This window comes from Bifidobacterium sp. LH_230 (assembly GCF_056357555.1).
Genome location: NZ_JBKEWJ010000003.1, coordinates 1 through 57,671, shown reverse-complemented (window position 1 = coordinate 57,671; position 57,671 = coordinate 1). Strand labels below are relative to the sequence as shown.

The 57,671-nt window shown below is 64.1% G+C and carries 31 protein-coding genes and 1 tRNA gene (1 of these 32 running past the window's edge); 27 read left to right on the top strand and 5 right to left on the bottom strand.

Going from position 1 to position 57,671, the window contains the following annotated elements; genetic code table 11:
* From AC1A0G_RS02240 to AC1A0G_RS02210, 7 genes are all read left to right on the top strand, one after another.
* Positions 1–4,605, top strand: partial view of a fatty acid synthase subunit beta domain-containing protein gene (locus tag AC1A0G_RS02240; RefSeq protein WP_476527178.1) — the 3' end only. It extends 5,097 nt beyond the left edge of the window; only the last 4,605 of its 9,702 coding nucleotides appear in the window; its start codon lies beyond the left edge, outside the window; the stop codon is at positions 4,603–4,605.
* 695 nt (positions 4,606–5,300) lie between these two features.
* A complete protein-coding gene (locus tag AC1A0G_RS02235) occupies positions 5,301–5,885 on the top strand; it encodes a holo-ACP synthase (RefSeq protein WP_476527177.1) in 585 nt (194 codons plus the stop codon).
* 590 nt (positions 5,886–6,475) lie between these two features.
* On the top strand, positions 6,476–8,338 hold the full coding sequence (locus tag AC1A0G_RS02230; RefSeq protein ID WP_476527175.1) for an alpha-amylase family protein: 1,863 nt from the start codon (positions 6,476–6,478) through the stop codon (positions 8,336–8,338).
* A 71-nt stretch (positions 8,339–8,409) separates the two neighbouring features.
* A tRNA-Gly gene (locus AC1A0G_RS02225) sits at positions 8,410–8,483 on the top strand.
* A 168-nt stretch (positions 8,484–8,651) separates the two neighbouring features.
* On the top strand, positions 8,652–9,413 hold the full coding sequence (locus tag AC1A0G_RS02220; protein WP_476527173.1) for a hypothetical protein: 762 nt from the start codon (positions 8,652–8,654) through the stop codon (positions 9,411–9,413).
* 189 nt (positions 9,414–9,602) lie between these two features.
* On the top strand, positions 9,603–9,872 hold the full coding sequence (rpsO, locus tag AC1A0G_RS02215) for a 30S ribosomal protein S15 (protein ID WP_163230738.1): 270 nt from the start codon (positions 9,603–9,605) through the stop codon (positions 9,870–9,872).
* Between the two features lie 372 nt (positions 9,873–10,244).
* A complete protein-coding gene (locus AC1A0G_RS02210; RefSeq protein ID WP_476527171.1) occupies positions 10,245–12,959 on the top strand; it encodes a polyribonucleotide nucleotidyltransferase in 2,715 nt (904 codons plus the stop codon).
* 305 nt (positions 12,960–13,264) lie between these two features.
* On the opposite strand, the gene AC1A0G_RS02205 is transcribed toward AC1A0G_RS02210, so the two are convergent.
* Positions 13,265–13,582: a hypothetical protein gene (locus tag AC1A0G_RS02205; protein WP_476527169.1), complete on the bottom strand. Its 318-nt coding sequence runs from the start codon at positions 13,580–13,582 to the stop codon at positions 13,265–13,267.
* A gap of 742 nt (positions 13,583–14,324) precedes the next feature.
* Here AC1A0G_RS02205 and galE point away from each other — a divergent pair.
* The 3 genes from galE (at position 14,325) to AC1A0G_RS02190 (ending at position 18,922) form a co-directional block, all read left to right on the top strand.
* The gene (galE, locus tag AC1A0G_RS02200) at positions 14,325–15,347 is read left to right on the top strand and encodes a UDP-glucose 4-epimerase GalE (protein ID WP_476527167.1); all 1,023 of its coding nucleotides are present in this window, start codon (positions 14,325–14,327) and stop codon (positions 15,345–15,347) included.
* 574 nt (positions 15,348–15,921) lie between these two features.
* Entirely contained in the window at positions 15,922–17,133 is a 1,212-nt protein-coding gene (locus AC1A0G_RS02195; RefSeq protein WP_476527165.1) for a GNAT family N-acetyltransferase, read from the top strand.
* 238 nt (positions 17,134–17,371) lie between these two features.
* Positions 17,372–18,922 carry a glycoside hydrolase family 30 protein gene (locus AC1A0G_RS02190; protein WP_476527164.1) on the top strand — a complete coding sequence of 517 codons (1,551 nt, stop codon included), beginning with the start codon at positions 17,372–17,374 and terminating at the stop codon, positions 18,920–18,922.
* 359 nt (positions 18,923–19,281) lie between these two features.
* Here AC1A0G_RS02190 and AC1A0G_RS02185 read toward each other — a convergent pair whose 3' ends face one another.
* Positions 19,282–20,364, bottom strand: coding sequence for a LacI family DNA-binding transcriptional regulator (locus tag AC1A0G_RS02185; RefSeq protein ID WP_476527162.1), 1,083 nt, complete (start codon positions 20,362–20,364; stop codon positions 19,282–19,284).
* 485 nt (positions 20,365–20,849) lie between these two features.
* On the opposite strand from AC1A0G_RS02185, the gene uxaC reads away from it, so the two are divergent.
* The 6 genes from uxaC to AC1A0G_RS02155 all read left to right on the top strand — a co-directional run bounded on the left by uxaC (position 20,850) and on the right by AC1A0G_RS02155 (position 31,377).
* Positions 20,850–22,268 (top strand): glucuronate isomerase, encoded by a 1,419-nt coding sequence (uxaC, locus tag AC1A0G_RS02180; protein ID WP_476527161.1) that lies wholly within the window; start codon positions 20,850–20,852, stop codon positions 22,266–22,268.
* A 165-nt stretch (positions 22,269–22,433) separates the two neighbouring features.
* Positions 22,434–23,846: a mannitol dehydrogenase family protein gene (locus tag AC1A0G_RS02175; protein WP_476527159.1), complete on the top strand. Its 1,413-nt coding sequence runs from the start codon at positions 22,434–22,436 to the stop codon at positions 23,844–23,846.
* Positions 23,847–24,073: 227 nt separating this feature from the next.
* The gene (gene manD / locus AC1A0G_RS02170; RefSeq protein WP_214374027.1) at positions 24,074–25,321 is read left to right on the top strand and encodes a D-mannonate dehydratase ManD; all 1,248 of its coding nucleotides are present in this window, start codon (positions 24,074–24,076) and stop codon (positions 25,319–25,321) included.
* A gap of 404 nt (positions 25,322–25,725) precedes the next feature.
* Positions 25,726–28,476, top strand: coding sequence for a hypothetical protein (locus AC1A0G_RS02165; RefSeq protein ID WP_476527157.1), 2,751 nt, complete (start codon positions 25,726–25,728; stop codon positions 28,474–28,476).
* 81 nt (positions 28,477–28,557) lie between these two features.
* Positions 28,558–29,352: a hypothetical protein gene (locus AC1A0G_RS02160; RefSeq protein WP_476527155.1), complete on the top strand. Its 795-nt coding sequence runs from the start codon at positions 28,558–28,560 to the stop codon at positions 29,350–29,352.
* Between the two features lie 423 nt (positions 29,353–29,775).
* The gene (locus AC1A0G_RS02155; RefSeq protein ID WP_476527153.1) at positions 29,776–31,377 is read left to right on the top strand and encodes a type 2 periplasmic-binding domain-containing protein; all 1,602 of its coding nucleotides are present in this window, start codon (positions 29,776–29,778) and stop codon (positions 31,375–31,377) included.
* 117 nt (positions 31,378–31,494) lie between these two features.
* On the opposite strand, the gene AC1A0G_RS02150 is transcribed toward AC1A0G_RS02155, so the two are convergent.
* Positions 31,495–32,346: an AraC family transcriptional regulator gene (locus AC1A0G_RS02150; RefSeq protein ID WP_476527151.1), complete on the bottom strand. Its 852-nt coding sequence runs from the start codon at positions 32,344–32,346 to the stop codon at positions 31,495–31,497.
* 112 nt (positions 32,347–32,458) lie between these two features.
* Positions 32,459–33,508: a LacI family DNA-binding transcriptional regulator gene (locus AC1A0G_RS02145; RefSeq protein ID WP_476527150.1), complete on the bottom strand. Its 1,050-nt coding sequence runs from the start codon at positions 33,506–33,508 to the stop codon at positions 32,459–32,461.
* Between the two features lie 421 nt (positions 33,509–33,929).
* On the opposite strand from AC1A0G_RS02145, the gene AC1A0G_RS02140 reads away from it, so the two are divergent.
* The 10 genes from AC1A0G_RS02140 (at position 33,930) to AC1A0G_RS02095 (ending at position 52,739) form a co-directional block, all read left to right on the top strand.
* On the top strand, positions 33,930–35,546 hold the full coding sequence (locus tag AC1A0G_RS02140) for a type 2 periplasmic-binding domain-containing protein (RefSeq protein WP_476527148.1): 1,617 nt from the start codon (positions 33,930–33,932) through the stop codon (positions 35,544–35,546).
* 140 nt (positions 35,547–35,686) lie between these two features.
* On the top strand, positions 35,687–36,691 hold the full coding sequence (locus AC1A0G_RS02135) for an ABC transporter permease (RefSeq protein WP_476527147.1): 1,005 nt from the start codon (positions 35,687–35,689) through the stop codon (positions 36,689–36,691).
* 16 nt (positions 36,692–36,707) lie between these two features.
* A complete protein-coding gene (locus tag AC1A0G_RS02130) occupies positions 36,708–37,664 on the top strand; it encodes a carbohydrate ABC transporter permease (RefSeq protein ID WP_476527146.1) in 957 nt (318 codons plus the stop codon).
* Positions 37,665–38,117: 453 nt separating this feature from the next.
* The gene (locus AC1A0G_RS02125; RefSeq protein ID WP_476527144.1) at positions 38,118–39,251 is read left to right on the top strand and encodes a glycoside hydrolase family 43 protein; all 1,134 of its coding nucleotides are present in this window, start codon (positions 38,118–38,120) and stop codon (positions 39,249–39,251) included.
* A 229-nt stretch (positions 39,252–39,480) separates the two neighbouring features.
* Positions 39,481–40,176, top strand: a complete 696-nt coding sequence (locus tag AC1A0G_RS02120; protein ID WP_476527143.1) for a YesL family protein — start codon at positions 39,481–39,483, stop codon at positions 40,174–40,176.
* A gap of 405 nt (positions 40,177–40,581) precedes the next feature.
* Positions 40,582–41,757 (top strand): glycoside hydrolase family 43 protein, encoded by a 1,176-nt coding sequence (locus tag AC1A0G_RS02115; RefSeq protein WP_476527141.1) that lies wholly within the window; start codon positions 40,582–40,584, stop codon positions 41,755–41,757.
* Between the two features lie 680 nt (positions 41,758–42,437).
* A complete protein-coding gene (locus tag AC1A0G_RS02110; RefSeq protein ID WP_476527140.1) occupies positions 42,438–45,713 on the top strand; it encodes an alpha-L-rhamnosidase-related protein in 3,276 nt (1,091 codons plus the stop codon).
* Positions 45,714–46,641: 928 nt separating this feature from the next.
* Entirely contained in the window at positions 46,642–48,855 is a 2,214-nt protein-coding gene (locus AC1A0G_RS02105; protein ID WP_476527139.1) for a glycoside hydrolase family 31 protein, read from the top strand.
* Positions 48,856–49,085: 230 nt separating this feature from the next.
* Positions 49,086–50,198, top strand: coding sequence for a LacI family DNA-binding transcriptional regulator (locus AC1A0G_RS02100; RefSeq protein WP_476527137.1), 1,113 nt, complete (start codon positions 49,086–49,088; stop codon positions 50,196–50,198).
* A 378-nt stretch (positions 50,199–50,576) separates the two neighbouring features.
* Positions 50,577–52,739, top strand: coding sequence for a right-handed parallel beta-helix repeat-containing protein (locus AC1A0G_RS02095; protein WP_476527136.1), 2,163 nt, complete (start codon positions 50,577–50,579; stop codon positions 52,737–52,739).
* A gap of 472 nt (positions 52,740–53,211) precedes the next feature.
* Here the strand turns inward: AC1A0G_RS02095 and AC1A0G_RS02090 are convergent, their stop codons facing one another.
* Positions 53,212–54,402 (bottom strand): LacI family DNA-binding transcriptional regulator, encoded by a 1,191-nt coding sequence (locus AC1A0G_RS02090; protein ID WP_476527134.1) that lies wholly within the window; start codon positions 54,400–54,402, stop codon positions 53,212–53,214.
* A gap of 186 nt (positions 54,403–54,588) precedes the next feature.
* Between AC1A0G_RS02090 and AC1A0G_RS02085 the strand changes: the two genes are divergently transcribed.
* Positions 54,589–57,123 carry a beta-L-arabinopyranosidase gene (locus AC1A0G_RS02085; RefSeq protein ID WP_476527133.1) on the top strand — a complete coding sequence of 845 codons (2,535 nt, stop codon included), beginning with the start codon at positions 54,589–54,591 and terminating at the stop codon, positions 57,121–57,123.
* Positions 57,124–57,671 lie beyond the last annotated feature (548 nt).

Sequence of the window (57,671 nt, the reverse complement as noted above, 5' to 3'; positions counted from 1 at the left end):
TCCGACCGTGCGGCCGGCGGACTCGGCGTGGAGGAGTATGTCGAGGTCGGACTCGGCAATGCGCCGACGCTCGCCAACCTCGGTACGAAGACGCTGCGACTGCCGCAGTTCGCCGACCGAGCGGTCGCCGTGTACAACGTCGGCCGTGACGAGGGACGCGTGTATATGACCGACACGGACTCGCTGGCACCGGAGACCGCGGATGATGCCGCCATCTCTGCGCCCCCTGTTCAGGGGGAGCTGTCGGCAAAGCCGACTGAGGGGGTGCAAGCGGCGCAAGCCGCCAACAACAACGCGACCGAAGGTCGATCCTCTTCCGCCGTCGCAGTTTCGTCGAGCGCTTCAGCTTCTACGCTCCCTCAGTCTGCTGCGCAGACAGCTCCCTCAGCCGAGGGAGCCAAGGCATCCTCCAGCGCTGTGGCACAGCTCGGCTCTACGCCGGCCGGCCCGGTCTCTGACCTGCCGTTCCACGCATCCGACGCGATCGGCGTGCTCATGGCGTACTCCGCCAAGGTGCGTCTCGACCAGATCGGCGCATCCGACACCACCGACACACTCACCAACGGCGTATCCTCCCGTCGTAACCAGCTGCTCATGGACATCAGCTCCGAACTCGGCGTGGCCAGCGTCGACGGCGCGGCCGAGGCGACGCTCACGCAGCTCGCGCAGATCGTCAACAAGGCCGCCCCGAACTACAAGCCGTTCGGCGCGGTGCTCTCCGACATCATCCGCGACCGTCTGCGCTCGCTGTTCGGCGCGGCCGGCGTCAAGCCGTCGCACATCCGCGACCGCGTGACCGGCGTGTGGCAGCTTGGCGAAGGCTGGGTGGCCGCGACCACCGCGGCGCTGCTGCTCGACACCCGCGAGGGTGCCAGCTCCCGCGGCGGCGATCTTGCGAAGCTGCCGACCGGTGCCGTCGCGAACGCGGCGGCCGCCGATCAGCTCATCGATGACGCGGTCGCACTGGTCGGCCAGACCAAGGGCGTGGCCGTCTCCAAGCCGTCCGACGGCGGTGCGGCAGGTGGTGCGGTGGTCGATTCCGCCGCGCTCGACGCGTTCGCCGCGAAGGTGACCGGCGAGAACGGCGTGCTCGCCACCGCCGCTCGTACCGTGCTGAGCCAACTCGGCATCAGCGCGCCGGCCGTCGACTTCGACGCCGACGAGGCCGCCCGCAACGCGGCCGTGGTCGCGACCGTCACCGTCGAACTCGGCTCCGACTGGCCGCAACAGGTGAGCCCACGGTTCGACCAGAACAAGGCGATCCTGTTCGACGACCGCTGGGCGTCCGCCCGCGAGGACCTCGCCCGCGCGTTCTACGACAACAACCCGGCGCTGCTCACCGGCAGCTTCCGCGGTCTCGGCAAGGCGATCGCCGATGAGGCCCGCTGGTTCGCGTCTCAGGCAGACCTGCTCCCCCTCGTTGCGGGGGAGCTGTCGACGCAGTCGACTGAGGGGGTAGATACCCGGTCCGCCCTCAAGGCCGCGTTCGAGCACATCGCAGCCGAAGCCGTGCAGTCCACATCCGACGATCCGGCCGCATCCCGCTTCGCAAACGACATCGCCGTGGTCACCGGCGTCGCCCTGAACTCGATCGCGGCGCAGGTCGTCGCCGGACTCCTCGCCGGCGGCGCGACCGTCATCGCCACGTCGCACAGCTTCAAGCCGTCCGTCAAGGTGTGGGCGAAGCAGACGTACCGCACTCATGCAACTGGTGACGCGAAGCTCTGGCTCGTCCCCGCGAACCTGTCCAGCTACCGCGACGTCGACGCGCTCGTCGACTGGATCGGCAACGAACAGAAGAAGACGAGCGGTGCGACCACCACGGTCCTGAAGCCCGCATACGAGCCGACTCTGTTCTTCCCGTTCGCCGCACCGCCGGTGCACGGCACGATGGCCGACTCCGGAGAACTGTTCGAATCGCAGGCGCGCCTCATGCTGTGGGGCGTCGAACGCGCGATCGCCGGACTCGCGAAGATCGGCGCGGACACTGACGTGCAGCACAAGATGCACGTCGTGCTGCCCGGCTCGCCCAACCGCGGCGTGTTCGGCGGCGACGGCGCATACGGCGAGGTCAAGTCCGCGTTCGACGCGATCGTGCGTCGTGCGCACGCCGAACGTGTGTGGTCCGATCGCGTGACGTTCGCCCATCCGAAGATCGGCTGGGTGCGCGGCACCGGACTGATGGGCGGCAACGATCCGCTCGTCGCCGTCGTCGAACGTCACGGCATCCGCACGTATTCGACCGCGGAGATCGCAACGAAACTGCTCGACCTGTGCACCGCGGAATCGCGCGCGGCCGCGGCCGTCGCGCCGCTCGACGTCGACCTGACCGGCGGACTCGGCAACGAGCCGATCGACATCCGCGCGCTGCGCGCCGAAGCCGAGGCGGACGCGGAATCCGACAATGTCATTTCGAGCGAGCGCAGCGAGTCGAGAAATCTTCAATCGAACGGTGACGAAAGATCTCTCGACTCCGGCTTCGCCTCCTCTCGAGATGACAAGAATGCGCCGGCCATCGGAGCCACGCTCAAAGCGCTGCCCACGCCGAACGTCCCCGCGCAGCCGGCCGTCAACCTGACCGACTGGTCGACCGTCACCGCGCGGCCGGAAGACGAGGTCGTGATCGTTTCCATCGGCGAACTCGGCCCGTGGGGCTCCGGACGCACCCGCGCCGAAGCCGAACTCGGCATCCATGCCGACGGTACCGTCGACCTGTCCGCCGGTGCGGTGCTCGAACTCGCGTGGAACATGGGCCTGCTCACGTGGCAGGACAGCCCGAAGCCCGGCTGGTACGACACCGACGGCAACCTCGTGCCCGAGGAGGACATCCACGACCGCTATCACGACGAGGTCGTGGCGCGCTCCGGAATCCGCCCGTTCGAGGACGGCATGGGCGACGACTACCGTTCGACCGACGGCGGTCGCCACGGCGACGACGAAGAGGAGACCGAGGTCTACCTCGACCACGACGTCACCTTCTCGGTGCCGACCGAGGACGCCGCGCGCGAATACGTCGCGCTCGACCCAGACCACACGACCATCGCCCGTGACGGCGAATCCGGCGAGTGGAACGTGACCCGCCACGCCGGCTCGATGATCCGCGTGCCGCGTCGCGCCACCATGACCCGTACCGTCGGCGGCCAGTTCCCGACCGGCTTCGATCCGGTCAAGTGGGGCATCCCCGCCTCGATGGTCGGCGACGTCGACAAGATCGCGCTGTGGAACATCGTCACCACCGTGGACGCCTACCTGTCCGCCGGGTTCACGCCGGTCGAGATCCTGCAGGCCATCCACCCGTCGATGGTGGCGAGCACGCAGGGCACCGGCTTCGGCGGCATGATGTCGATGCGCAAGCTGTACCTCGACCGCTTCCTCAACCACGAGATCCCGACCGACATCCTGCAGGAGGCGCTGCCGAACGTCGTCGCCGCGCACGTCATGCAGTCGTACATCGGCGGCTACGGCAGCATGATCCAGCCCGTCTCCGCATGCGCCACCGCCGCGGTGTCGCTCGAGGAGGGCTTCGACAAGATCAAGCTCGGCAAGGTCGACTTCGTGGTCACCGGCGCGATCGACGACATCGGCGTGGAATCCGTGATCGGATTCGGCAACATGAACGCCACCGCGAACTCCGCTGAAATGTACGGCAAGGGCATCGACGCGCGGTTCTTCTCCCGTGCGAATGACCGTCGCCGCGGCGGCTTCGTCGAATCGCAGGGCGGCGGCACGATCCTGCTCATGCGCGGCGACATCGCGGCGCGGCTCGGTTTGCCGGTCGCGGGCGTCGTCGGCTACGTGCATTCGTTCGCGGACGGTGCGCACACGTCGATCCCGGCTCCCGGACTCGGCGCGCTCGCGGCCGGTCGCGGCGGCCGTGATTCGCAGCTCGTGCGCGATCTGGCTGCGCTCGGCGTGGCTCCGGATGATATCGCCGTGGTCTCCAAGCACGACACGTCCACCAACGCGAACGACCCGAACGAATCCGAACTGCACAACACGCTGACGCACGCGATCGGCCGCACCGACGGCAACCCGCTGTTCGTCATCTCGCAGAAGTCGCTCACCGGTCACGCGAAGGGCGGTGCGTGCGTGTTCCAGATCAACGGACTGACGCAGCTGTTCCGCACGGGCGTGATTCCGGCGAACGCGGCGCTCGACTGCGTGGACCCGAAGCTGATGCGGGATGATCACATGGTGTGGCTGCGGTCGCCGCTTGCGATCGGTGCGGGTTCGGCGGGTTCGGCTGCTGCTGGGCGCACGATCAAGGCCGGATTGGCGACGTCGCTGGGATTCGGACATGTGTCCGGATTCGTGGCGATCGTGAACCCGGGCGCGTTCGAGGCTGCCGTTGCGAAGACCGACGGCGAGGATGCGCTCGATGCGTGGCGGACTCGTGCGAACGCGCGACTGGTCGCCGGCCAGCGTCGCCTCGAGGAAGGCATGATGGGCCATGCTGCTTTGTACGAGCCGATCGAGGAGCGCCGTTTCCGCAAGGACGGCACGCGTCTGCCCGACGGCACGCGCTACGACGCCCACGAGGTCGAAAAGGCCATGCTGCTGGACCCTGATGCCCGTCTCGGTGCCTCCGGCTTCTTCGAAGCCTGATTCACCTCGACGGATCGTCAGGTTCCCTTCGCGGGCGCCTGTGGCGCGCCCGCTCACTTCGCCTACGGGAAGTCCACCGGACTTCCCGCTTGACGGCTCAGTCTGATGCCCGTCTCGGCGGGTCCGGCTTCTTTGAAGCCTGACCTGCCTCCTAGCGGGGTGCGTTACCGGACTATTCGGCGATCTGCCCCGCCAAGAGAGGGTTTGGCGGGGCAAGTTCCTGCTGTCGTAAGGATGTTGCCCCGCTGGGGGTATCCTCAGCGGGGCGAATCGCCGATATATTAGGTGACTGGCCTCGCCGGGATGGTCTCAGCGGGGCAAGGCCCTGATAATATCCCTGATTTGCTCCGCTGAGGGGTGTCCTAGCGGGGCAAAGCCATGACTGCTTCAGCGATTGGCTCTGCTGAGAGAGTTTGGTGGGGCAAGTTCCTGAGGATTCGAGGGAGTTGCCCCGCTGAGAAATGTCCTAGCGGGGCAAAACCATGATCATATATGTGATTTGCCCCGCTGAGCGGTGGCTAAACGGGGCAAGTCGCCTGATTCCTCGGTGTTTTGCCCCGCTGCGGGCAGCTCCGCAGGGCATGTTGCCGGTCTGTTCCGTGATTTGCTCCGCTCAGAGAGGCTCTGTCGGGGCAAATCGCTGAACTGTTCCGAGGTTCGCCCCGCAGGGCGTATGGGATAAGAAAGGACTCCTCATGGTGCTTGGCCTCGGTCACGACGTGGTGGACGTAGTCGCCTTCGCGGCGCAACTGGCCGAACCCGGCTCGCGGATGCAGGCCCTGTTCTCCGCCCGTGAACTGCGTCAGGCCGCGGCCCGCGCCCAAGCCAAGCACGACGGGGAAGCGGTGCATCTGGCCGCCAAATGGGCCGGCAAGGAGTCGGTGCTCAAGGCGTGGTGCGAGGCACTGGGGGAGCACCCATACCCGTTCACGCTGGACGACTTCCCGTGGCGCGAGATCGAGATCCTCGACGACTCGCGCGGTGTCCCGCACGTTGTATTCTCCGATCGGCTGATGCAATCGTTCATCGACTCAATCTCGGAAACAATCAGTAATGCGAGTGATCTCGATACAGCATCAGGATCACTCGCTGATTGCTCGCGTTCAGTTTCCACCGAGTCCGGTGACCGGGGAATCATCGCGCAATCAGACGATCAAACCGCTTCCGTCAGCTCGCCTACGATCCGGTTACAGCTTGCGCGTCGACGGTCCGATCTGCACTGGCACATCTCCCTGTCCCATGACGGTCCCATCGCATCCGCCGTCACGATCCTTGACTGACTGTGAATCCTTGGCCGATTCCACGGACATCCATTGCTCACCCGAACATCACGCAAGAGAGTCTGCTCGCGTGATGTTTTTGCTAGCGTTAGTCGGTTGCTAGCAGAGATATCACGCAACGGAGTTTGCTGGCGTGATATTCGGGATAGTACATGGACGATGCTCGCTCGGACGTCACGCAAGTAGGTTGATTTGCGTGACGTTGCTGTCAGTAGAGGGCCATTGCTATCCCGAACATCACGCAAATGATCTTGCTTGCGTGATGTTGCTGCTAGTATCGGTCGGCTGCTAGCAGAAATATCACGCAAGTCGGGGAGAATCCGGCTACGGGGCGCGTAGTGAACTGGTCTCGATGGGCGTGTGCCGAACCGGCATGTCGAACCGGCATATCGAACCGACCGTAAAACTGACGTGTGCCGAACCGGCACCGAACTGACGTGTGCTGAACCGTCCGCAATCAGCCGCAAACCGGCGCGTGTCGAATCGGTTCGATGTCGAACCGGTTTGACATAATCGACCACGAGCACAGCACAGGACTGGAACCCCTGATCGCGGAGCCGGTCCACCGTTAGGAACGAGGGAGTTTCATCATGACCGCAACTGCGAAAACCACCGCCACGAAGCACGCCGCCCCCGACGCCATCTTCCAGGTCCGCTTCGATCGCCACCGCGACGAACTCGAGCGCCTCTTCATGAGCCTGTACGACAACGCCGACGCCTTCAACGAACTCGTCACCGCCATGACCGACGCGGCCGCCGCCCGCCCGAAGGACCTGCGCGAGCTGGACGTCAAGCGCGAGGAAGACCCCGAATGGTACAAGCGCGGCGACATGTTCGGCATGACCATGTACACCGACCTGTTCGCCGGCGACCTCAAGAAGCTCGCTAACAAGATCGACTATCTCAAGGAACAGAAGCTCACCTACCTGCACCTCATGCCGCTGCTGCAGATGCCGCACCCGAACAACGACGGCGGCTACGCGGTCGAGGACTTCGACAACGTCGACCCGGCCCTCGGCACCAACGAGGACCTCGCGAACCTCACCAAGAAGCTGCGCAAGGCCGGCATCAGCCTGTGCCTCGACTTCGTGATGAACCACACCGCGTCCACGCACCGCTGGGCCAAGGCCGCGCAGGCCGGCGATCCGGAGTACCAGGACTACTACTTCTGCTACGACGACCGCACCATCCCCGACCAGTACGACGCCGTCGTGCCGCAGGTCTTCCCCGGCTCCGCGCCCGGCAACTTCACGTGGAACGAGCAGATGCACAAGTGGGTCATGACCCAGTTCTACCCGTTCCAGTGGGACCTCAACTACCGTAACCCGAAGGTGCTCGTCGCGATGATGTCGTCCGTCATGCACCTCGCCAACCTTGGCGTCGAGGTGTTCCGCATCGACGCGGTGCCCTACATCTGGAAGGAATTCGGCACCAACTGCCGTAACCTGCCCACCGTGCACACCATCGTGCGCATCCTGCGCATCATCCTCGAATGCGTGTGCCCGGCCGTCGTGCTTAAGGGCGAGGTCGTCATGGCCCCGAAGGAGCTCGCCGCGTACTTCGGTACGCCGGAGGCCCCCGAGTGCCACATGCTGTACAACGTGTCGATCATGGTGAACCTGTGGAGCGCGCTCGCCAGCCAGGACACGCGTCTGCTCAAGGCGCAGATCGACAAGCTCAACGCGCTGCCGGAGAACTGCTGGTTCGTCAACTACCTGCGCTGCCACGACGACATCGGCTGGGGCCTCGACGAGGACGTGGAGAAGGAGCTCGGCATCGATCCGCTCAAGCACAAGGAGTTCCTGTACCACTTCTACGAGGGCGCTGTCCCGGGCAGCTGGTCGATGGGCGAGCTGTACAACTACGACGAGGCGACCCGCGACGCCCGCAGCTGCGGCACCACCGCGAGCCTGTGCGGCATCGAGAAGGCGATCATCACGCACGACAAGCCGTCGCTGGAGCGCGGCGTGGAGCGCGACCTGCTCATGCACCGTGCGATGGCGTTCCTGCGCGGCTTCCCGATGCTCAACTGCGGTGACGAGATCGCTCAGCTCAACGGCTGGGATTACAAGGACGATCCGGATCGCATCGAGGACAGCCGCAACCTGCACCGCAGCAAGTTCGATTGGGACAAGGCCGCGCTGCGCAACACGCCCGGCACGCTGCAGAACGAACTGTGGGAAGGCATGGAGAGCCTGCGCGAGATGCGAGACGATCCGTGCTTCGCGCCGGACGCGTGGGTGTCGACCTGGGATACGTTCAACGACGCGGTGCTTGCGGTTGTGCGCAAGGTGGACGGCGACGAGAAGACCGGCGAGGATGAGCGCGTGATCGTCGGCCTGTTCAACTTCTCCGGATACCCGCAGCACGTGCACCTCAACGGCTCGGCCTCGATCATGAACTCGATGGAAGCCGACCTCGAGCCGTACGAAGCCAAGATCGTCGTGCGATAGCTGATGTCGCCCGGTCGAGTTGCCACATGTGGCGATTTGTGTATAATGGCACAAGTCGCCACAAGCGGCACGCGGATGTAGCTCAATGGTAGAGCCTCAGTCTTCCAAACTGATTACGCGGGTTCGATTCCCGTCATCCGCTCCACGTAAAGGCCGGAAACCTCAGCATCGCAAAGGTTTCCGGCCTTTGTCATACTTGCGCTGCAGCCGGCCCACCGTATCATCCCGGCGTCTGATCGCGGCTGGGCGGAGCGCCGCGTACAGTAGTCATGCAGAACGCAAGCAGGACGAAACCCAACGCAAAGGCGGTCGCATGGCAGTGAGATCGACGCAGGATCCAGTCGACGAGGCAACCGAAGACGCACAGCCGGGTGTCGCGAGCCGGATCGTCGCGCGCGGGCATGCATCCGCCGAGCCGAACGAGGCAACCGAGATCGTCGATGGCAAGGTCGAGGAAGTCAGCGTCTCCCGTCATCCCACGCCGTCCATCCCCGTCTCCGACCTCTCGCTTGCGGACATCGAACGCCGACGCTCGCACCCCGCGCAGTGGGCCGTGTACGTCACCGCGGTCATGGCCGCGGTCATCGCGCCATACTGGCTCGGCCGCACGCTCGCCGTTCAGCGTACCGACTGGCTGATCGCGCACATGAGCGCGTTCGATCCGCGTGGTCTCGCGTTCCTGTCGTGGACGGTCACGCTGGTCGCGCTGACCGGACTCGGCATGGCGATCGTCGAGTCGCGCACGTGGCTGTGGCGCATCGTATTCGTGATCGGATTGGCCGCCGAACAGTTCGTGGCCGGACTGAGCCTGCTCAAAATCAACTTCTGGTATTCGACGTACGTGGTGTACGGCGATGCGGCTCCGCTTGCGAACGCGACGAACCTCGGCATCATCGCGGCCGGATTCGGCATGGCCGCGTACGCGGTGGTATGGGTCGGGCTGTTGATCGCGATCCGCAAGGAGTCGCCGCTCAACGTGCTCACGCGCAGTTGGGCGTCGTTCATCCTGTTCTTTGCGATTCAGACGGTATCGCTGCTCGTCGTGATGTTCGGCGGACTACTGACGGCCGTGTGACGCCGGTATGGGTGCGTGCATGGCGATTTTCGCTCGCTGAGGCCCGGCATCGAGCGAAACCGCCGCGGGGTGGTCGCTGCGCAAGTCCGCACCGCCACGTACACTATCCCCTTGGCGTGTTTCGCCCGCGGATAGAGAGCGCACCGGCACAGTGCCGGGTGCACCGCGCAGCAACATAAGGAGGATTCCGTGGCACTTACGACGGAAGAAAAGCAGGAAATCATCGCCAAGTACGCTACCCACGAAGGTGACACGGGTTCGCCGGAGGTTCAGGTCGCGCTGCTGAGCAAGCGCATCGCCGACCTGACCGAGCACCTCAAGGAGCACAAGCACGATCACCACTCCCGTCGTGGTCTGCTGCTCATGGTTGGCGACCGTCGTCGTCTGCTTGACTACCTCAAGCGCGTCGACATCAACCGTTACCGCGCCCTGATCGAGAAGCTGGGTCTGCGTCGATAACATACTTTGCGCCCGGGCAATTATTGCTCGGGCGCTTTTGCGTGGTATCGCGCGCGGCATCGCAAGGTGCGATGCGGCCGGCCGGCATGGCCGGATGTGCTGTCTGAGGGTGAAACGCAAAATAGAACTAAGTCTGGAATCTGACAGAGGAACGGCGCGGGAGAGTCCCGCGCACTGAACACGAGAGGACGGACGGCAAGCGTCGGGAGGAAGAGACGCGCGACGGGCCGTCCACGATCGGCAGATAACGTACGCAAGTACGCGCATGGCAGAGGAATGGCTTGGCCGAACGGATCGCAGGAGCGGTTCGACGGTTCGGCAAAAGCAGTAGGTAACTGTAGGAAAATAACAGAAGACAAAAGGAGGAACCCTATGGAGGGTCCCGAAATCAAGGCCGTTGAGGCCGTTATCGACAATGGATCGTTCGGCAAGCGCACGCTGCGCTTCGAGACCGGTCGTCTCGCGCAGCAGGCGGACGGCGCGGTGGCCGCCTACCTCGACGACGATTCGATGATTCTGTCCACCACCACCGCCGGTTCCAGCCCGAAGGAGAACTACGACTTCTTCCCGCTGACCGTCGATGTGGAAGAGAAGATGTACGCCGCGGGCAAGATCCCGGGCTCGTTCTTCCGCCGCGAAGGCCGTCCGTCCAGCGAGGCCATCCTCGCCTGCCGCATCATCGACCGTCCGCTGCGCCCGCTGTTCCCGCACACGCTGCGCAACGAGGTGCAGGTCGTCGAGACCGTCCTCGCCATCAACCCGGATGATGCGTACGACGTCATCGCGCTGAACGCGGCCTCCGCGTCCACCATGATCTCCGGCCTGCCGTTCTCCGGCCCGGTGTCCGGTGTCCGTCTGGCTCTCATTGACGGCCAGTGGGTCGCGTTCCCGCGCTGGAGCGAGCGTGAGCGCGCCGTGTTCGAGATCGTGGTCGCCGGCCGCGTGATCGAGAACGGCGACGTCGCGATCGCCATGATCGAGGCCGGCGCCGGCAAGAACGCCTGGCACCTCATCTACGACGAGGGTCAGACCAAGCCGGACGAGACCGTTGTGGCCCAGGGCCTCGAGGCCGCCAAGCCGTTCATCAAGGTCATCTGCGAGGCGCAGAACGAGCTCAAGGCCAAGGCCGCGAAGGCCACCAAGGAGTTCCCGCTGTTCCCGGAGTACACCGACGAACTGTACAAGCGCATTGACGAGATCGCGCACGAGGACTTGAACGAGGCGCTGTCCATCGCGGAGAAGCTGCCGCGTCAGGACCGCATCCACGAGATCAAGGAACACGTGCGCGAGATCCTCGCCAACGAGTTCACCGACATGGACGACGCCGAGAAGGAGAAGGAACTCGGCAACGCGTTCAAGGAGCTGCAGCGCCAGATCGTGCGCCGCCGCATCCTCACCGAGGACTACCGCATCGACGGCCGCGGCCTCAAGGACATCCGCACCCTGTCGGCCGAGGTCGACATCGTGCCGCGCGTCCACGGCTCCGCCCTCTTCCAGCGCGGCGAAACCCAGATCCTGGGCGTCACCACGCTGAACATGCTCAAGATGGAGCAGCAGATCGACGCATTGAGCGGCCCGCAGACCAAGCGCTACATGCACAACTACGAGATGCCGCCGTACTCCACCGGCGAGACCGGCCGCGTCGGCTCCCCGAAGCGCCGCGAGATCGGCCACGGCGCCCTCGCCGAGAAGGCCATCGTGCCGGTGCTGCCGAGCCGCGAGGAGTTCCCGTACGCGATCCGTCAGGTCTCCGAGGCCATCGGCTCCAACGGCTCCACCTCGATGGGCTCCGTGTGCGCCTCCACCCTGTCCCTGCTCGCCGCGGGCGTCCCGCTGAAGGCCCCGGTCGCGGGCATCGCGATGGGCCTCGTCTCCGGCGACGTGGACGGCCAGCACATCTACAAGACCTTGACCGACATCCTGGGCGCCGAGGACGCGTTCGGCGACATGGACTTCAAGGTCGCCGGCACCTCCGAGTTCATCACCGCGCTGCAGCTCGACACCAAGCTCGACGGCATCCCGGCCGACATCCTCGCCGGCGCCCTCCAGCAGGCGCACGAGGCCCGCACCACGATCCTCGACCTCATCAACGAGTGCATCGACGGCCCGGCCGAGATGAGCGAGTTCGCCCCGCGCATCATCACCACCACCGTCCCGGTCGACAAGATCGGCGAGATCATCGGCCCGAAGGGCAAGAACATCAACCAGATCCAGGAGGACACCGGCGCGGAGATCGCCATCGAGGATGACGGTACCGTGTTCATCTCCTCCGAGGGCGGCGAGGCTGCCGAGAAGGCCAAGGCCATCATCGACCAGATCGCCAACCCGCACGTGCCGCAGGCCGGCGAAACGTACAACGGCAAGGTCGTCAAGACCACGTCGTTCGGCGCGTTCGTGAACCTCACCCCGGGCACCGACGGTCTGCTGCACATCTCGCAGATCCGCAACCTCGCCAACGGCGAGCGCATCGACGCAGTCGAGGACGTGCTCAAGGAAGGCGACACCGTCGAGGTCGTCGTGCAGGGCGTGGATGACCGCGGCAAGATCAGCCTCGCGATCCCGGGCTTCGAGGACCAAGAATCCGGCGCCGGTCGCGGTGGCCGTGGTGGCGATCGCGGCGATCGTGGCGGTGATCGTGACGACCGTCGTCGTGCGCCGCGCCGCGACCGTGACGACCGTCGCTCCGACCGTGACTACGACGACCGTCCGCGCCGCTCGCGCCGCGACGATCACGATGACGATTACGACGACCGTCCGCGCCGTTCGCGTCGTTCCGATCGTGACTACGATGATCGCGATGACCGTCGCGACGACCGCCGCCCGGCTCGCGATGACCGCGACGATCGCGATTACGATGATCGTCCGCGTCGCTCGCGTCGTTCCGATCGTGACTACGACGATCGTGACGACCGCCGTGCCTCCCGTGACGACCGCGATGATCGTCCGCGTCGCTCCTCGCGCCGTGACGACCGCAACCCGCGCTACGCCACCGACGAGAACTACGACGAGTACCGCGCCGACCGCGTCGAGCGCACCGAGCGCCCGCGCCGCCGCGTCCGTCGCGACTTCGATCCGTTCGAGGACTGATCGTCCTCTCAGTGGTTTCAGCTTAGCCGAAACCACCTTCGCATGCTGATGCATGCTCACCTCAACTAAGGACAGCCCACCGGGCTGTCCTTTTTACGTTTCGGCCTTCGCGGCAAGCCGCTCACTTCGCCTACGGGAAGCCCACTGGGCTTCCCGCTTAACGGCTCAGCGTTCGAGGACTGATCTCTATTCCTCGGCCCCTCGGTTGAGGGCCGAGCCGTGAAGCAAACGCCGGCGGTGTTTGTAGGCGAGGTGCGAGCGACAGCGAGCCAGTCGGGCGCGGCCGCCCCTTGTGTTACCGGAGATCAGCGGCTGTACTGTTTGCGCACAGCCTCGCCACTGATGTTCATGAGTTTGCCGATGGCGTTCCACGATTCGCCGCGACGCCGCAGCTCATCCACGATGATGCGGGTCTGCCGCTTGTTTTCCCGCTCGAAGATCTGTTTCTGGTAGACGAGTCGTTTAAGTCGCGCCCCGGGATTCGGATCGTCGGAGATGTCGGTCGGTTCGGGATACTCCGTCGTCTCCATATCCGCGCTGATTCGTTCGCCGAGTCGCTCGTAGTATGCCCGGTCGAACCGCGCGTCGTCGTTACGTTCGTTGATGCGTGTCTGCTTTCCCATATTCACCTCCGAATCGTGTTCCAATACCGTATCTGATAGCTATGTCGCGCCGGCATGGCATGACAGATCATGATCCTGCCGGTGTCGACTCCGTACGGAGCCTCGAAGTAGCTGATCTCGTAGAGTCGTGCCTTGCGGATCGGGGCCGACCACCATGTAGGTCGGCGGGTCCCGATCGGTGTTCACTCCCGCATCCTCGCCGTGCGTGTACGCATGCAGTATGACGTCATCTGGAACAGGAGGGACGGTGATTCCCCTGAACAGATGCGATTTGCGTGCACTGTTGAGAATGATCGGTTCATCATCAGTATAGTTCATGTCGCAACCTTGGTTGTCGTTGGGTAGTGCGGAGAATGGTGACGTGCGTCATTGCTGCTCCTTTGTCGGCGTTTTTGTTGTTGCGCTGAGCGTAGGACATCGTGGGAATGAGCGCAATGCAAACCGGGGTATGTGGTCGAACGGTTGTGTGATGCGGCGTGTTGCGTCCGGGGATGGTGCGGATTGTGGATAAGTAGGGCGATGGACGGGCGACGTTATGAGAAGCTACTCTTGAGTGCTCTCCGTGCCTATGTTCACATCGCATCAAATTTTGTGCGATTTTGGTAGAACGTGGTTGAAAATGTTTCATCGGTGATATACTGGATACCGGAGCCGGGACGATGCGGCGACGCCGTGAACACGGCGCTGCGACGTGCCGTCGCAGGCGTTCCGCAAGTCCCGACATGGATACAAGGAGACTATCATGACGACCATTCTGGTCACCGGCGGTGCCGGATACATCGGTTCGCACACCGACGTCGAACTGCTTGAGCAGGGCTACGACGTCGTCTGCGTCGACAACTACTGCAACTCCTCCCCGAAGTCGCTCGAGCGCGTCGAGGAGATCACCGGCAAGAAGGTCAAGGCCTACGAGGGCGACGTGCGCGACGAGGCCCTCATGGACAAGGTCTTCACTGAGAACAAGATCGACTGGGTCATCCACTTCGCATCCCTCAAGTCGGTCGGCGAGTCCGTCGCCAAGCCGATCGAGTACTACGACAACAACCTCAACAGCACCATCGCGCTGCTCAAGGTCATGCGCAAGCACGACGTGAAGAAGATCATCTTCTCCTCGTCCGCCACCGTGTACGGCACCCCGAAGGAACTGCCGATCACCGAGGAAACCCCGACCGGCGGCACCACCAACCCGTACGGCACCACCAAGCTGTTCGAGGAGCAGATCTTGCGCGACGTGCACGTTGCCGACGACTCGTGGACCGTTGTCATCCTGCGCTACTTCAACCCGGTCGGCGCGCATCCGTCCGGACTCATCGGCGAGGACCCGAAGGGCATCCCGGCCAACCTCACCCCGTACGTCGCCAAGGTCGCCATCGGCGAGCTCGAGGCCGTGCAGGTCATGGGCGACGACTACGACACCCCCGACGGCACCGGCGTGCGTGACTACATCCACGTCGTCGACCTCGCCAAGGGCCACGTCGCGGTCATCGGCAAGATCGACAAGCCGGGTGTGTTCACCTACAACCTCGGCACCGGCCATGGCTACTCCGTGCTGCAGGTCATCAAGGCGTACGAGAAGGCCGCCGGCCACGAGATCCCGTACGTGATCGTGCCGCGCCGCCCCGGCGACATCGCCGCGTGCTACGCCGACTCGTCCAAGGCCGAGCGCGAGCTGGGCTGGAAGGCCGAGCTGGGCATCGACGACATGGCCGCGTCCTCGATGAACTGGCAGACCAAGAACCCGAACGGCTACCGCGACGCCGAGTGACAACGCGTCCGGCCGCATAGCCGATCGCTGACGGGCTTGTGCCGCCCCGGTGGGTCGGCTGGTGCGGTTGCATCCGTCCGTGGAATACATAACGCCCTGCGCTGGGATTATTCCCAGCGCAGGGCGTTTTTTCGTATGTGCTTGCGGGCGGCCGTGAGACGGATCACGGGAAATTCCGGTGATTCGCCCCGCTGAGAGTCGGTTTTGCGGGGCAATTTACTGATAGGCCCGGCGGCCAGCCTCGCTGCGGGTCTGCTGACGGGGCGGATTACTGATGATTTCGGTGATGTGCCTCGCTGAGACTCGATGTTGCGGGGCGGATCATTGATAATTCCAGCGGTTTGTCTCGCTGGGAGTCGGTGTTGCGGGGCAATTCGCTGATGGAGTCGGCGATGTGCCTCGCTAGGGCTGGTTTGTGCGGGGCGGATCGGTGATGAGATCAGGGTGCCGCCTCGATGCGGCGGGATGAGTGAGCTGCGATGCCGTGGGAATGTCGTGGTGTGAGAGTGAACTGATGCACGGAAGGATGATCAAAAGTATTCGAATATGATTATTTGTGATTGAAGGTGCGCAAATGACGATATATCGTGACGCCAAGCCCGAGGAAACCGACGAGATCGTGGATCTCATCAACTACGCGTTCGGCATGCAGGCCCAGAAGACCCTCGCTAAAGCCTATGCGGAAAGCGGCGCGACGCTCGCATCCCGGCACAAGGTCGCCGTGGACGAGACGACCGGACGCATCATCGCATCGGTCGGCGTCTACCCGCAGACCATGTTCGTAGGCGGCAAGCGGCTCAACGCCATGTTCCTCGGCTGCGTATGCGTGCACCCGCGCCGCCGCGGCGAAGGCCACATGGGCAAGCTCATCGAAATGTGGCACGACGAACTGCGCGCCAAAGGCAACACCGACCTGATGGTGCTGTGGGGTCTGCGCCACCGCTACGCGCACTTCGGCTACACGCCTTGCGGCTACGACTACACCTACTCGGTCAACCAATCCTGCGCCAAGCACGCGCTCGCCGCAACCGACGCGAACGGCATCACCTTCCGCACGCTGTTCACGCGGGACGGCGACGCGCAGCTCGCCGACCGGCTCAACCGCGCACGTTTGGTGTATGCCGAACGCCCGTTGCCCGTCATCGATCGAATCTGCACCTATCTGAACAGCGAGGCGATCGCGATCGACCGCGACGGCCAGTCGATCGGCTATCTCATCCGTGCGCTCGCCGACCCGAGTGTCGTGCGCGAGATCGCGTTGACCGATCCGGCCGACGCGCCGGCCGTCGCCAAGGCGTACCTCGCCTCGCTCGCCGTCTGCCGCAAGGACGCGTTCACCGTGCGTGTCTCGCCGACCGACGCCGCGATCAACGAGCAATTCGCCACGTTCGGCGAGAACACGACGATCGGATGCCTGTGCCGGTGCAACGTCTTCGATTACGCGACGGTGATCGACGCCTACCTGTCGGCCGCTGCGCGCCTGTGGCGGCTTGAGCCGGGCCGGTTCAGCGCCGTGCTCGACGGTCAGCCGGTCACCGTCACCGTGCATGATCTCGAGGCGGATGATAACGGTCGCATGATCGCCGGGAATGATTCCGGCCGTGCGAGCGTTCGTCAGTCCGTCGCGGTCGAGCGCATCGCCGATCCGGATGCGCCGCATCTGTCTCATATGGACGCGCAGGATCTGCTGCTCGGCCTTGGCGCGCGCTTCCGCCGTGATCTGCCGGTCGCGCCGGCCGGTTGGTTCCCGCTGCCGATGTGCTGGTACTGGCCTGATCTCAACTGACCGATCGGCGCGTGCGCCGGCGACAGTTGCATTGCAATGCCGGTAGACGGGAACGTGACGATCAACTGACCGCCGCGCTCCCGCCGACGGCAGCACAAAGTGATCAAAAGTGATAAAAAGAGATTATTTCGGACTGTCGCGTGATTGGATGTGTATAATAGTGATCGTTTAGAGGTTGCGATGCGATCACAGTGATCGAATCGTGGTTATCGCACAACAACACGAGGGAGTGATCCTCATGACTGAGGCCCGTAATCCATTCGCATACGAATACTGGACGCGCACGACCGGTGATCTGACCGATCGTCGCAAGCCGATCGCAACGCCGGTGATCGAAAATGATCATAACGGTGCGCAAACCGTCGTCATCGACCCGACCCGCCGTTATCAGTACTGGGAAGGCTGCGGCGCGGCTATCACCGACTCGTCCGCATCCCTGTTCATGCAGTCGATGACCGCCGAACAGCGCCACGCGATCCTCGCCGAAATGTTCGATCCCGAACAGGGCGGCTTCTCGTCCGTGCGCATCTCCATCGGCGCATGCGACTTCTCCAGCCAGAAGTACTACTCCTACGACGACCTGCCGGAAGGCGTCGTCGCCGACGCCGGCCTCAACTACTTCTCCATCGGCGAAGGCGAACCGGGCGCGCCCGACGCGACCAAGGACTTGAAGAACGTCATCCCCGTCCTGCAGGAGATCGTTGCGATCAACCCGGCCGTCAAGATCATGGCCTCCCCGTGGTCCGCGCCCGCATGGATGAAGACCTCCAACCGACTCGACGGCTCCGGCCGTCTGCGCCTCGGCGAATTCGTCGGCAACGGCTACCGCTACCAGGACACCATCGACTACGTGTACGCGCAGTACTTCGTCAAGTTCATCGCCGCATACGCGAAGTACGGCATCCGCATCACGTCCGTCACCATGCAGAACGAGCCGAGCAACGGCTGCCCGTGGCCGATCACCGTGTGGACGCCCGAAGAGCTCGCCAAGTGGGGCAGCGAATACCTGCGCCCGGCCCTCGACCGCACCTTCCCGGACGTCGAGATCTACTTCGGCGACGACTCCCTGCGCTTCTACCAGCGTCCGGTGAGCGAATACATGACCCCCGCGCAGGCCAACGCGTTCGCCGGCGCCGCGTTCCACACCTACTCCGGTCTGCCCGAGTGGATCCACAACGGCACCCGCCAGTTCCCGCAGTGGAAGGCCGCGATGACCGAACGCCGCTGCATGCTCGACGAAACCGTCGACGAGGCCAGCCACGTCATGTTCGGCGAGATCGGCACCTGGCTCGTACGCAACGGCATCGGCCTGATCAACCTGTGGAACATGGCGCTCGACGAGCAGGGCTTCCCGAGCTGGGCCGGCACGTCCGGCCGCCGCGGCGTCATCACCATCGACTCGTCCACCGGCAAGGTCAAGCGCAACCTCGAGTACTTCATGCTGCGCAACTACGGCCAGGACGTCACCGTCGGCTCGCAGCGCGTCGCCTCCACCAACCGCACGCCGGATGGCCGCCACGGCGGGCTCGGCTCGGTCGCGTTCGTCAACGATTCGACCGGCGATCTCGCGGCGATCCTGTACAACCCGACGGGCGAGGACATCGAGGCCGCGGTGACGATCAACGGCGAGGGCGCGCGCTGGCAGCGCGTCACGGTTCCGGCGTACGGCACCGTGAGCCTGCACAAGTCGCAGCACCCGGTCAACGAGTCCGAGGCCCCGGCCGACGACGAGTTCAAGATCACCTACACGCCGCACCCGGCCGACGACCACGACGAGACGCTGTTCTGAGTGATCTAGGCTTGTTGCCCCGTTGACGCATGCGCGCCAGCGGGGCGTTTCTCATATATGCCCGGGAGTTGCCCCGCTGAGTGGCATGTTCGCGGGGTGATTCTCGGAATCATCGGAGATTCGCCTCGCCGGGAGTGCTGTGAGCGGGGCGATTCTTGAAACTATCGGGGATTCGCCCCGCTGGGCGGTGTGGTTGCGGGGCGAATATTGAAGCCATCAGAGGGTTGCCCCGCTGGGAGTGCTGTGAGCGGGGCAAGGCGGCGGAATTATCTTGGAATAGCCTCGCGGGAGGTTCACGAAGCGGGGTGGAACGGCAAAATCGTCCCAGAACCGCCCCGCGCTTGCGACCGCCAGCCCGTTCACCGCGCGATGCCGATGCTGTCGCGCTCCACGAAATGCGAGTCGAACATGATCGGCCGCCGGTTGTGCGGATCGTTGATGTGCCGCACCGCCGCAAGCACCTCCTCGACCGCTGTCTCGCCGGCCCGGTATCGCGCCAGATGCACGGTCGACAGCGTCGGCGTCACAAGCGCGCCCAGCTGGATGTCGTCGATGCCGACCACCGACACATCGCCCGGCACCGCGATGCGCCGCGCCTGCAGCGAGGTGATGAATCCGATCGCCATGATGTCGTTGTAGGCGAGTACCGCGCTCGTCGGATTGCGCACGAACGCCTCGCCGCACAGGAATCCGCCGTGGAACGTCGGTTCGCTCGCGCCGATGCGCCGCACGCGCACGCCGTGCCGCCCGCAGATCGCCGTCAGCGTGCGCCACCGCACGCCGTCCTGCCACGACGATTCCGGTCCGGCCAGATATGACAACGATTCGTGGCCGAGCTGCGCGAGCCGGGCGATCGCCTGTTCCATGCCGGCCGTCGGGTCCGCGATCACCGACTGGATGCCCTGGATCGACCGGTTGATCGCGACGAGCGGCTTGATTTCCGCGAGTTTGCGGATGCCGGCGTCCGATAGTCGCGACGAGGCGAGGATGATCCCGTCGATATGTTTGCTGGCCGACTGCAGCGCGGCCTTTTCGAGCTTGTCCGTCTCCTCAGAGTCGATGACCATCAGACCGTAGCCGTTGCGCAGACATTGGTGCTGGGCGCTGCGCGTGTAATCGGCGTACACCGGGTTGCGCAGATCGGCCACGACGATCGCGAGCAGGCCGTTCGGCTCGCCGTCTGTCGCGGCGGTTTGCGCGGTGATCGTGCCGGCCCGGTAGCCCAGTCGTTCCGCCACTTCGCGAATGTGCGCGGTCGTTTCCGCGCTGACCCGGCCCGGCCGTGCGAACGCGCGCGAGACGGTCGACGGCGCAACGCCCGCCGCCTCGGCCACGTCACGAATCGTCACGCGGACGGTGCGGTGCCGGCTGGGGGAGGGGTGGTGGACGGTCTCCTGCGTTGGCTGGTGCGTTGATTCGCGCGTGGTGTCGTCGTTGCTCATGGATGCTCGTTCCTCCGACGTTGGATGGTGGTCTGATCGCTGCTGTTCAGATACATCGTACTGCCGATGACGGCTGTTTGTTGCCATATGTTGCCATGTGTTGCGTGATATTTCAGATAGAAGCTGGGGATGCTATCCAATATGTCACGCGAACAAGCTTGCTTGCGTGATGTTCTGGGCGAGTAGAAAGGAGTTGCTAGCAGAAATATCACGCAGAGGGGTTGTGTTGCGTGATGTTTTGGATAGTGGATGGTAGTTGTTGGCAGAAATGTCACGCAGGTGAGTCTGTTTGCGTGATGTTGGGGATAGGAAGTGGGGGTTGTTGGCAGAAATGTCACGCAAAGGGGTTGTTTCGCGTGATGTTTTGGATAGTGGAGGGCAGATGCTAGCAGAAATGTCACGCGGGAGGGATGGTGTGATGCGGCTGCGGCGGCAAACTGTGGCAACAAATGGGCGGTTTGTTGCCACGGTGGGATTATGGAGCCATGACTCAACCAGTGCAGTTTGATTTGAATCCCGATCGTCTGCTTCCTCCCGAACAGCCCACGCGCGACATCGCCCGCACGCTGTACGAATCGGTGAAGGATCTGCCGATCATCTCCCCGCACGGCCACGTGCCGATCAGCTGGTTCGCCGAAGAACAGCACTTCTCCGACCCGACCAGCCTGTTCATCACGCCCGACCACTACGTGACCCGCGTGCTGCACACCTGCGGCGAAAGCCTCGCCGACCTCGGCGTCAACCAGCAGGACTTCACCCCCGAACAGGCGCGCAACGCGTTCCTGCTGCTCGGCAAGCACTGGGCCGCGTTCGCCGGCACGCCGATGCGCTACTGGTTCGAGGATTCGCTGCGCAACGTCTTCGGCATCACCAAGCAGTTCGGCCCCGAAACGGCCGGCGAGATCTACGACGAACTCAACGCGCTGCTCGCCACCGACGACTTCACGACCCGCAAGCTCGTCAAGAAGTTCAACATCAGCTTCATCTCCACCACCGACGACCCGGTCGACGACCTGCACCTGCACGATCAGGTCGCGGCCGACAAGGAGTTCGGCGTACGCGTCGCCCCGTGCTTCCGCCCGGACAAGTACCTCGAGCCGGCGCGCGTCGACTGGCCGGAACTCGTCGCCGCGCTCGGCAAGGCGGCCGGCGTGGACACCTCCACGTATGACGGCTACTACGAGGCCATGCGCCGCCGTCGCCTGTACTTCAAGGAGCACGGCGCGGTCGCGTCCGATCACTCGCACGCCGATGCCGGCACCGAGCGACTGACCGACGCCAAGGCCCGCGAACTGTACACGCAGGCGCTCAAGGGCTCGATCAGCGCGGAAGACGCGACCCGTCTGCGTCGCCACTTCGTCAACGACCAGGCCCGTCTCGCCCAGTCCGACGGTCTGACGATGACCATCCACCCGGCCGTCTACCGCAACTACGACTACCGCAACTTCGTCGACTTCGGTGCGGACACCGGCGCAGACATCCCCGACAAAGTCGACTTCGCGGCCGGTCTGCGCCCGCTGCTCAACGAGTACGGCAACAACCCGGACTTCCACTTCGTCGCATTCACGATGGACGAAACCGAATACTCCCGCTCGCTCGGGCCCCTCGCCGGCTTCTACCCAGCGCTGTACGTTGGCGCCCCGTGGTGGTTCATCGACGCTCCCGAGCCGATCCTGCGCTACTTCCAGGCGGTCGTGACCGCAGCCGGATTCACCAAGCTGTCCGGCTTCATCGACGACACGCGCGCGCTGTGCTCGATCCCGGCCCGCCACGACATGAACCGCCGCCTCACTTCGCGGTTCGTGGCCACGCTGGTCGCCGACCACCGCCTCAGCCTCGACGAGGGCTTGCAGATCGTGCACGACGCGGTCTCAGCCCAGCCCGCCAAGGTGTTCAAGCTGTAAATTCCGCCCTCCTTGGCTCCCCTTGTCAGGGGAGCTGGCAGCGAAGCTGACTGAGGGGTAATCACACTCCTTGAACTGGTTGAGTGTACGCTCCCTCAGTCTCGCTGCGCGAGCCAGCTCCCTCAGCCGAGGGAGCCTAGGACATCGAACCAAAGGACCAACATCATGACCGAAGCAACATACACGTCCAAGCCGCGGCTCAACCGCGCCGAGCACGGCCGCAAGGCCGCGCCCGAGCGCATCCTGCACCTCGGCATCGGCAACTTCACCCGCGCCCACCAGGCGTTCTACACCGAGCACGCGCCCGACGCCGCCGATTGGGGCATCGCTGCGTTCACCGGCCGCGCCGGCGACAACGTCATGCTCGACGCGCTCGCCCCGCAGGACAACGTCTACACGCTCATCGTCACCAACCAGGACGGCGACCACTTCGAAGTCATCTCCTCCGTCTCGTCCATCCACTCCGCCGACGACATCGCCGCGCTGCGCCGCTACTTCGCCGATCCGAACATCGCGATCGTCACCTCCACCGTCACCGAGGCCGGCTACATGCGCGACCGCAACGGCGACCTCGACGTCGCCAACCCGGCCGTCGCCGCCGATCTCGCCGCGCTCAAGGCCGACCACGAAACAGACGAACTGACCACGATCCCCGCCAAGGTGACCGCCGGCCTGCTCGCCCGTCGTGCCGCCAACGCCGGCGCGATCACGATCCTGCCGTGCGACAACCTCGCCGGCAACGGCGCCGCCTTCCGCAAGGTCGTCGAACAGGCCATCACCGCCGTCGACCCGACCCTGCTCGACTGGGCCAACGAAAACGTCGCATGGGCCACCTCGATGGTCGACCGTATCACGCCGCGCACCACCGACGCCGACCGCCAGACCGTCGCCGACGAACTCGGCTGGTACGACGAGTTCCCGGTGCGCACCGAGCCGTTCATCGAATGGGTCATCCAGGGCGACTTCCCGAAGGGACGCCCGGCCTGGGACAAGGTCGGCGCGGTCATCACCGACGACGTGACCCCGTACGAGCACCGCAAGCTGTGGCTGCTCAACGGCGCGCACACGTCGATGGCGTACATCGGCACGCTGCTCGGACTCGGCACCGTCGGCGAGGCGATCGCCGACCCGACCGTGAACGCGTGGGTCAACGAATGGTGGGATCTGGCCAGCGGATACCTGACCATCTCCACCGACGACTATCGCGCCAAGTTGATCGAGCGCTTCTCCAACCCGCGCATGCACGACAGCCTGCTGCGCATCGCGGCCGACGGCTCGCAGAAGCTGCCGGTGCGCATCGCGCCGGTCGCCAAGAAGGCGTTGGCCGACGGTAAGTCGATCGCTCCGGCCGCGCGTGCGGTCGCCGCGTGGATTATGTTCCTGCGTGCGCACGGCGAGACCGACGCGCAGGACGCGTACCTCGACGACGTGCTGCCGCTGGCCAAGGCCGACGGTCCGGACGCGACGCGCAACGTCGTGGCCTACCTCGACAAGGAGCTGGCGACCTCCGACGAGTTCGTCAAGGCCGTCGACGAGCAGAAGGAGGCGCTGGAGGCAGAAGCCGCCAAGCGCAAGTAGTCACATGTCAGGGGTCTCTCGGCTCCCCTTGTCAGGGGAGCTGGCATGCGCAGCATGACTAAGGGGTAGTCAGAGTTTTGAACGTTTCAGCTTCACGCTCCCCCAGTCAGCTTCGCTGACAGCCCCCTCAACCGAGGGGGCCGAGATCGCACAACACCGAACTTCCCATGAGGACTGATCCATCAATCGTCATCCTCAAGAAAAGAAAATGAAAGGAACCAACCACCATGGCAATCGAAAAAGCCGAAGTCTTCGTCACCAGCCCTGGCCGTAACTTCGTCGTCTTCCGCATCACCACCACCGACGGCGTCGTCGGCCTCGGCGACGCGACCCTCAACGGCCGCGAGCTCGTCGCTGCGGAGTATCTCAAGACCATCGCCCCGTCGCTGATCGGCAAGGACGAGGACAACATCGAGGACATCTGGCAGTACCTGTACAAGGGCGCCTACTGGAAGCGCGGCCCGGTCACCATGGCCGCCATCTCCGCCGTCGACGTCGCCCTGTGGGACATCAAGGCCAAGAAGGCCGGCGTGCCGGTCTACCAGCTGCTCGGCGGCGCCTCGCGCACCGGCATCCTGACCTACGCGCACGCTTCCGGCGTTGACCTGCCGAGCCTGTACGACAGCATCGACATGTACCGCGAGATGGGCTTCAAGGCCACCCGCATCCAGTACGCGCTGCCGGGCATCCCGTCCACCTACGGCGTCGCCGCCTCCGCCAACGCCCAGCAGGGCGAGGGCGAGAAGGGCGTGCGCTACGACTACGAGCCGGCCCGCCGCACCACCGTCCCGGTCGAGGAGGTGTGGGACGCCCGCACCTACCTCAACACCATCCCGGGCGTGTTCGAGGAAGTGCGTAACAAGTACGGCAAGGACCTGATCCTGCTGCACGACTCCCACCACCGTCTGCGCCCGATCGAGGCCGCCCGCTTCGGCAAGCTGCTCGAGCCGTACGACCTGTTCTGGATGGAGGACACCACTCCGGCCGAGGAGAACCAGCAGTACCTGCGCATCGTGCGCGAGCACACCACCACCCCGATCGCGATCGGCGAGATCATCAACTCCTGGTCCGACTACATCACGCTGATCGAGGAGCAGCTCATCGACTACGTGCGCTCCGCCGTCACCCACACCGGTGGCCTGACCCACATGAAGAAGCTCATGGCCTTCGCCGAGCTGTTCGGCGTGCGCTCCGGCTTCCACGGCCCGACCGACGTCTCCCCGGTCGGCATGGCCGCGAACCTGCACCTCGACCTCGCGATCCCGAACTTCGGCATCCAGGAGTACATGAAGCACTCCGACGAGACGCTCGAGGTGTTCCACACCTCCTACACCTTCAAGGACGGCTACCTGCACCCGGGCAACAAGCCGGGTCTGGGCGTCGACTTCGACGAGAAGCTCGCCGCGAAGTACCCGTACCAGCCGGCCCCGCTGCCGGTCGACCGTCTGCTCGACGGCACCATGCACGAGTGGTGATCGCGCCTTTGCCCGCGGCGGCCGTTGCGTGAAACACTCGCGCCGGCCGTACGGGCGATGACGATTGCCGCCAGCTCCAGCTGACCTCGGCTGGGCGAAGCCAAACAGGCAGGCTCCGCCCAGCCGTTTTTTGTGTGACGGATGCGTGCGGCCTCTCTGAACCTCTTTGCCGGATCGTGAGTTTGACGATCGAGAGGCTAAAACGGGTGTTTGTCGAGGTCAGTTTGACGATCGAGAGGCTATCATCCGTGTAAAAACGCCTCGCGCCGACGTCATAACGCCGTTGAGGCGGGGTGGACGCGCAAAGGATAGCCTCTCGATCGTCAAACCGACCCTGACGCAAGGCGAATTTAGCCTCTCGATCGTTGAACCGCCGTAATTTTCATCAAAGGATTTCCTTTCCAATGACCAATGCAACAACCAATGAACCCGAATCCCTGTTTGATCGGCCGGTCGACATCAACCTGCGCGCGACCGATGTGGCCGCCGCCGCACAGAGCCGCAACGGCCTGACCTACAAGGGCTTCGGCGTGCTCTCGGGCAACGCCACGTCGGCGCTGCTTATGGACTACAAGGCCGAGCACCCGGACGTGTACTGGACGCTCGTGCGCACGCTGTACGGCGGCCCGCGCCCGATGATGAACACCGTCAAGATCGAAATGGGCAACGACCGCAACAACTCGACCGGCCCGAACGTCGCCACGATGCGCGACGCGGACGAATACCCGCAGGTGCGCCGCGAACCCGGCTTCCAGCTCGCCGCCGACGCCCGCCGCTACCAGCCCGGCGTGCATGTGAGCATCCTGCGCTGGCACGCCCCGACCTGGGTGCATGACAACGACGACGTGTACCGCTGGTACAAGAACACGATCCTCGCCGCCTACCGCGAGTACGGCGTGATGGTCGACTCCGTGAACCCGGACGTGAACGAGCGCACCGCCGACCTCGACTGGGTGGCCGAATTCGCCGAGCGCGTGCATACGGACACCGACGGCTTCCTCGGCAACGGGCCGGACGATCCGAACGCCGGATTCCGTTCCGACACCGAGCGCGACCTGTTCCATGCGATCAAGGTCATCACGTCCGACGAGGAGACGACCGGCACCTTCGGTGGCGACGTGATCGCGACCCCGCGCTACCTCAAGGCGATGGACGTGGCGTCGTACCACTACTCCGTCGAGGACGACAAAGACGGCAACTTCACGCGCCTCGCCGACGAATACGACAAGGAGATCTGGAATTCCGAGGCGCAGGCCGTGTTCTCGAACTCCGCCGACCGTCCGAACAATACGATGGACGATGGGCTGGGGGAGCGCACCGGAACCGGCATCGGCGGCATCGGCGGTCCGCTGGAGATGGCAAACACGCTCATCAAGGGATTCGTCGAATCGCGCCGCACGGCCGCGTTCTACCAGCCGGCGATCGGCTCGTGCTACGAGCACATGGAATACGCGTCAAAGGAGCTGATCTCCGCGCGCGACCCGTGGAGCGGCTGGATGTACTACGATGCCGGATGCGTCGTACTCGAGCATTTCGCCCGCTTCGCGAACCTCGGCTATGACCCTGCCGTGACGTGGCGCGCCATCCCGCAGGCCAGCGACAGCAAGGTCGGCGGCAACAACCCGGTGTCCGGCGCGCGCCACGGCGAGCCGAGCTACCTCACCCTCGCCGCCCCCGACGGCGCCGACACGAGCGTCGTCATCGTCAACGACAGCTCCCTGACCAAGACCTATCACCTCGCCATCGATCCCGCGCTGCCCGCCGCCGGCAAGCCGCTGACGATCTGGCAAACCCGCGCCGCCGATGATGGCCAGCCGTACGACGCGAACTGGCGCAAGCCCGTCGCCATCCTGCGCCCGACTGAAGCCGGAAACGATGCCGCCGTATACGAGATCGCCGTCGAACCGTGGAGCATGATCACCGCGACCACGCTCGACTCGGCAACCCCCGACCCCGAGAACAACGGCACGCTCGCGCCCAAGCCCGAGTTCGCGTACGACCTGCCTCACACGGCCGAAAACAGCCGCGCCGTGCTCGACGTCGACCCCGCGAACGGCGTGCTGTACGCCGACGATTTCGCGTACGCCGACGCCCAGCCGGTCGACGTGTACAAGTTCGATCAGCTGGTTTCCGAGGACTACCTGACCTCGCGCGGCGGCGACCACGGTGCGACCCCGCGCTACACGACCGACACGAACGGCGCGTTCGAGATCGTCCCCGACGACGAGCGCGGCCATGTGCTGCGCCAGCAGATCGACTGGACTCACGCCGGCAACGCCTGGATCGAAGGCGACCCGCGCACCGCGATCGGCGACATGCGCTGGACGAACTACCGCGTGACGGTCGACGTGAAGTTCGAGGACTATCCGGGCCGCGCGCCGTACGCGCTGGTCGGCGCCCGCGAGATGGGCGGCAACAAGTTCACCACCGACATCTGCGGCGTCGACTTCAAGATCCGCGCCGACGGCGTGTGGCTCCTGCGCAACTTCGGCAACGAGGTGCGCCGCGGCCATCTCGAGGACCTGAAGAAGCGGGCCGCCGAGACCGGCACGTGTCCGTTCGCGCCCGGCGCGAACCAGTGGAACACGATCGCGCTCGAGGTCGCCGGCACCACCGCCACCGTGTTCGTCAACGGCGCGAAGATCACCACATGGTCCGACCCCGCGCTGCAGTCGGCCGGCCGCGTGAACCTTGGCACGAGCTTCGACCACGTGCGCTTCGCGAACCTGCGCGTCGAACGCGTGGAGAGCGCCTCGCCGTACTGCACGCAGCTCATCGACGACATGCACATGACCTCGTGGGACGACTCCTCGCGTCAGATCCTGCACTACGAGGGTCCGTGGACGCACGACAACGGCCAGGGCATGTTCACCTACATGCGCACGATCTCGCGCGCCGACATGCCCGGCGCGTCCGTGTCGCTCGACTTCGACGGCACCGGCGTGCACCTGTTCGGCCCGAGCGACGGCCGCGCCCGCCTCGACGTGTTCGTGGACGGCCACATGCTGCACGACGCCGAGCCGACGTTCGCCACGAACGGCTCGCTACGCTGCCAGATGCGCGTGGAGGGGCTGAAACCCGGCCATCACACGGTCACGTTCCGCACCGCGAACACCGCCGACTTCGCGCTCGACGCGATCGGCGTCCTCGCCTGAGCCGGCCGGTCGCCCGGCGCGCCCAGCCGATCCCCAGTTTGCCGACTATACTCAGGAACATTGCATAGGGGAGGTCCTGACATGGTTGATGACGACAAACTGGGGAGCGCTGGAGCCGCGAGCGACGACACCGCGAACGGCAGCGGCGAAGCGATCCCCGGCATCCTGACCGCCGAACAGCAGGATGCGGTCGCCGCGCTCGCCGCCACGAACAAGTACGCCAAGCAGTCCAAGTGGCAGACGTTCAAGGAACTGCCGAAAGACGAGAAATGGCCGTTCTTCGTCCAGCACTTCCTGCTCGGCACGTCCGCCGCGATCGTCGGCGCCATCGTCGTCATCGCGTTGATCGTCACATTCGTCACGAAGCCGCCGGAGCCGGAACTCGCGGTCGCCGGATTCGATCTGGACGACTACTCCGCTCAACTTGACGAACTCAAGTCCGGTTTCGTCAAGCGGCAGAACATCAGCGACGACCGTCTGGTGACGATCACCGGCACGTACGACATCAGCGGCGACGGCTACACCGACGACTCGGCCAAGGTGATGACGATGGTCACGGCCGGCGACATCAACATGATGATCGCGAACAAGAATACGTTCGCATCGCTGGTTAGCCGCGGCGTGATCGGCAAGGTGAGCGACAGCGAGACCAAGGCGATCATGAACGATCTCGCGCGCTCCGGCGCGCTGGTCGACAAGAAGGGCGAGCCGACCGACGACGTCGCGAAGGCGTACGGCCTCGACCTGTCGAAGTCGAAGACCTGGGCCGCGATCGACGGCCTGCCGGGCGATGCGATCGTTGGCATCAGCAATGTCGTGAACGACACCAACAAGACCCGCGCCCGCGAGTTCCTCGACTATCTCAAGTTCGAGTAGAGACGCTGCCGAGACCCTGTGGAAAGAAGTGCTGACAAGGGCGGTTATGGAGATTCCATAACCGCCCTTAACGTTATGCGAATCTTGTGTTTCCGTTCGTGCGGACCGTAGTGATCCTCACGAGTTTGTAGCGCGACAACGACGGTTTCGTATTGGTTTTCCGTGATTGTGCCGTATGATCGAGTCTTATGTGGTCCAGTTGACGACGGGATAACTTTTCTTGACATCCGCGCATTGTGTCGCATCGCCGCACGGTGCATATTAGATATCGTTAACCCCGAACACAACGAGGTGACGGTGAATCGGTTCGGCGGCATCTGCGTGAGAACCTCGTCGTGGTGTTACGTAGATGTCACCGAGCCGATCCACCGGACGCACGAGGACCGTGCGTCGAGAGCCATATGAATCAAGGGAGAATAAGCAATGAGTCGAGGCAACGTTACCAAGAGGGCCATGGCCGCCATCGCGGCCGTAGGCGCCATGTCCATGATGCTGGCCGGCTGCGGTTCCAACGGCGCCGGCGAGCAGACCAAGGACGGCAAGCCCCTGGTCAAGGTCATGTTCCAGAACGCGACCAATCAGGACGTCAAGACCATGAGCTGGACCAAGGATCTCGAGAAGGCGTGCGGCTGCGTGATCGAGTGGACGCAGGTGTCGGATACGCAGTGGGCGCAGCAGAAGTCCGCGACGCTGTCCGCCGGCAACCCGGCCGATGTGACAATCCGTGGCTACCACCCGTCGGATGCGCAGAAGTACCAGTTCTTCGAGGATCTGTCGGATGATCTCGACAAGATGCCGAACGTCGAGAAGTTCTTCGAGGAGCAGCCGGTCGCCAAGGGCATGGTCACCACGCCCGACGGCAAGATGTACACGCTGCCGCGCTACCAGGGCAAGCTGTACAAGGCGTCCGGCCAGCACCTGTTCATCAACAAGGCGTGGCTCGACAAGCTCGGCCTGCAGGTGCCGAAGACCTGGGACGAGCTGTTCAAGGTGATGGACGCGTTCAAGACGCAGGACCCGAACGGCAACGGCCAGGCCGACGAGATTCCGTACGCGATGCGCAACCTCGACATGACCGGTTTCGGCTGGTGGAGTCCGTTCCTGTTCCTCAACTCGACCGGCGTCGCCACGCAGTTCAACAACAGTCCGTCGCGATTCGGCTTCTACGTCAAGGACGGCAAGGTCAAGAACTTCATGATCGAGCAGGAGTACCGCGACGTGATCGACTTCCTGCACGAGATGATCGAGAAGGGCTACAGCCCGAAGGATTCTCTGACTCAGGACTCGTCCAAGTACTACGCGTCGCTGACCGGTTCGTCGGACGGCAAGACCGCCACCGTGGGCCTCGCGATCACCAACACGGCCTCCGCGTTCGGTGACCTCGCCGACGAATACGAGGCGATCGAATGGCCGGCCTCCGCCGCGGGTGTGACCGCCAAGGCCGACTTCTCGCAGGACGCCGGCGCGTTCGACGACTACGGCGTGGCCGTGTCCGCCGACGCTCCGAACAAGGACGCGATCTACAAGCTCCTCAATGCCCTGTACGACGGCTCCACGAACTCCATCACCCAGCGCTACGGCACCATCGGTGACTGGATCACCAAGGATTCCGACACCGAATACACGATCGACCCGAAGCTGTTCGAGCTGGGCGCGAACGACAAGCAGCCCGCGTTCATGGATCGTTTCGCCGGCTGGATTCCCGATTCCGTCACCATCAAGGGCGACACCTCCGCCGAGCAGCTCAAGGAAGCCGACGACGTGTACGCCGACCAGCTCAAGGCCGTGGGCGACGACTACTTCCCGCTGTCGATCGTGCCGAGCGATGAGGACTCCACCACGCTGTCGAACGACAACGCGAACATCATGGGCGCCGCGCTCGTCCAGTCCGCAAAGTGGATCCAGGACGGCGGCCTGACCGACGACGCGTGGAACTCCTACGTCGAGGGCCTCAAGGGCATGAACATCGAGCAGGATGCCCAGCTGTGGCAGAAGTGGCTCGACGAAGCCAACAAGAAAGACTGATTCGTTTCCTCCTTCCTTTTCCTCCAGGGTTCCCCTTCCGTTCGCGGGAGGGGAACCTCCTTTGTGCGCGCGTTGCGTGCGGTGCGTCTGTCGCGTCCGCGCGCCGTCGCGTCCGGCTCAGTCCTTCTCGTCCCAGCTTTCGGCCATATGGTCCGGATCGGTGAAATGCTGCCGGTATTCGCGCGGCGACATGGCGATGATCCGCCGGAACGCCTTCGAGAATGCAGTGACGTTGCGGTATCCGCAGTCCTCGGCGATCTGCTGGATCGGCTCGCGCGTGGTGCGCAGCAGCTCGCACGCCTGATACAGCTTCGCCTTGGTGATGAACAGTTGCGGCGTGGTGTGCTGGAAGTCCTGGAACAGCGTGTACAGATACGCTCGGCTGATGAACAGCGCGTCCGCAACATCGCCGACGCGCAACGGCTCGCCCATGTGATCCTGTATGTACTGCACGGCCTGCGTGATGTACGCGTTCGCCTTCGGATCGACGTTCAGTTCGGCCGTGGACGACGTTTCGACCAGCGTGCCGAGAAAATCGTTCATCAGCCCGACGAGCCGCAGATTGGTCGACAGCGAGCGTTCGGAACAGTCCAGCATGCGCGTGACGATGCCGTGCAGCGTGTCCGGATCGCTGACGTTGGCCAACGGCCGGGTCGCGGTCAGGCCGCAATGTTCCGTGATGCGCGGGACGTCGTCGCCGCGGAAGTTGACCCAGTCGGTCGTGCAGACGTCGTCGGCGTCACTGTAGTACAGCAGGGGAGTGTCGGCGGGCAGGTACACGCACTGTCCGGCGTGCACGGGGAAGCTCAGTTCGCCGATGCGGTAGTGTGCGCGGCCTTCGGCGATGAGGTGGATCGCATCATGGTTGCGCACGATCGGGCCGTACCGCGCCTTGACGTCGTGCTCGCGCCCCGCGCCGATAAAGACGATGCGCAATGGCTGCGCGGGGTGTTCAAGCGTGCGTTTCATACGACATCATCGTAGTGCGTCGATGTGCTGCGGCGTGACGAACATGGCGGTGTTCTTGTGCCGCACGACTGCTCGGCAAAAAGAACACCGCCATGTGACGATAGGAGAATGCTCAGCGCACTTCGGTGGATTCGCGCGGGGTGAGCGTGTAGCCGACGGTGATGGTGGTCGGGTCGGGGCGTTTGCCGGCCGGGGCCTCGATCTGCTGGCGCAGGTTCATCACGGCGAGCGACGCGAGCTGGTTGAGGTCGACGCTGATCGTCGTCAGCGACGGCACGATGAACTCGCCCGAGGTCACGCCGTCGAAACCGATCACCTTCACGTCGTCCGGCACGCACAGTCCGAGGTCGGCAAGTCCGCGGATCGTGCCGATCGCGGAGGAGTCGTTGAGGCAGAACAGGCCGTCGAACGGCAGTCCGTCGCGGCCTCGCGCGCGGATCGCCTCGCGCGCGTACGTCTCGTTCATGCCCTTGAGCGGGATGACGACCGATTCGTCGTACGGCAGCCCGAGGTTGATGAGCGCCGACTTCGCGCCGAGCAGACGCAGCTTGCGTGACGAGGTGCGCGTAAGCAGCTCGTCCTTGTCGATGAACGGCGGGCCGACGATGCCGATGCGCTTGCAGCCCTGCGCCGCAAGATGCTGCACGGCCGCGCGTGCGCCCTCCTCGTTGGGGAACATGATCGCGGAAACGAGCGTCTTCTCCTCGTAGGTGTCGATGAACAGCGCCGGCCGGCCGTGCTTGATCGAGTCGACCAGTTCGCCGGTCAGGCCGGAGGCGTGGATGATCACGCCGTCGGCGAGCGTGCCGGAGAACAGCGAGTTCGACAGCGCGGTGGTCGCGTTGTCCGGCTGGTACTTGGTCTCCTGCAGGAACGGCACCATGCCCTGATCGACGATCGCGTTCGACAGCGCGTCGATGAGCTTCGAATAGAACGGGATGTCGTATTCGTTGACGATGACTTGGATGATGCCGCTGCGGCCCGATTTGAGCATGCTGGCCGATGCGTTGGCCGTGTAGCCCATCTCCTTGGCGAGGGCTTGGATGCGATCACGTGTGGCGTCGCTGATGCCGGGCGCGTTGCGCATGGCCTTGGATGCGGTCATGGCCGATACGCCGGCTGCTGCGGCTACATCTTTCAGCGTGACGGCGGCTCGTTTCATGATGCTCCTTTGGCATACCTTGTATGGAACTTCTCTATCGTAACCCAACGTTAGGTTAACGATCTCTGTTGTTTACCGATAATCATATAGATAAACCAGATATTTCGTCAAATGCGCGATTCAGGCGATGCGCGACACGCCGAGAGTTAACCGTAAACTATAGTTTTTGCCAGATTTTGCAATCGCGAAAGCCGTTGTGGCGTAAGTGATTTCAGGGATTGTTGACCACGTCTGCGGGGTTTTTCATCTCAGGATTTGCCAAACGTTAATCTATGCCTTATATTGGTTAGCGTTAACCCCACGACGAGGTGAACCGATAATTGAGTTGTTGTCCGGTACGGTTTTCTTCCTTTTCCTTCCGTGCCGGGCAAGGGCTCAGTCGCATCGGTGCGCGATGAACGCGCACAAGAAAGGAAACAAGATGTCGAACAAAGGTGTGGCGAAGAAGGCCATGGCCGCCATTGCGGCCGTCGGCGCCATGTCGATGATTCTGGCGGGCTGCGGTTCCGATTCCGCCGACAAGAAGCAGGTCGACAAGGACGGCAAGCCCCTGGTCAAGGTCATGTTCCAGAACGCGACCAACCAGGACGTCAAGAACATGAGCTGGACCAAGGATCTCGAGAAGGCGTGCGGCTGCACGATCGAATGGTCCCAGGTCTCCGACGCCCAGTGGACGCAGCAGAAGTCCGCGACCCTGTCCGCCGGCAACCCGGCCGACGTGACCATCCGCGGCTACCACCCGGCCGACGCCCAGAAGTACCAGTTCTTCGAGGATCTCTCCAAGGATCTCGACAAGATGCCGAACGTTGAGAAGTTCTTCAAGGAACAGCCGATGGCCAAGGGTATGGTCACCACCCCCGACGGCAAGATCTACACTCTGCCGCGCTACTCCGGCAAGAACTACAAGACCTCCGGCCAGCACCTGTTCATCAACAAGACCTGGCTCGATAAGCTGGGCCTGCAGGTGCCGAAGACCTGGGACGAGCTGTTCAAGGTGATGGACGCGTTCAAGACGCAGGATCCGAACGGCAACGGCCAGGCCGACGAGATCCCGTACGCGATGCGTAACATGGGCTCCGACATCGGCTGGTGGTCCCCGCTGCTGTTCCTGAACTCCACCGGCATCTCCACGCAGTTCAACAACTCCCCGTCCCGCTACGGCGCGTACGTCGAGAACGGCAAGGTCAAGAACTACCTGGTGTCCGACCAGCTGCGCGAGACCGTCGAGTTCCTGCACGAGATGATCGAGAAGGGCTACAGCCCGAAGGATTCTCTGACTCAGGACTCGTCCAAGTACTACGCGTCGCTGACCGGTTCGTCGGACGGCAAGACCGCCACCGTGGGCCTCGCGATCACCAACGAGCCGAACGCCTTCGGCGCCGACCTGCGCGACCAGTACGAGGCGATCGAATGGCCGGCCTCCGCCGATGGCGTGACCGCGGCCGCCGATCACTCGCAGGATGAGGGCGCGTTCGAGGACTACGGCGTGGCCGTGTCCGCCGACGCTCCGAACAAGGACGCGATCTACAAGCTCATCAACGCCATGTACGACGGCAAGGACAACTCCATCCAGCAGCGCTTCGGCGCCTTCGGCGAATGGGTCACCAAGGACGGAGACAACACCTACACCGTGAACTCCAAGTTCTTCAACCTCGGCGCCAACGACAAGAGCCCGGCGTTCGCCGACCGCTTCGCCGGCTGGATTCCGGACTCCGTCACCATCAAGGGTGACGAGGCCGCCGCCCGTCTGAAGAAGGCCGATGACGTGTACGCCAAGGCTCTCGAGGCCGTCGGCAAGGACTACTTCCCAATCACGCTCCTGCCGTCCGACGCCGACTCCACCACGCTGTCGAACAACTCCGCCACCTACCTGACTGCCGCCATGCCGCAGATCGCCAAGTTCATCCAGAACGGCGGCGCCGATGACGACGCGACCTGGGACGCCTACGTCAAGGGCCTCCAGCCGCTGGGTCTCGACGAGAACAACCAGCTGTGGCAGAAGTGGTACGAGGACGCTTGGAAGAAGATCGACGAGTGATCGACTCGTCACGATCGCTCTGATCTGACTCCATCCCAACCCTTGCTCCCCGATAAGGGGAGCCAAGAAAAAACGAGTGCTCCCTCGCAAGAGGGGGCACTCCCCATCCCAACAAACCAACCCATCTCCAAAGAGGAACAATGGTACAGAACACAGGCACGGGCGCGAGCGCAGTCTCGCAGACCGTCGACGCGGGCAACGCGGTTTCCGCGCCGGTTGTTGACAATATTGCGGCCCGCAAGCATCAGCCGCTTCCGGTGCGTATCGGACGTCATCTCAAGCTGTATTGGCAGCTGTGGACCTTCGTCCTGCCGGCCATGATCTTCGTGGCCCTCTTCGCCTACGTCCCGATGTACGGCCTGCTGTTGGCCTTCAAGGACTACGATCCTCGCAAGGGCCTCGTCGGCGGCAAGTTCGTCGGCCTCAAATACTTCAACCAGTTCTTCCAGAACCCCCAGTTCGGCACGATCCTGCGCAACACGATCAACATCGCCGTGCAGACCGTCGCCTTCGGCTTCGTCTTCCCGATCATCCTGGCGCTGCTCATCAACCAGATCCATTCGATGAAGATCAAGTCCTTCGTGCAGACCATCACCTACATGCCGCACTTCATCTCTACGGTCGTCATGGTCTCGCTCATCAACATCTTCCTGTCGCCTGACACCGGCATGATCGGCCGCTTCTTCGGCGAACAGAGCCTCCTGGCCTACCCGCAGTTCTTCGCACCGATCTACTGGATCACCGAAGTCTGGCAGCACTGCGGCTGGAACTGCATCATCTACCTTGCCGCACTGTCCGCGGTCGATACATCGCTGTACGAAGCCGCCAAGATCGACGGCGCCGGCCGACTCCAGCTCATCTGGTCCGTCGACCTGCCGACCATCCTGCCGACCTGCGTGATCATGCTGATCCTGAACATGGGCGGCATCCTGAACGTCGGCTTCGACAAGACCTTCCTGATGCAGAACGCACTGAACCTGCCCGGTTCCGAAGTGCTTTCGACCTTCATCTACAAGATGGGCATCATCAACGGCCAGATCTCGCTGTCCACGGCCGCAACCCTGTTCAATACGCTGATCAACTTCTTCTTCCTGGTGCTGACCAACTTCATCTCGAAGAAGTTCTCGGATACGAGCATCTTCTAAGGAGCGGGTGAATATCATGGCACAAGCAACTGCAACCCCCACCGGCGTCGCGCCGAAGACTTCCGCCGACGAGATTCCGTGGAACTCGAAGGTCACGCAGCAGCGTACCGTCGGCGACTGGATCGTCGACATCGTGATCTGGACGATCCTGACCCTCGTCGTGCTCGCGGTGCTCTACCCGATCTGGTTCGTGATCATCGCCTCGTTCTCCGACCAGACGCTCGTTGCGTCCGGCAAGGTGACGCTGTGGCCGCTCGGTTTCAACGTCAAGGGCTACGAGATGGTGTTCTCCGACGACCGCGTGTGGCAGGGCTACCTGAACACGATCATCTACTCGGTGGTCGGCACCGCGCTCAACGTGGCTGTGACCATCCCCGCCGCGTTCGCGCTGAGCCGCCGCGAGTTCGCCCCGCGCCGCATCATCATGTTCTTCTTCACGTTCACGATGTTCTTCGCGGGCGGCATGATCCCGAACTACCTGTTGTTCCGTTCCCTCGGCCTGCTCGACACCATGTGGGTGTTCATCCTGCCGAGCGCGGTCAACGTGTTCAACCTGATCGTCGCGCGTTCGTTCTTCGAGTCCTCGATCCCGGAGGAGCTGCACGAGGCCGCCCAGCTGGACGGCGAGTCGTACTACGGCTTCTTCTTCAAGATCGTCATCCCGCTGTCCGCCGCGATCATGGCCGTGATCATGCTGTACTACTTCGTGCAGCACTGGAACGACTTCGGCACGGGCCTCGTGTACATCCAGGACACGCACAAGCAGCCGTTGCAGAACGTGCTGCGCGACATCCTGCTCGCGAACTCGACCCAGACCGGCAACGCCACGATGAGCGCCGGCCAGCAGCAGCTCTTCGCCGACCAGATCAAGTACGGCATCATCCTGATCTCCACCATCCCGCTCCTCATCCTCTACCCCTTCCTCCAGAAGTACTTCAACAAGGGTGTCATGGTCGGAGCGGTCAAGGGCTGATTCTCAGCCCTTGAGGGAAGCCCAGTGGGCTTCCCGACCGCTCCGAGCGTAGGGCTGCGGCAATACAGGCCGCAGCCCGGAGCCAGCACTGAGCCTCGCCGCAGGCGAGTCCGTAATTGCAGGACCGGAGCGGTCAAGAACCGCAAAGCCGGCGGAGCCTCCGCCGCCTTTTCCCTCCCCTTTCAGGGGAGGGTGTCAGCAAAGCTGACGGGTGGGGTACCGCGGCGAAGCCGCCAACAAGCCCGCATCGGCCCGTGGCCGATTCCCGCCGTCCATGACTTGCGGTCTACCCCTCAGCCAGCCCACTGCTGACAACCCCTGAAATGGGGGCATCCACAACACTTGCCGGGCACGCTCCAGAACAGAAGATATTCTCTCCTTCCGCTTCCGTTCCGGCCGTGCGCCCGGCTTTTCTTTGCCTGAAATCCTATGTTTTTCCGAAAGGAACCAACCATGGCAACCACACGATTGCCGCAACCTCAGGCCCCGGCCGATCCGTACGGCTACCTGATGGTCCATTTCATCGAAGATCCGAACAGCTATGCCGAGCGCATCTACCTCGACATCTCCGAGGGCGACGATCCGGAACGCTGGCATCCGCTGAACGGCGGCAACCCGATCCTCACGTCCTCGCTCGGCACGACCGGCGTGCGCGATCCGTACCTGACCCGCAATCCGGAAACCGGCCGCGTGTACATCATCGCCACCGACCTGCGCGTCTTCGACGGCTCCGGCCGCGGCTCCGCGCCGGGCAGCCCGTGGTACGGCTTCTCGCATCACGGCAGCACGAATCTCATCATCTGGTACTCCGACGATCTTATCCACTGGAGCGAGCCGCACGCGCTCGACGTGTCCCGCCGCCCCGACGGCACGCACGCCCAGCTCGGCATGGCGTGGGCGCCCGAAGCCCTGTGGGTCGCGGACTACTATCCGGAAGGCAGCGAAGCCGAGCACAACGGCTCTCGTGGCGCGTTCGTGCTGTACTGGTCGAGCAAGCTGTTCGCCGACGACGATCCCGAGCACAAGGACGACTCCGTCTACGACCGTGTGCTGTGGGGCGCGACGAGCGACTTCACCGACGCGACGTTCGAATACGGCGGCATCTTCATCGACAAGCATCGCCCGACGATCGACACGACCATGCTGCAGCGCGCGCTGCCGGACGGCACCATCCGCACGTACCGTGCGACCAAGGCGAACGGCGAGTCGACCGTTGAGCCGGCCGAGGTCAAGCGCGGCATCTGGCTTGACGCGACCGACGCGCCGCGCTGGTGGGAGCCGGGAACCGAATGGCACATCGTGCAGGAGGAGATCGGCGCCGAATGGGTGCCGAACCGCGATCCGGCCGGCGTGGAAGGGCCGGCGCTGTTCGCCTCGCACTCCGACGACCGCGCGTACCTGTACGTGGACGTGATCCCATCGATCGGCTACCGTCCGATGGTCACGGCCGATCCCGACCGCGGGTTCGACTACCTGCGTTCCGAGGACTTTTACATGGCCTCGCACACCAAGCACGGCGGCGTGTTCTCGCTGAGCCGAGCCGAATACGACCGCTTGCGCGCGGCCGACGGTACACTTGGGCAGTAGTAATACGCAGTGGCTGTTGATGCTGGCGGAGCCTTGGCTCTCTCGGCTGAGGGAGCTGGCAGCCGCAGGCTGACTGAGGGAGCGTCGCGATCGTAGATCGCCAAACATGACGGATCGGTAAAGCCGATACTCAATGTGGCGAACCTCCCGCGGTCATGCTGCGTGTGCCGTTTCCTTGGCTTAGGGGAGCATGCTTCGCCAGTGTCATGCCGGAACGAAGGAGTCTTCCATGCAGCGGTTCGCAGTCGGGTATGAGTTCGTGTGCCGCATCATCATGATGTTGATGGTGTGCCAGGTCGCGTTCATCGTGCATACGATCATGGGTCTGGTCGTCGGCGGGTTCTTCCCGTCGATCGCCGCGCTGTACTCGACGTTCCGCACATGGCTGATCGAGGTGGACGACCGGTCGTGGACGATCAAGCAGAGCTGGGTCACGTTCCATCGCGCGTGGAAGGCCGAACTGGCCGGCGCGAACGCGTTCGGCTGGCCGCAGTTCATCGTCTGGCTGCTGTTGATCTGGGATTACTACCTGGTCAACTGGAACGATATGGGCCGCATCGGCTACGCGGTGTCCGGCGTGCTGCTGGTCATCAACGTGCTGTACGGCCTGTTCGTGCTCGTCTCGTGGGCGATCCGCGCGAACTTCGACGAGAAGCCGATGTGGGTGGTGCGCACGTCGATCTCGATGGTGATCGCGCGGCCGTGGTGCTCACTGATGGTGACGGTGCTGTTCTGCGCGACCGTCTGGGCGTATTACACGTGGCCGGGCCTTGGCGTGGCACTCGGCGTCACGGTGCCGGTGTTCGCCGCGATGATGTGCATTTACTCGTACGGACGTGTGCCCGGCATGGATGTGCACGTGCTTGAGCCGGTCGAGGAGAAGAAGCGCAAGAAGCAGCAGGAGCGCGAGCAGCAGGGCAAGTAGGGCGGCGTCGGGTTGGTGCTTTCTTGAAACCCTGAGGCGGATTTTCGCTTGTGCAGGGGTCTTTCTCGAAACCTTGAGGCAGGCTTCCTGCGTATTCGCCTTGTGAAGCGTAGGAAATGACTCCTGGAATGGGGATTCGGCCAAGGTCGCTGCCTCAAGGTTTGCGAAAAGACCTCATCATGAACGGGAATCCGCCTCAAGGTTTGCGAAAAGACCGGGAAAACCTAGGTGTGAGGCGGTGCGGTTGCCCACTTCACAAGATTTTTGGCTTCGTCCCGGTCTGTGTGACGACCCCATCGTGCCGCTCGCGCTGGCGTCTGGCGCGATAATGGCATACAATATGATTTGTTAACGTTAACAAGACATGCAATTGCCGCTAACGGGATCGGCATCACAGGAGGGATCATGACGCAACCATACGAAGCCTATGTCTGGGCGTACTTCACGGGCGACACTGGCGGCAACGAGCAGATCAGCCTCGCCGTCTCGCGCGGCAACGACGCGCTGAACTGGCAGACGCTCAACGGCGGGCGTCCGCTGCTCACCTCGGCCTTCGGCACACGCGGCCTGCGCGACCCGTTCATCACACGCTCGCACGACGGCGGCAAGTTCACCATCATCGCCACCGACCTCAACGTTGCCGCGCTTCACGGCAACTTCCGCGAGGCCCAATGCAACGGCTCTCGGTACCTCGAAATCTGGGAATCCGACGACCTCGTGCACTGGGGCGAGCAGCGCCACACGCTCGTTTCCGCGCCGAACGCCGGCAATACATGGGCGCCGGAGACGTACTGGGTGCCCGAACTCGGCGAGTACGCAGTGTACTGGTCGTCGAACCTGTATCCGGCCGCGACTGATCGGCCTGCGGTATCCTCGTCCGAGTCCGCGAAACTCGACCCCGCGCACATGACCGCCGACGAGATCGCCGCCGCGCAATCTGCGCGCGAACTGCCCACCTACGGTCGCATGATGATCGCGACCACCAAGGATTTCCGCACGTTCTCCCAGCCGCGCGTGTGGATGGACGTGTGCCGCGGCAACGGCCACGACGGGTTGGGCCTGATCGACGCGACCGTCACGCACGACGGCGACTGGTGGTACCGGTTCGTCAAGGATGAGAAGCTCATGACCGTGCGCGAGGAGCGCTCGCATGACCTGATGGCGACGGTGTCCGGCTCGCTGCCGGGGGAGGCCTCCGGCGATTCGGCATCCGGTGACGGCTGGCAGCTGATCCGCGAGAACATCGGCGTCGGGCTGCCGAACGGCGAGACGGCCGACGACGGCACGCCGAAACCGTTCACGCACGGCGAGGGCCCGTGCATCTTCCGTGCGAACGACGGCGACGTGAACGGCTACCGCTGGTTCCTGTTCATCGATCAGCCGCGCTATCACGGCGGTCCGAACCACTACATCGGCTTCGCCACGCAGAACCTGGCCGATCCGGACGGCTGGACGCCGGTCAGCGGCAAACTGCGCGAGGGCATCCCGACCAATGCGGACGGCGGCAAACCGCGCCACGGCACCGTCATGCCCATCACCGCCGCCGAGCGCGACCGCTTGCTCGCCGCCTTCGGCGAGTGACCCGCGCGAGGCAATGCGCTGATCGGCGCGAGTGCCCGTTTCGTGTTGGCTTGCGGACCATCACCGTCCGCTCTTCTGTTCGCAAGCCAGCGCGAAACGGTTGCGTCTGTGGGAACGGCCTTCTGCGCGCTCCGACGCCGGAAAGCCGCTTTGCGTTAGCTCACTGAACTTCAGTTGGACTTCCGGGGCTGCCTTCTGCTCCTCATCTCTTCTGGCGTGATGTTTTGGATAGCATCTTTCCAATACTCTCCCGAACATCGCGCGAATCGACTGTCTGGCGTGATGTTTTGGATAGTTGGTGGCCAATGCTAGCGGTTCTGTCACGCTAGTAGGCCGTTTTGCGTGATATTCGCGATAGTATCTTCTCGCTACTCGCCCGAACATCACGCAAACCGATCTTCTGGCGTGATATTCGTGATAGTACCTGACCGCTACCCGCCCGAACATCACGCGAATCGACTGTCTGGCGTGATGTTTTGGATAAGAGGCGGCGGATGCTATCCAGAACATCACGCAAAGATGACGGGACTGGTGATGATGCGGATGGCGCCGCGGGGCCGATCGATGGCAACAGGTGGCAAAACATGGCAACACGGTGGTTCGCCGGATACGCTGGGTAGCCGTATGCGCCGGTTGCGCGCCGAACCTGTCGCTCGACTCGTCATAGAGGAGGAGTCCATATGTTGCTCATCAACGACCGTCATGCCCCGGTTGATCTCGAACCCGGCGCCACGCCCGTACTGCGATGGCGCGATGATGCCGGCGCGGTGGCCGCCGATCCCGCGCATGGCGGCGATCCGGTCGCAGTGCAGGTGATGGTTGCCGAGACTTGCGAGGATGCGCTCGCCGGACGCGGCATAGTGTGGGGCAGTGGCTGGATCGACGGCGACGCGTGGAACGGCGTGGCGTTGGACGGCGTCGATATGGGACCGTCGCGTCGGTATTGGGCATCGCTGCGCTGGAAGTATGCGGACGGCACGGTTGGCGATTGGGCTGATCCGGCCACGTTCGGCACCGGTGCGGGCCGCGAGTGGGTGGCCGAGCCGATTTGGGGGCCGGAGGCCAGGGACGTGAAGATTGCTCCGCTTGCTCCACTCGCTGCGCTCGGTCGAAATGACAGCAAGGATGATTCGCTCGGTCGCGATGATGAGCACGATGATTCGATTGGCCGCGATGGAGAGAACGATGATGCGGCCAGTAGCGATACCGAAAAAAATGATGCAGCCGGTTGCGATGGCGCGGATGATCCGGTCGACCATGATGATGACGTGGTCGGCCGTCATGACTGGGATCTCGGCAATGCGGCCGGTTGGGCGTTTCTGCGCGGCACGCTTGCCTTGTCCGACAAGCCGATCCGCTGGGCGACGCTCAACGCGACCGCCGCATCCACCCGTCCCGCGCGCCAGTTCGTCTATCGGCTCTGGCTCAACAACCGGTTCGTCGGCGTCGGCCCGACCTTCCCGATTCACGACGAAGCCCGCTACGACGGCTACGACGTCACCAATCTGCTACGCCCGGGCTGCACGAACGCGATCGGCGTCGTCGCCTACACGATGGACGACCGCCGGTTCATCGCCCAACTTGACGTCTGCTATGCGGACGGCGACATCGAGCATTACGGCACCGGCGCGGACGCCGAGCACGGCATGACCTGGCGTGCGCTCGCCGACCCCGCCGCCATCTACCCGCCCAGCGCGTCGATCGGTACGCAATACTTTGAGGCCCCGGCCGAAAACCTGCGCGGCGACGCGTATCCGCAGCATCTGTCCGACCCTGATATCGATACCGGGCGTGGGCAGTCTTGCACATGCCATTGCGAAGGCACGATGGCACACGGCGACGCATCCGACTGCGGCGCATGGCTACCGGTGACCGTCAAGCCGCAGTTCGCGGAACTGCTCGCCACGCCGACCGACAAACTCGCTGTGCGCTATGTGCAGCCGACGTCGCTGCTGCGCGTGGAACGTCCCGTGAAACAAGACGATCCCGACGATGCGTCGATCTGCGGCGACACGACGGGCGACGAGCCTGACGCCCAGATCCTCAGCGTCATCGCGGACTTCGGCGGCGCGCACATGGGCGGTGTCCGGCTCAACCTGCACCCGCGCCGGCCGATCGACGTCACCGTCCGCTACGGCGAGGTGCTCAACCCCGACGGATCGGTGAAATTCCATCTCTCCGCCGGCAACGTGTACGAGGACCACTGGCATGTCACGCCCGGCTGCGGCCCGCTCGAAACATGGGGTCTGCGCGTCTTCCGCTACGTCGAGATCAACGTCGCCCAACCGCCGGCCGCGCCGTCGTCGTGGGATACGCCGTCGCCCACCGGGCTGGACGAGCGCGCCGCCGCGATCGAGGAAATCCTGCTCGGCGACGATGGTCGCTTCGATCACGAAACAGTCGCTAATAATACGGAACGCAGCAAGTCCGCGAACGTTGGCGACATCGCCGGCCATCAGTCATCGAATGGCGCGGCCAACAACGGTGCGAACGATATCATCCCCGCGCTGTCCGCCGCCGCACTCGTCTATCCGTCCCTCGACGGCTCGACCGACGGCTATCCGGGCATGTTCCGCTCGTCCGATCCTGCGCTGAACAAGGTCTGGCAGCTGTCCGCGCACACGATCGAAGCGCTGAACGGCAACATCTACGCCGACTCGTGGACACGCGAACGCGCCGCCTACGAGGCCGACGCGTGGCTCCAGCAGCGCGCGCACCTCGCGCTCGACGCGGCGCCCGCGCTCGGCATGTACACGGTCGACTACCTCATCGCGAACCGCACGTGGCCGACCGAATGGCCGCTGTACCTCGTGCTCGCCGCGCACGATGCGTGGATGCGCAGCGGTTCGACCGCGCAGATCTCCGACCAGTACGATGGGCTGCTCGCGTTGCTGCCCGACCGCTATCTCGACGCGGCGACCGGCCTGGTCGTCAAGGAACCGGGCGAGTCGAGCAAGACCGACGGCGATCTCGTGGACTGGCCGCCGTCCGAGCGCGACGGGTTCCAGTTCGGGCAGGTCAACACGGTCGTCAACGCGCTCGCCTCGCGCGCGTACGCCGATATGGCCGATCTCGCGCGGGCCGTGGGACGTGATGATGACGCCGAACGATTCGCGGCCGTCGCGTCGCGCATGCGTGCGGCGATCCACGAACGGCTGTATGACGCGGATCGCGGCGCGTATGGGGACGGGTTGACGGTTACGGCGGGTGATGGCGCGGCCGAGACTATGGATGCTGATGGCATTGCCGGAAGTTGCGGTAAGCCGGCTGCTGGGTGCGATGGCGCGATCGCGTCGCCGTCTGAATCCGGCGGTAAGCCGGTTGCGTTCATTGCCGGTGGACGTCGGTTCGAGCCGATCGACCATGCGTCGCTGCATGCGTCGGCGTTCGCCTTAGCGTTTGCCGATGTGCCGGCCGGCCGGTCGTCGCAGATCGTCGCGTTCCTGCGCTCGCGTGGCATGGCGTGCAGCGTGTACACGGCCGCGCCGTACCTGCTTGGTTTGTATGGGACGGGTGTGCCAGATGCCGCCGCGGATGCGACCGCGATGATCGGCGACCGCCGCACCACGCATTCATGGGCGTACATGCTCGCGCAGAACGCGGGCGGCACGATGGAGGCGTGGGACGTGGCTCGCAAGCCGAACACCACGTACTCGCACCCGTGGGCCGCGTCCCCGGCGTTCCTGCTGCCGGAGGGTGTAATGGGCGTGCGTCCGCTCGAACCGGGATACCGTCGATTCGAGGTCGCGCCGCAGCCTGGAAAGGTGAGTGCGGCGAGCGCGACCGTGCCGACTCCGGCCGGCGATATCCATGTCGCGTATCGGGTGCGGGAAGGGGATGCGGATGGTGCGATCGAACTCGATCTGACCGTCCCGTCGCGAACCCGCGCCGATGTGATCCTGCCTACCGCTACCCACCGCGATCTCGCCCCCGGTCGTCACCACCTCGTCGGCTGAATCGCGGGGCTACGCGCGGGTACGTTCGGCGATCTGCCCCGGATGTACCCGTCTTGACGGGGCGATGTGCCGGAATTTTCGGCGATTCGCCCCGCAAAGAGGCTGGTCAGCGGGGCGGGTCGCGGGGTATTTCCGTGCTTCGCCTCGCAAAGGAGTCCGTATGCGAAGCAAATCGCGGGTAGGTTCCTTGAATTGCCCCGCAAGGAACTGCATGCGGGGCGGTGTACTGAGGCTTCCGGGAGTTGCCCCGCTGGGGCATCTGTGCGCGGGGCAGGTTGCTGATGCTTCCCGGAGTCGCCCCGCTATGCAGCTCGCCGCATAAGGCGACTTGCGGGTGGGGTTCGGAATTTGCCCCGCTGGATGGTGTGTGCGTGTGGCGGTTCCCGGACGGGTTCCTTGGTCCGCCTTGCTAGAAGGCCATATGTGTGCCAGGTCGTCGATGGCTTCCCGGAATTGCCCCGCTATGTGGCTCGCGTGTGAAGCGGTTTACGGATGAGTTCCGGGAGTTGCCTCGCTGGATGCTGTGTGTGTGGGGCAATTCCCGGACGGGTTCCTTGGAACGCCTCGCTAGAAGGCCATATGTGGGGCGGGTCGCCGATATCTTCCCGGAGTTGCCTCGCTATGCGGTTCGCGTGTGAAGCAATTTGCGGATAGGTTCCGGGATTTGCCTCGCTGGATGCTGTGTGTGCGGGGCAATTCCCGGACGGGTTCTTTGGATTGCCCCGTTGGAAGGCCAGTATGTGTGTCAGGTTGTCGATGACTTCCTGGAATCGCCCCGCTATGCGGTTCGTGTGTGGGGCGGTTTGCGGATGGGTTCCGGGATTTGCCCCATCATGATGCATGGAACAGGGCGTGTCGCAAAATTGTAGCGCTACAATAATGATCGTCAACGATGTTGTATCCATCCATCATCAGCAAGGAAGCAGCCATGACCAGCACTTCATACGATCAGTTCGCCATCGTCGGCAAGTCGGCAGCCGAGATCGCATCGACCCTCGCCGGTGCAGCGAACGGCAACGCAACCGATGTCAGCGTCGAAAACTCAGCCGCGTCGTCCAGCCAACATAACGACATCGCCGCACAGGTCTTCACCATCGACCCGACCGGCACCGCGATCGAATGGACCAGCGACGGCGAATACGTGCGCGTCGACGCATGGGGAGCGAACAGCGTGCGCGTGCGCGCCCGCCTCATGCAGCGCCCGCTCGACACCGACTGGGCGCTCCTCAAGCCGCCAGCCGACGCACCCAAGCCGAGCATCGCGGTCGGCGAAACCGCCGCCGCGCTCGTCAACGGCGAGATCGCGGTCAAACTCGAGGTCTTCGGTTGGACCAAGGACCACCTGCGTCTCACCTTCATCGACACGCAGACCGGCAAGACCCTCCTCAAGGAAGCCTCCGACGGCGGCGCGCTCCGCCTGCGCCCGCGCAAGCACAACCCACTCGAATCCGGCGCGGAAGCCCCGGTCGCATCCTTCGAGCCTCCAGCCGGCGAGCACCTGTACGGCATGGGCGAATACCAGCAGAACGTTCTCGATCTCAAGGGCTCCACGCTCGAACTCGCGCACCGCAACTCGCAGTGCTCCGTTCCGTTCGTCGTCTCCAGCGCCGGCTACGGGTTCCTGTGGCACAACCCGGCCATCGGCCGCGTCACGTTCGCACAGAACCGCACCGAATGGCAGGCCGACTACTGCGATCAGATCGACTACTGGATCACCGCCGGCCGCACGCCGGCACAGATCGAATCGCAGTACGCCGACGCGACCGGCCACGCGCCCGTCATGCCCGAATGGGGCCTCGGATTCTGGCAGTGCAAGCTGCGCTACTGGAATCAGGAACAGCTGCTCGAGGTCGCGCGCGGCTTCAAGAAGCGCGGCATCCCGATCGACCTGATCGTCATCGACTTCTTCCACTGGCCGCTCATGGGCGACTTCCGCTTCGATGAGGAATTCTGGCCCGACGTCAAGGCCATGACCGACGAACTGCACCGGATGGGCATCAAGCTCATGGTTTCGATCTGGCCGCAGATCGACCTCAAGTCCGAAAACTACGAGGAGATGCGCCACCGCAACTTCCTCGCCAAGACCCGCACCGGCAAGGACGTGGGCATGTGGTGGCCGCGCGACAGCCAATTCTTCGACGCGACCAACCCGGACGCGCGCAAGTTCGTATGGGGCAAGGTCAAGGAACACTATACCGACCTCGGCGTGGACGCGTTCTGGCTCGACGAGGCCGAACCCGAGTGGGGCGGCGACTACGACTACGCGCACTACATCTTCAACGCCGGCCCGGTCGGCAAAATCGGCAACCTGTACCCGCAAAAGTACAACCAGACCTTCTACGAGGGCCAGCTGTCGATCGGCCGCGAAAACGACACGGTGAACCTGTCACGCGCCGCATGGGCGGGCGCCCAGCGCTACGGCGCGCTCGTGTGGTCCGGCGACGTGCACTCCACGTTCGACGACCTCAAGGCGCAGATCACCTGCGCGATCCACATGGGCGCAGCCGGCATCCCGTGGTTCACCACCGACATGGGCGGCTTCGCCGGCTCCGACATCACCACCGACGCATTCAAGGAACTGTTCGTGCGCTGGTGCCAGTTCTCCACGTTCCTGCCCGTCATGCGCAACCACGGCGACCGCGGCCCGCGCAACCACCAGGTGCTCGACAGCCGCGGCAACCAGATCACCCACGTGCACACCGGTGACGACAACGAGCCGTGGAGCTTCGGCCCGGAGGTCGAGAAGACGATGGTCAAGTACATCCGGCTGCGCGAGGCGATGCGCCCGTACACGCGCGAACTGTTCGCGGCGGCGCACGAATCCGGCCAGCCGCTCGTGCGCGGACTGTTCTACGAGTTCCCGGGCGAGGAGGCCGCGGCCGACATCGCCGACGAGTACCTGTTCGGACCGGATATCCTCGTCGCGCCGGTGACCGAGCTGGGCGCGCGCTCGCGCGAGGTGTACCTGCCGGGCGCGGCCGGTGCGGCTGGTGATGCGTCCGCCGAGCCGACGACGTGGACGAACCTGCACACCGGCGAGACGTTCGCCGGCGGCCAGACGATCACCGTCGACGCGCCGCTCGACGTCGTTCCCGCGTTCGCGCGCGACGGCCGCGATCACGGACTTGCCGGACTGATCTGACCGATCGATCGAACCGGCCGGCCGATATTTGACTGATCGATCTGCTGATTGATTTGACTGATCGGTCGGTCGATCTGACCGGATCGGTCAATCAGTTGATCTGCGACGTCGGCCGGCCATCATCCAAACTCGTCGTCCGGCAACGCGCGCCGGATGACGGTCGCGGACGATCCGACGGTGGTGGCTGCCCGCGGCGCGCGGGTCGACTACGATAAGACGCGGAGGTAAGGATGGTCACACTCGATGATGTAGCCGCGCGCGCCGGTGTGTCGCGCATGACCGCGTCGAACACGCTGCGCGGCAAAACGGTCGGCGGCAAGCCGATCGTCAAACCGGAAACCGCCGAACGCGTGCGCAAGGCGGCCGCCGAACTCGGCTATCGGCCGAATCTCGCCGCACGCCAGCTCAGCTCCGGCCGCACCGGCATCATCGGCCTGTCCGTCGCCGATCTCGACATGATCTTCCCGGCCGCGCTCGCAGCCACCCTCTCCGACGAGGCGTACCGGCGCGGCTACCAGCTCATCACCCAGCAGACGCGCATGTCCGCCGACTACGAGCGCGAGATGCTCGGCAGCGCCAGCGCGCAGATCTGCGACGGCACGATCGTGTGCTGGCCGAGCCATGACACGGTGTCCGCGCTCGCGTCCGCGCACGGCCACCCCACGGTCGTGCTCGACGGATTCGGTCTTGAGGGTCGGGCCGATTGCGTGTTCACGCCGTGCATCGAGGGTGCGAAGGCGGCGGTGCGGCATCTTATCGCGGCCGGCGCGCGGCGCGTGCTCGTTCTCGGCACGGTGTACCGCACGGCGGATGCGCTGGCGAAGGCCGCGAACAGCGCCGAATTGCGGTTGCGGGGCGCGTGCGAGGCGCTGGACGAGGCCGGGTTGCCATATGGGCCGGCCGACGTGGTGCCTTGCGGCTGGACACGGCAATCCGGATACAATGCCATGTCGCGGATTCTTGTCGATCGGGGGGTTGTTGCGGGCGTCGGTGGCGCGCGTGTCGATGTGCTTGGCTTCGATGCCGTGTTCTGCATGGCGGATACGGTGGCGATCGGTGCGCTGCGGGCGTTGACCGATGCCGGCGTGCGTGTGCCCGATGATGTGATGATCATGGGGTTCGATGGGGTTGAAGACGGTCGATACACCAATCCGGGGCTGTCCAGTGTGCTGATCGATACCGAAGAGGTCGCGGCTGTTTGTCTGGACATGCTGGCGGAGCGGATCGCGCAGCCGTCCGCTCGTTCGGGTGTTGGTGGCGCCGCTGCCAGCGCCTCCGATGCACCGCGCACGCATATGCTGGGGTATCGCATTGTCTCGCGCGGCAGCGCCGAACGTGCATGACGCAGATAGTGGGGAATATCGTCGTTTTTCTGACGTTTGTTGCCTTGTTCGGCGATCCTTGCCGGCGGTTTAACGATTGAGAGGCTGATTTTGTCTTGCGACAGAGTCTGTTTGACGATCGAGAGGCTATAAGTTGGCGTTGCCAGGGGGCTAAGCGGCCTTTTTTAGCCTTCGAAATAGTGCTTTCATGAAGTGAACAGCCTCTTGATCGTCAATCTAACCTGCGCAGAGGCTGAAATCAGCCTCTCGATCGTCGAACCGCCGGTCAAAGGGGTCGCATGAAAGCGGTTTTGTGGTTGTCGCTCTGACTCGGCGTGTTATTCAAACGTTTGAATATACAATGATGACGAACAAGGCCCCACAACGAGGAGGAGTGTCATGACCGCATATCACGTTTCCGCATCCGCGCCCGCAACCGGCGCGGACGGTACCGAAGCCCATCCGTTCCACGCTATCAACGAAGCCGCCGCCATCGCGCGCGCCGGCGACGAGATCGTCGTGCATGACGGCGTCTACCGAGAATCCGTCGACCCGCAATACGGTGGCGAAAGCGCGGAGCATCGCATCGTCTACCGCGCGGCCGACGGCGAGCATCCTGTCATCAAGGGTTCCGAGCGCGTCGACACGTGGGAGCGCGTCGAGGAGTCCACGGACGGCGCCGTATGGAAGGCCGTGCTGCCGAACGCCATGTTCGGCGCATTCAACCCGTACACCCGCACGGTGTTCGGCGACTGGGTGATCGACGCCAGCTCGCACGCCCGCGCCGTTTGCGAGGGGCATGACGAACTCGCGCCGGAAGCCGCATCCGCCGCATCCCCCCATCCCGCATGCCACCTCGGCTGCGTCTACCTCAACGGCCGCGCACTCTACGAGGCGTTCAGCCGCGAGGAAGTCGCCCACCCTCGCCCGCGCACGGTCGGTTTCGATTCCGGCGCATGGCGCAACGGCCCGGTCGCGGACACCGCCGCCGGCAACCCGAGCCTCACCACGCTCGTCTGGTACGCCGAAGTCACCGGCGACGCGCACACCGGCACCACCACCATCTGGGCCAACTTCCACGACGCGGACCCGAACGAGGCCCTCACCGAAATCAACGTGCGCGAGACCTGCTTCGCCCCGTCGCGCCCGCAAACCAACTACATCACCGTGCGCGGTTTCGAAATCGCCCAAGCCGCAACCCCGTGGGCCCCGCCCACCGCCGACCAGATCGGCATGATCAACACGCATTGGTCGCGCGGCTGGATCATCGAAAACAACCACATCCACGACGCGAAGTGCTCCGCCGTCGCGCTCGGCAAGGAGGTCTCCACCGGCGACAACGACTGCACGCGCACCCGCCGCAAGTCCGGCTACCAGTACCAGATGGAGGCCGTGTTCAAAGCCCTGCGTTTCGGCTGGCAGCGCGGCGTGGTCGGCGGCCATCTCGTGCGCAACAACCGCATCCACGATTGCGGCCAGACCGGCATCGTCGGCCACATGGGCTGCGCGTTCAGCCGCATCGAGCACAACGAGATCTACAACGTCGCCACGCGCCGCGAGTTCTGGGGTCATGAGATCGGCGGCATCAAGTTCCACGCCGCGGTCGACACGGTCATCGCGAACAACAACATCCACGACTGCACGCTCGGCATGTGGCTCGACTGGCAGACGCAGGGCGCGCACATCGACCGCAACGTGTTCTGGGCGAACACGCGCGACATCATGGTCGAGGTCAGCCACGGCCCGTACACGGTCAGCAACAATGTGCTCGCCTCGCCGATCAGCCTCGACATCATCTCCGACGGCGGCGCGTACGTGAACAACCTCATCGCCGGCACGATCCGGCTCGGCCGCGTCATGGACCGCTCCACGCCGTACCATTTCCCGCACACCACCGCGCCGGCCGGTTCCGCGTTCGTCTACGGCGGCGACGACCGGTTCGTCAATAACCTGTTCGTGCAGGTCGCCGGCACGACCGCCGACGCCGACGAGCAGACCGGTTGGCTGGCGGAAGGCCACGGCACGCGTACGTATAATCTGCAGGCTGCGCACGAGATGAAGCGCGGCGTGGGGGAGCGCGGCGAGCGTCCGGCGACGCTTGCCGAGTACGAGCGGGCGGCGCGCGAGACGGTCGGCAACGGCGACGAGGAGGCGTTCCGCGAGGTGCCGCAGCCGGTGTTCGCGCGCGACAACACGTACGTCGGCGGTGCGCGGGCGCTGCTCGGCGAGACCGGTGCGCTGGTGCGCGACGGCTCGTTTGCGGTTGATGTCGCGCAGGATGACGCCGATCGTTCGGTGCGACTGTCCGTGCGGACGGCTGATGGCGCGGATGCTGAGATTGCGCATGCCGACGCTGATGATGCCGTCGTGTTCGGCACGGGCGCGATCGTGCGTACCGCCGATCTCGGCGAGCCGCGCATCGTGGAGGAGCGATTCGAGCATGCGGACGGCAATCCGTTTGTCTTCGACACGGATCTCGTGGGCGAGACGCGTGCGGAGGAGTCTTCGCGTGGACCGCTTGCGTCGCTCCGCCCGAACCAGTCCGTCACCGTCTGGCGGTGACCGGTTGGTCCGGGCGCGGATGCGCATAGCGTGTCAATGCGTCTGATTGTGCCTTGTTGATCGTGCGGTGATGGGCCGAAGGTCCTGTCTCCGCACGATTTCATGTCACATATTGTCGAAAAATCGGTTTATGGCGTTGGTATGACAGCGATATTGTCACTGCCAACACGTATATCGTTTGACTCAGCGAAGTGTGACAGTTTGCCAGAATCAACAACATTGAAATGAAGCCGTTTCTTCGTGCGGCTGTTATATTCGACGTGCGGGGAGTTGTCACACAAACGGTTATAGGTCCATGATCGGCAGGGTGTGACAAGAAATATGATCACACCCTGCGATCTCATCGATAAGAGCAGATAGTGTGACGAGGACTCTCTACACGACGTATCAATTGGTCTCTGATCGGGGACAAGAATAAAAGTTCGCCAGTCTAAACCCGGCGAAAGTACCATTTCCTCAATGATATGAATGATCACCGCATGGTGGATTCGCGCTGGATGATGCGGTAATCCGCGACCAGTCTGCGCGGTGAGGTCGCATCGGACGGATGATCGATGCGCGAAGTGAGCAGGTCGAGCGCCTTGCGCGCGTAGTCGTCGTAATCGATGGCGACCGTGCTGATCGACGGCGATGTGTACGCCGTCTCGCGAATCCCGTCGAACCCGATGATCGCCACATCGTCCGGCACGCGCACGCCGCAATCCGCGAACCCGCGCGCGGCGCCCATCGCCATCACATCGTTCAGGCAGAACAGGCCGTCAATTGGCAAGGCTGTGGCTCCCAGACCCTTACGCGCACGGCCTTGGGCGATTGATTCGTCCGCGGCGCGAGAAGTGTTGCCGCTGGTGTGATCGAGACGCTGCAAATGGCGATCGGGCTCATCACCGCGGCCACCCCCCGATTCCGCATCACGCCCCATCGCCAGCCGATGCGCGGCCGCACGCGCCTCCTCGAAATCCCACGAACAATCGATCGCCAGACCCGGCTCGAACGCGATGCCGGCCTCGTCCAACGCCGCCAACGCCCCGCGCAACCGCTGCGTGCGGAACGCGGAATTGCCATCCTTTGCAAACACGACTGAACTCGCCTCATTCGGCGCATCCGCCCGTACGCCAATCCCGAGAATCCCGATCCGCCGGCAGCCAGCCGCGATCAGATGCCGCACCGCGTCCCGCGCCCCCTCGAAACTCGGCGTCACCACCGCGTCGAACAGCGGCTCATCCGAAAAATCCTCGCACCACACCATCGGCTTCGTGCCGATATGCGACTTGATCTCCTCCGCCGACACCTTTGCCGGGCTGAAGATCAGGCCATCGCAGAACTGGCTCGTCGTGCGCTCCAACGTTTGCAGTTCGCCCTCGCGCGAGTTGGCCGTCTCCTGAACGATCACGCGCAATCCGCGCTCGCCGGCCTCGCGCGTGATCGCCGCCGCCAAACGCATCGGCTGCGCGGCCTCCAGCGCATACACCGCCACGCCGATCACCCCGTTACGCCCGGCCTTGAGAATCCGCGCCGACAGATTCGCCGTATACCCGAGCTCGCGCGCCGCCGTCCGCACCCGCTCAACCGTTTCAGCTTGGAACCGCGTGTCCCCGCGCAGAATGTACGACACCGCCGACGCCGACACTCCGGCCCGCGCCGCCACATCGCGCAATGTCGCCATACATCCTCCTTGCTTGGGGCCGCTGCGGAATCGCCCGCGTCGTGTACAGCATCATCGTAGTGCATCGGCGGGTCGGAACGCTGCGTTGCGGCGGGGAAGGCAACGTTGGCCGCGATTGGGTAGCTTAAGCGCTACAGTAGTTGCAAATACTAGCTTTTATCAACGATGATGATAAGGAGATCGACGATGAATGCGACTGCCATGAAGACGGTGGAGCCAGACGGAAACGGACGCGTGACGTGGGGTAACGGCGTGGTCTCGATGACGTTCGAGACTCGCGGCGACCAGCCGGTGCGATTGAGCGGCCTGACCGGACGCGGAATGGGCGGGGGAGACCGTACCGCTGATACGCTTGATCCGGCTGGCGATACGACGGTCACTGATGGCACCACAACGACCGTGTTCCAGCGCGATCCGCGGCCGATCGTGGAGGTGCGCGCGGCGGCGACCGGGTCGCATGACAACCGTCAGCCGTTGATCCTGACCGCCGCCGGCTCGAAGCTGCGGTTCGTAAGCGCCCGCGCGAAGGCGCCGGAATCCGGATCGTACGAGCCGTACCGGTTGGAGATCGTGCAGTTCGCGTCGTATGCGAGCTTGAAGCCCGGTGGGCGTCCGATGGACAGCATCGATCCCGGCTCGGCTGCCGCTGCCGATGCGGCGGACCCCGGCATGTCCGGTCTGGGAGACCACGCCGAGTCTGCTGTCTCACTTGACGATGGCCTGACCGTTACCTCGGTATTTGAGGCATATCCGGGTGTTTCCGCGGTGCGCGCCCATACCGTCCTGCATTCGCCGCAGACGTTCCCCATCGAGGCGGTGTCGTCGCTGAACCTCACGTTGCCGATGGACGCGAACGGCGCAAGCGTCGAGTCGTCGCGCATCTTCTGGGGCGATGCCGCGTGGGCGGTCGAGAACGACTGGCACAGCGCGCCGCTGCGCAAGACCGCCGTGCGCGACCGCAACCAGATCATCAACCCCGGCGAATCCAGCTCCCGGTTCGTGCGCAGTTCGGCGTCCACGTGGTCGACCGGACTGCACGAGCCGGCCGGCATCGTCGAGGCCAGCCGTGACGCAACCGACGCGTTCTCGGTGATGTGGCAGATCGAGCATAACGGTCCGTGGGAGTGGGAGATCGGCGAGAACGACCCCGGCCTGCACGTCACCGCGTTCGGACCGGAATATCAGGATCACCAGTGGTCCACGAACCTCGGCGATGGCAACGATTGCATCACCGTGCCAGTCTCGTTCGCGGTCGCGGCGGGCGACTGGCAGCAGGCAGTCGCGGAAATGACCCTGCAACGCCGTGCCCTACGCGCCGCGAAATCCGCGGAACTCGGCCGCACAACGCAATTCGAGCACACGCAGGGGCTCGTCGTGTACAACGACTACATGAACACGCTGTTTGGAGACCCGCGCATCGAGAAGGAACTGCCGCTCATCGACGGCGCCGCGAAGGCCGGCGCGGACATCTTCTGCATCGACGCGGGCTGGTACGACAGCACCGACGGCGGCTGGTGGGATATGGTCGGCGAATGGCTGCCGTCCACGAACCGCTTCGGCTCGGAAGGTCTGGCCGGTCTGGCCGCGCGCATCCGCGAGGCGGGCATGGGACTCGGCCTGTGGCTCGAACCCGAGGTGATCGGCGTCAAGTCGCCGCTCGCCGCGACGCTGCCCGACGAGGCGTTCTTCACCCGCCACGGCGTGCGTGTGTGCGATTCCGGCCGTTATCTGCTCGACTTCCGTTCGTCGGCCGCTCGCGAGCACATCACGCGCACCGTCGACCGGCTCATCGCCGACTTCGACGTGAAGTTCTTCAAGTTCGACTACAACACGATCCCCGGCGCCGGCACCGATCGCGATGCCGAGTCGGTCGGCGCAGGACTGCTCGACCATTGCCGCGCGTACCTCGACTGGCTCGACGACCTGCGCCGCCGTCACCCGGACGTCATGATCGAGAACTGCGGTTCCGGTGCGATGCGCGCGGATTACGCTCAGCTGAGCCGGCTCGACTTACAGTCGACCTCCGACCAGTGCGACCCGCTGATCTACGCGGCGATCGCGGCCGGCGCGGGCCTGACGATCCTGCCGGAACAGCAGGGCAACTGGGGGTACGCGCAGCAGGAGATGGACGACGAGACGGCGGTGCTTACGTTGGCGGCCGGCGTGATGGGACGTCTGTATCTGTCCGGATTCATCAACCGGATGGATGACACGCGGCTCGCGTTGGTGCGTGATGCGGTGGCGTTGCAGCGGCGGATTCTCGCACGTCAGGAGACGTTGGTGCCGTGGTGGCCGGCCGGTTTGCCGGAGTTCGACGGCGACTGGCTGGTGGCCGGTCTGCGACCGTATGCGCCGGTTGCTGCGAACGATGGCAAGGATGATGCGACTGCATACGTTACCGTATGGCGGCGCGCAGGTGACGCGTCGATCGATCTGCCGATACCGGAAGGGAACGAGATCACGCAGATCTTCCCGGTTCCGGTGACGGATGCTGCTCGGGATGCCGGCGATGGCGTTGCGAGCAGTGATGCGGCGATGGCTGTCGCCGGGGATGACGGCGTCGCTGCGGAAGGTGCGACTGCCGGTATGCGTGGGGTCTCGGCCGCGAACCACGCGCCAAGCGCCCGACCGTGGACGATCGATCGACTTGACCCGTCCACCGTCCGCCTGACCGTCTCCGACACCACCAACCCCTCCGCCCGCATCTTCGCCGTGCGGTAGGGACACAGTCCCGAGGCGACAGGCAAGTCGGCGCAATGCGGCATCACACGGTAGTGTGATGCTGTGTTGTTGCGGCGCTGTCGCGCCGCAGTACCCCAACCCGCCCGGCCTGCGCCGGGCACCCTCCCCTAAAAGGGGAGGGACTGTCTTGGGCATGACCGGGTTTTGGAGTAACCGATATGTACCCTGTACATGTCTCTGCGTTTGCTCCGTGGCGGAATCACAGACAGTGCCGGAAAAGAGCGCCATTCACGGCAAACAGGTCCAGAGCTTTCCTTCCCCTTTGAGGGAATCGGCGAAGCTGACGGGTTGGGGCATGGTCGCACGGCGTCGCCAATAACGCGGATGGCATCTATCTGTAATGGCGCAGGGCGGATGTCGTTTGAGAGACTCGTACCTCGGTAATTCCCTCCCCTTTTAGGGGAGGGTGTCAGCGAAGGGCGGATTCTAGTGGTGGTTGCAACACCCGTGTTGCTGGTTGATTTGGTTGTGTGATCGTATCATGCCTCGTTGATCAGGTCGAGGATGGCTTCGGACGGTTTCCTGAA

Excerpts from the sequence above, each read along its gene's own strand:
- AC1A0G_RS02230 (WP_476527175.1), top strand. The coding sequence starts at position 6,476 with ATGACCGCAACTGCGAAAACCACCGCCACGAAGCACGCCGCCCCCGAC.
- AC1A0G_RS02210 (WP_476527171.1), top strand. The coding sequence starts at position 10,245 with ATGGAGGGTCCCGAAATCAAGGCCGTTGAGGCCGTTATCGACAATGGA.
- AC1A0G_RS02140 (WP_476527148.1), top strand. The coding sequence starts at position 33,930 with ATGTCGAACAAAGGTGTGGCGAAGAAGGCCATGGCCGCCATTGCGGCC.
- AC1A0G_RS02125 (WP_476527144.1), top strand. The coding sequence starts at position 38,118 with ATGGCAACCACACGATTGCCGCAACCTCAGGCCCCGGCCGATCCGTAC.
- AC1A0G_RS02145 (WP_476527150.1), bottom strand. The coding sequence starts at position 33,508 with ATGAAACGAGCCGCCGTCACGCTGAAAGATGTAGCCGCAGCAGCCGGC.
- AC1A0G_RS02195 (WP_476527165.1), top strand. The coding sequence starts at position 15,922 with ATGACGATATATCGTGACGCCAAGCCCGAGGAAACCGACGAGATCGTG.
- AC1A0G_RS02150 (WP_476527151.1), bottom strand. The coding sequence starts at position 32,346 with ATGAAACGCACGCTTGAACACCCCGCGCAGCCATTGCGCATCGTCTTT.
- AC1A0G_RS02160 (WP_476527155.1), top strand. The coding sequence starts at position 28,558 with ATGGTTGATGACGACAAACTGGGGAGCGCTGGAGCCGCGAGCGACGAC.
- galE (WP_476527167.1), top strand. The coding sequence starts at position 14,325 with ATGACGACCATTCTGGTCACCGGCGGTGCCGGATACATCGGTTCGCAC.
- AC1A0G_RS02190 (WP_476527164.1), top strand. The coding sequence starts at position 17,372 with ATGACTGAGGCCCGTAATCCATTCGCATACGAATACTGGACGCGCACG.
- AC1A0G_RS02155 (WP_476527153.1), top strand. The coding sequence starts at position 29,776 with ATGAGTCGAGGCAACGTTACCAAGAGGGCCATGGCCGCCATCGCGGCC.
- AC1A0G_RS02095 (WP_476527136.1), top strand. The coding sequence starts at position 50,577 with ATGACCGCATATCACGTTTCCGCATCCGCGCCCGCAACCGGCGCGGAC.
- AC1A0G_RS02185 (WP_476527162.1), bottom strand. The coding sequence starts at position 20,364 with ATGAGCAACGACGACACCACGCGCGAATCAACGCACCAGCCAACGCAG.
- AC1A0G_RS02090 (WP_476527134.1), bottom strand. The coding sequence starts at position 54,402 with ATGGCGACATTGCGCGATGTGGCGGCGCGGGCCGGAGTGTCGGCGTCG.
- AC1A0G_RS02165 (WP_476527157.1), top strand. The coding sequence starts at position 25,726 with ATGACCAATGCAACAACCAATGAACCCGAATCCCTGTTTGATCGGCCG.
- AC1A0G_RS02235 (WP_476527177.1), top strand. The coding sequence starts at position 5,301 with ATGGTGCTTGGCCTCGGTCACGACGTGGTGGACGTAGTCGCCTTCGCG.
- AC1A0G_RS02100 (WP_476527137.1), top strand. The coding sequence starts at position 49,086 with ATGGTCACACTCGATGATGTAGCCGCGCGCGCCGGTGTGTCGCGCATG.
- manD (WP_214374027.1), top strand. The coding sequence starts at position 24,074 with ATGGCAATCGAAAAAGCCGAAGTCTTCGTCACCAGCCCTGGCCGTAAC.
- AC1A0G_RS02175 (WP_476527159.1), top strand. The coding sequence starts at position 22,434 with ATGACCGAAGCAACATACACGTCCAAGCCGCGGCTCAACCGCGCCGAG.
- AC1A0G_RS02205 (WP_476527169.1), bottom strand. The coding sequence starts at position 13,582 with ATGGGAAAGCAGACACGCATCAACGAACGTAACGACGACGCGCGGTTC.
- AC1A0G_RS02130 (WP_476527146.1), top strand. The coding sequence starts at position 36,708 with ATGGCACAAGCAACTGCAACCCCCACCGGCGTCGCGCCGAAGACTTCC.
- AC1A0G_RS02085 (WP_476527133.1), top strand. The coding sequence starts at position 54,589 with ATGAATGCGACTGCCATGAAGACGGTGGAGCCAGACGGAAACGGACGC.
- uxaC (WP_476527161.1), top strand. The coding sequence starts at position 20,850 with ATGACTCAACCAGTGCAGTTTGATTTGAATCCCGATCGTCTGCTTCCT.
- AC1A0G_RS02135 (WP_476527147.1), top strand. The coding sequence starts at position 35,687 with ATGGTACAGAACACAGGCACGGGCGCGAGCGCAGTCTCGCAGACCGTC.
- AC1A0G_RS02220 (WP_476527173.1), top strand. The coding sequence starts at position 8,652 with ATGGCAGTGAGATCGACGCAGGATCCAGTCGACGAGGCAACCGAAGAC.
- AC1A0G_RS02115 (WP_476527141.1), top strand. The coding sequence starts at position 40,582 with ATGACGCAACCATACGAAGCCTATGTCTGGGCGTACTTCACGGGCGAC.
- AC1A0G_RS02105 (WP_476527139.1), top strand. The coding sequence starts at position 46,642 with ATGACCAGCACTTCATACGATCAGTTCGCCATCGTCGGCAAGTCGGCA.
- AC1A0G_RS02110 (WP_476527140.1), top strand. The coding sequence starts at position 42,438 with ATGTTGCTCATCAACGACCGTCATGCCCCGGTTGATCTCGAACCCGGC.
- AC1A0G_RS02120 (WP_476527143.1), top strand. The coding sequence starts at position 39,481 with ATGCAGCGGTTCGCAGTCGGGTATGAGTTCGTGTGCCGCATCATCATG.